This is a genomic window from Arthrobacter sp. 131MFCol6.1 (assembly GCF_000374925.1).
In the GTDB taxonomy this organism is placed as follows: Bacteria; Actinomycetota; Actinomycetes; order Actinomycetales; family Micrococcaceae; genus Arthrobacter.
Map to the genome: position 1 here is coordinate 1 of NZ_KB895545.1, position 56,568 is coordinate 56,568.

The 56,568-nt window shown below is 68.4% G+C and carries 52 protein-coding genes and 1 rRNA gene (1 of these 53 only partly in view); 14 read left to right on the top strand and 39 right to left on the bottom strand.

The genetic code is table 11. The features are described from left to right. From C566_RS0111030 to C566_RS0111045, 4 genes are all read right to left on the bottom strand, one after another. Positions 1–95, bottom strand: a 16S ribosomal RNA gene (locus C566_RS0111030); the annotation flags it as partial. Between the two features lie 532 nt (positions 96–627). Then, entirely contained in the window at positions 628–1,941 is a 1,314-nt protein-coding gene (tyrS, locus tag C566_RS0111035; protein ID WP_018774401.1) for a tyrosine--tRNA ligase, read from the bottom strand. A gap of 60 nt (positions 1,942–2,001) precedes the next feature. Further along, positions 2,002–4,230, bottom strand: a complete 2,229-nt coding sequence (locus C566_RS0111040; protein WP_018774402.1) for a HelD family protein — start codon at positions 4,228–4,230, stop codon at positions 2,002–2,004. A 148-nt stretch (positions 4,231–4,378) separates the two neighbouring features. Continuing rightward, entirely contained in the window at positions 4,379–4,900 is a 522-nt protein-coding gene (locus tag C566_RS0111045) for an adenine phosphoribosyltransferase (RefSeq protein WP_018774403.1), read from the bottom strand. A gap of 187 nt (positions 4,901–5,087) precedes the next feature. Here C566_RS0111045 and C566_RS21360 point away from each other — a divergent pair, with 187 nt between their 5' ends. Further along, positions 5,088–5,705: a GNAT family N-acetyltransferase gene (locus C566_RS21360; protein WP_018774404.1), complete on the top strand. Its 618-nt coding sequence runs from the start codon at positions 5,088–5,090 to the stop codon at positions 5,703–5,705. 4 nt (positions 5,706–5,709) lie between these two features. Here C566_RS21360 and C566_RS0111055 read toward each other — a convergent pair whose 3' ends face one another. Next, positions 5,710–6,333, bottom strand: coding sequence for a hypothetical protein (locus C566_RS0111055; RefSeq protein WP_018774405.1), 624 nt, complete (start codon positions 6,331–6,333; stop codon positions 5,710–5,712). Positions 6,334–6,406: 73 nt separating this feature from the next. Then, the gene (locus C566_RS0111060) at positions 6,407–7,108 is read right to left on the bottom strand and encodes a DNA-3-methyladenine glycosylase (RefSeq protein ID WP_018774406.1); all 702 of its coding nucleotides are present in this window, start codon (positions 7,106–7,108) and stop codon (positions 6,407–6,409) included. Between the two features lie 90 nt (positions 7,109–7,198). On the opposite strand from C566_RS0111060, the gene C566_RS0111065 reads away from it, so the two are divergent. Together C566_RS0111065 and C566_RS0111070 are read left to right on the top strand one after the other, a co-directional pair. Next, positions 7,199–8,737: a DNA-3-methyladenine glycosylase 2 family protein gene (locus tag C566_RS0111065; protein WP_018774407.1), complete on the top strand. Its 1,539-nt coding sequence runs from the start codon at positions 7,199–7,201 to the stop codon at positions 8,735–8,737. Then, positions 8,734–9,252, top strand: coding sequence for a methylated-DNA--[protein]-cysteine S-methyltransferase (locus tag C566_RS0111070; protein WP_018774408.1), 519 nt, complete (start codon positions 8,734–8,736; stop codon positions 9,250–9,252). Before C566_RS0111065 ends, C566_RS0111070 begins: the two co-directional genes overlap by 4 nt. A gap of 201 nt (positions 9,253–9,453) precedes the next feature. Here the strand turns inward: C566_RS0111070 and C566_RS0111075 are convergent, their stop codons facing one another. From C566_RS0111075 to argC, 10 genes are all read right to left on the bottom strand, one after another. Next, positions 9,454–10,191 (bottom strand): maleylpyruvate isomerase family mycothiol-dependent enzyme, encoded by a 738-nt coding sequence (locus C566_RS0111075; RefSeq protein WP_018774409.1) that lies wholly within the window; start codon positions 10,189–10,191, stop codon positions 9,454–9,456. Between the two features lie 57 nt (positions 10,192–10,248). Further along, a complete protein-coding gene (locus C566_RS0111080) occupies positions 10,249–10,776 on the bottom strand; it encodes a pyridoxine/pyridoxamine 5'-phosphate oxidase (RefSeq protein WP_018774410.1) in 528 nt (175 codons plus the stop codon). Positions 10,777–10,886: 110 nt separating this feature from the next. Then, positions 10,887–12,332, bottom strand: a complete 1,446-nt coding sequence (argH, locus tag C566_RS0111085) for an argininosuccinate lyase (RefSeq protein WP_018774411.1) — start codon at positions 12,330–12,332, stop codon at positions 10,887–10,889. A 5-nt stretch (positions 12,333–12,337) separates the two neighbouring features. Next, the gene (locus C566_RS0111090) at positions 12,338–13,543 is read right to left on the bottom strand and encodes an argininosuccinate synthase (RefSeq protein ID WP_018774412.1); all 1,206 of its coding nucleotides are present in this window, start codon (positions 13,541–13,543) and stop codon (positions 12,338–12,340) included. Positions 13,544–13,652: 109 nt separating this feature from the next. Further along, on the bottom strand, positions 13,653–14,183 hold the full coding sequence (locus tag C566_RS0111095) for an arginine repressor (protein WP_018774413.1): 531 nt from the start codon (positions 14,181–14,183) through the stop codon (positions 13,653–13,655). Beyond that, positions 14,183–15,238 carry an ornithine carbamoyltransferase gene (gene argF / locus C566_RS0111100; RefSeq protein WP_018774414.1) on the bottom strand — a complete coding sequence of 352 codons (1,056 nt, stop codon included), beginning with the start codon at positions 15,236–15,238 and terminating at the stop codon, positions 14,183–14,185. Before argF ends, C566_RS0111095 begins: the two co-directional genes overlap by 1 nt. Then, positions 15,235–16,464 carry an acetylornithine transaminase gene (locus C566_RS0111105; RefSeq protein ID WP_051082305.1) on the bottom strand — a complete coding sequence of 410 codons (1,230 nt, stop codon included), beginning with the start codon at positions 16,462–16,464 and terminating at the stop codon, positions 15,235–15,237. Before C566_RS0111105 ends, argF begins: the two co-directional genes overlap by 4 nt. 107 nt (positions 16,465–16,571) lie before the next feature. After that, positions 16,572–17,504, bottom strand: coding sequence for an acetylglutamate kinase (gene argB, locus C566_RS0111110; protein WP_018774416.1), 933 nt, complete (start codon positions 17,502–17,504; stop codon positions 16,572–16,574). Positions 17,505–17,550: 46 nt separating this feature from the next. Next, positions 17,551–18,717, bottom strand: a complete 1,167-nt coding sequence (argJ, locus tag C566_RS0111115; protein WP_018774417.1) for a bifunctional glutamate N-acetyltransferase/amino-acid acetyltransferase ArgJ — start codon at positions 18,715–18,717, stop codon at positions 17,551–17,553. After that, positions 18,714–19,745: an N-acetyl-gamma-glutamyl-phosphate reductase gene (gene argC, locus C566_RS0111120; protein ID WP_026266601.1), complete on the bottom strand. Its 1,032-nt coding sequence runs from the start codon at positions 19,743–19,745 to the stop codon at positions 18,714–18,716. The genes argJ and argC overlap by 4 nt, the downstream gene beginning before the upstream one ends. 188 nt (positions 19,746–19,933) lie before the next feature. Between argC and C566_RS0111125 the strand changes: the two genes are divergently transcribed. The 4 genes from C566_RS0111125 (at position 19,934) to C566_RS0111140 (ending at position 27,670) form a co-directional block, all read left to right on the top strand. Next, positions 19,934–21,037: a fatty acid desaturase family protein gene (locus C566_RS0111125; RefSeq protein WP_018774419.1), complete on the top strand. Its 1,104-nt coding sequence runs from the start codon at positions 19,934–19,936 to the stop codon at positions 21,035–21,037. Positions 21,038–21,201: 164 nt separating this feature from the next. Next, complete coding sequence (locus C566_RS0111130) at positions 21,202–22,167, top strand: quinone oxidoreductase family protein (RefSeq protein ID WP_018774420.1); 966 nt, start codon at positions 21,202–21,204, stop codon at positions 22,165–22,167. 96 nt (positions 22,168–22,263) lie between these two features. After that, the gene (locus C566_RS0111135) at positions 22,264–26,196 is read left to right on the top strand and encodes a Pls/PosA family non-ribosomal peptide synthetase (RefSeq protein WP_018774421.1); all 3,933 of its coding nucleotides are present in this window, start codon (positions 22,264–22,266) and stop codon (positions 26,194–26,196) included. 49 nt (positions 26,197–26,245) lie between these two features. Further along, the gene (locus C566_RS0111140) at positions 26,246–27,670 is read left to right on the top strand and encodes a M1 family metallopeptidase (RefSeq protein WP_018774422.1); all 1,425 of its coding nucleotides are present in this window, start codon (positions 26,246–26,248) and stop codon (positions 27,668–27,670) included. A 78-nt stretch (positions 27,671–27,748) separates the two neighbouring features. Here the strand turns inward: C566_RS0111140 and C566_RS0111145 are convergent, their stop codons facing one another. Genes C566_RS0111145 through pheS form a run of 3 tightly spaced genes read right to left on the bottom strand, consistent with a single transcriptional unit; the run spans position 27,749 to position 32,142 of the window. After that, a complete protein-coding gene (locus tag C566_RS0111145; protein WP_018774423.1) occupies positions 27,749–28,489 on the bottom strand; it encodes a 4'-phosphopantetheinyl transferase family protein in 741 nt (246 codons plus the stop codon). Positions 28,490–28,534: 45 nt separating this feature from the next. Further along, complete coding sequence (gene pheT, locus C566_RS0111150; RefSeq protein ID WP_018774424.1) at positions 28,535–31,078, bottom strand: phenylalanine--tRNA ligase subunit beta; 2,544 nt, start codon at positions 31,076–31,078, stop codon at positions 28,535–28,537. Between the two features lie 2 nt (positions 31,079–31,080). Further along, on the bottom strand, positions 31,081–32,142 hold the full coding sequence (pheS, locus tag C566_RS0111155) for a phenylalanine--tRNA ligase subunit alpha (protein WP_018774425.1): 1,062 nt from the start codon (positions 32,140–32,142) through the stop codon (positions 31,081–31,083). Between the two features lie 258 nt (positions 32,143–32,400). Between pheS and C566_RS21365 the strand changes: the two genes are divergently transcribed. Beyond that, a complete protein-coding gene (locus C566_RS21365) occupies positions 32,401–32,862 on the top strand; it encodes a hypothetical protein (RefSeq protein WP_018774426.1) in 462 nt (153 codons plus the stop codon). Between the two features lies 1 nt (position 32,863). Then, the gene (locus tag C566_RS0111165; RefSeq protein WP_018774427.1) at positions 32,864–33,502 is read left to right on the top strand and encodes an SIMPL domain-containing protein; all 639 of its coding nucleotides are present in this window, start codon (positions 32,864–32,866) and stop codon (positions 33,500–33,502) included. A gap of 80 nt (positions 33,503–33,582) precedes the next feature. Here C566_RS0111165 and pcp read toward each other — a convergent pair whose 3' ends face one another. After that, positions 33,583–34,224 carry a pyroglutamyl-peptidase I gene (gene pcp, locus C566_RS0111170; RefSeq protein WP_018774428.1) on the bottom strand — a complete coding sequence of 214 codons (642 nt, stop codon included), beginning with the start codon at positions 34,222–34,224 and terminating at the stop codon, positions 33,583–33,585. Positions 34,225–34,322: 98 nt separating this feature from the next. Between pcp and C566_RS0111175 the strand changes: the two genes are divergently transcribed. Then, positions 34,323–35,492 (top strand): Rv2578c family radical SAM protein, encoded by a 1,170-nt coding sequence (locus tag C566_RS0111175; protein ID WP_018774429.1) that lies wholly within the window; start codon positions 34,323–34,325, stop codon positions 35,490–35,492. A gap of 19 nt (positions 35,493–35,511) precedes the next feature. Here C566_RS0111175 and C566_RS0111180 read toward each other — a convergent pair whose 3' ends face one another. From C566_RS0111180 to C566_RS21375, 4 genes are all read right to left on the bottom strand, one after another. After that, positions 35,512–36,885 carry an NAD(P)(+) transhydrogenase (Re/Si-specific) subunit beta gene (locus tag C566_RS0111180; protein ID WP_018774430.1) on the bottom strand — a complete coding sequence of 458 codons (1,374 nt, stop codon included), beginning with the start codon at positions 36,883–36,885 and terminating at the stop codon, positions 35,512–35,514. Continuing rightward, on the bottom strand, positions 36,882–37,265 hold the full coding sequence (locus C566_RS21370; protein ID WP_018774431.1) for an NAD(P) transhydrogenase subunit alpha: 384 nt from the start codon (positions 37,263–37,265) through the stop codon (positions 36,882–36,884). The genes C566_RS0111180 and C566_RS21370 overlap by 4 nt, the downstream gene beginning before the upstream one ends. After that, on the bottom strand, positions 37,265–38,407 hold the full coding sequence (locus tag C566_RS0111190) for a Re/Si-specific NAD(P)(+) transhydrogenase subunit alpha (RefSeq protein WP_018774432.1): 1,143 nt from the start codon (positions 38,405–38,407) through the stop codon (positions 37,265–37,267). The genes C566_RS21370 and C566_RS0111190 overlap by 1 nt, the downstream gene beginning before the upstream one ends. Positions 38,408–38,495: 88 nt before the next feature. Further along, positions 38,496–38,960 carry a (deoxy)nucleoside triphosphate pyrophosphohydrolase gene (locus C566_RS21375; RefSeq protein ID WP_043466790.1) on the bottom strand — a complete coding sequence of 155 codons (465 nt, stop codon included), beginning with the start codon at positions 38,958–38,960 and terminating at the stop codon, positions 38,496–38,498. Positions 38,961–39,153: 193 nt separating this feature from the next. Between C566_RS21375 and C566_RS0111200 the strand changes: the two genes are divergently transcribed. Further along, positions 39,154–40,362, top strand: a complete 1,209-nt coding sequence (locus tag C566_RS0111200) for an MFS transporter (RefSeq protein ID WP_018774434.1) — start codon at positions 39,154–39,156, stop codon at positions 40,360–40,362. A 209-nt stretch (positions 40,363–40,571) separates the two neighbouring features. On the opposite strand, the gene C566_RS0111205 is transcribed toward C566_RS0111200, so the two are convergent. Beyond that, positions 40,572–41,492 carry a cation diffusion facilitator family transporter gene (locus C566_RS0111205; RefSeq protein ID WP_018774435.1) on the bottom strand — a complete coding sequence of 307 codons (921 nt, stop codon included), beginning with the start codon at positions 41,490–41,492 and terminating at the stop codon, positions 40,572–40,574. 230 nt (positions 41,493–41,722) lie between these two features. Between C566_RS0111205 and C566_RS0111210 the strand changes: the two genes are divergently transcribed. Further along, positions 41,723–41,989, top strand: a complete 267-nt coding sequence (locus C566_RS0111210) for a GlsB/YeaQ/YmgE family stress response membrane protein (protein WP_018774436.1) — start codon at positions 41,723–41,725, stop codon at positions 41,987–41,989. Between the two features lie 145 nt (positions 41,990–42,134). On the opposite strand, the gene C566_RS0111215 is transcribed toward C566_RS0111210, so the two are convergent. The 4 genes from C566_RS0111215 to infC form a co-directional block, all read right to left on the bottom strand. After that, a complete protein-coding gene (locus tag C566_RS0111215) occupies positions 42,135–43,031 on the bottom strand; it encodes a TrmH family RNA methyltransferase (protein ID WP_026266603.1) in 897 nt (298 codons plus the stop codon). Between the two features lie 66 nt (positions 43,032–43,097). Continuing rightward, positions 43,098–43,568, bottom strand: a complete 471-nt coding sequence (gene rplT / locus C566_RS0111220; protein WP_018774438.1) for a 50S ribosomal protein L20 — start codon at positions 43,566–43,568, stop codon at positions 43,098–43,100. Positions 43,569–43,690: 122 nt separating this feature from the next. Then, positions 43,691–43,885, bottom strand: coding sequence for a 50S ribosomal protein L35 (gene rpmI, locus C566_RS0111225; protein ID WP_003798720.1), 195 nt, complete (start codon positions 43,883–43,885; stop codon positions 43,691–43,693). Between the two features lie 115 nt (positions 43,886–44,000). Continuing rightward, complete coding sequence (infC, locus tag C566_RS0111230) at positions 44,001–45,116, bottom strand: translation initiation factor IF-3 (RefSeq protein WP_026266604.1); 1,116 nt, start codon at positions 45,114–45,116, stop codon at positions 44,001–44,003. 437 nt (positions 45,117–45,553) lie between these two features. Here infC and C566_RS0111235 point away from each other — a divergent pair, with 437 nt between their 5' ends. Next, positions 45,554–45,940 (top strand): DUF1844 domain-containing protein, encoded by a 387-nt coding sequence (locus tag C566_RS0111235; protein WP_018774440.1) that lies wholly within the window; start codon positions 45,554–45,556, stop codon positions 45,938–45,940. 140 nt (positions 45,941–46,080) lie between these two features. On the opposite strand, the gene C566_RS0111240 is transcribed toward C566_RS0111235, so the two are convergent. The 8 genes from C566_RS0111240 to C566_RS22130 form a co-directional block, all read right to left on the bottom strand. Next, positions 46,081–47,394 carry an MFS transporter gene (locus tag C566_RS0111240; RefSeq protein ID WP_018774441.1) on the bottom strand — a complete coding sequence of 438 codons (1,314 nt, stop codon included), beginning with the start codon at positions 47,392–47,394 and terminating at the stop codon, positions 46,081–46,083. A 64-nt stretch (positions 47,395–47,458) separates the two neighbouring features. Further along, entirely contained in the window at positions 47,459–48,415 is a 957-nt protein-coding gene (locus C566_RS0111245) for an SseB family protein (protein ID WP_018774442.1), read from the bottom strand. A gap of 13 nt (positions 48,416–48,428) precedes the next feature. Then, positions 48,429–49,175 (bottom strand): bifunctional 1-(5-phosphoribosyl)-5-((5-phosphoribosylamino)methylideneamino)imidazole-4-carboxamide isomerase/phosphoribosylanthranilate isomerase PriA, encoded by a 747-nt coding sequence (priA, locus tag C566_RS0111250; protein ID WP_018774443.1) that lies wholly within the window; start codon positions 49,173–49,175, stop codon positions 48,429–48,431. A gap of 40 nt (positions 49,176–49,215) precedes the next feature. Continuing rightward, positions 49,216–49,374 carry a hypothetical protein gene (locus tag C566_RS22960; protein WP_018774444.1) on the bottom strand — a complete coding sequence of 53 codons (159 nt, stop codon included), beginning with the start codon at positions 49,372–49,374 and terminating at the stop codon, positions 49,216–49,218. Next, complete coding sequence (gene hisH / locus C566_RS0111260) at positions 49,375–50,124, bottom strand: imidazole glycerol phosphate synthase subunit HisH (protein ID WP_018774445.1); 750 nt, start codon at positions 50,122–50,124, stop codon at positions 49,375–49,377. After that, positions 50,121–50,747, bottom strand: coding sequence for an imidazoleglycerol-phosphate dehydratase HisB (gene hisB / locus C566_RS0111265; RefSeq protein ID WP_018774446.1), 627 nt, complete (start codon positions 50,745–50,747; stop codon positions 50,121–50,123). The genes hisH and hisB overlap by 4 nt, the downstream gene beginning before the upstream one ends. Positions 50,748–50,818: 71 nt before the next feature. Then, a complete protein-coding gene (locus tag C566_RS0111270; RefSeq protein WP_018774447.1) occupies positions 50,819–51,937 on the bottom strand; it encodes a histidinol-phosphate transaminase in 1,119 nt (372 codons plus the stop codon). 68 nt (positions 51,938–52,005) lie between these two features. Next, positions 52,006–52,440 carry a LysM peptidoglycan-binding domain-containing protein gene (locus tag C566_RS22130; RefSeq protein WP_018774448.1) on the bottom strand — a complete coding sequence of 145 codons (435 nt, stop codon included), beginning with the start codon at positions 52,438–52,440 and terminating at the stop codon, positions 52,006–52,008. A 500-nt stretch (positions 52,441–52,940) separates the two neighbouring features. On the opposite strand from C566_RS22130, the gene lexA reads away from it, so the two are divergent. Continuing rightward, entirely contained in the window at positions 52,941–53,690 is a 750-nt protein-coding gene (lexA, locus tag C566_RS0111280) for a transcriptional repressor LexA (protein ID WP_026266605.1), read from the top strand. A 107-nt stretch (positions 53,691–53,797) separates the two neighbouring features. On the opposite strand, the gene C566_RS0111285 is transcribed toward lexA, so the two are convergent. Continuing rightward, complete coding sequence (locus C566_RS0111285) at positions 53,798–55,927, bottom strand: ATP-dependent DNA helicase (RefSeq protein WP_018774450.1); 2,130 nt, start codon at positions 55,925–55,927, stop codon at positions 53,798–53,800. Next, positions 55,920–56,568: the final stretch of a GTPase HflX gene (gene hflX / locus C566_RS0111290; RefSeq protein WP_018774451.1), read on the bottom strand. Its footprint extends 956 nt past the window's final position; the window shows 649 of its 1,605 coding nt (coding positions 957–1,605); the start codon falls outside the window, past its right edge — the gene reads right to left on this strand; it ends in the stop codon at positions 55,920–55,922. The genes C566_RS0111285 and hflX overlap by 8 nt, the downstream gene beginning before the upstream one ends.

The window sequence follows — 56,568 nt, forward strand, 5'->3', positions numbered from 1 at the left end:
TAATCCCCGGTGCAAGCACCGGATCATCGTTCGACTTGCATGTGTTAAGCACGCCGCCAGCGTTCATCCTGAGCCAGGATCAAACTCTCCGTTGAAGTAAAACAGACACAACATGCGCCCCCGGGAAAACGGGACACACACGCTGCACAAAATTTGAAACCAGCTAAAAACACCAGACCACACCACGGGGTGGCGGGCCCGGCAAATTCAACCAATTCAATACAATAAATTGGTATCAACAAACTTGGCACACTATTGAGTTCTCAAACAACAGACACATTCGAATACTTGCCGAAACAATTCATTTCCATGAATTCTTTATTTCGTTTTTCTTCGCTGCGATGTTTACAGCTTATTTCATTCATTTCCACTTTGCAAATTCGCGATTTTCATCGGAATTTCACTTCGTGGAGCGAATCCGCCCAGCAGAATTGAAGCAATTTCCATTATGTGCGCCTAGCGCATGAAGAATTGCTTCTCTTTTGTGGGGGTTTGTCACCGCTCAACGGCGGCGACTCAGAAAACAATACACGCTCCTCCCCGGCCGTGCAAATCGGCCGGGAAGGAGCGTGCAGGTGCGTTTTCAGCACTGGTCAGGATCCGGTACTGGTCAGGATTCGCTACTGGTCAGGACGCGGCGACTTCCACCGTTGCCAGGTTCTTCTTGCCCCGGCGCAGAAGCAGGTAGCGCCCGTGCAGCAACTCGCTGGCCGCAATGACGGCGTCGGGATCGGAAACCTTTGCATTGTTGACGTAGGCGCCGCCCTCCCCCACGGTGCGGCGTGCGGCGGACTTGCTCTCAGACAGACCGGAGGCGACCAGCAGCTCGATGATGCCCAGGGCGCCGGCGTCGACCGTGGCGGAGGGCAGCTCCGAGGTCGCCGCCTTCAAGGTCCCTTCGTCCAGTACGGAAAGATCGCCATTGCCAAACACCGCGGCGGAAGCCGCAATGACCTTCTCCGTGGCGTCCACGCCATGGACGAGCGAGGTCACCTCGTAGGCCAGCTTCCGCTGGCCCTCGCGGGCGAAGGGCCGTTCGGCGATCGCGAGCTCCAGTTCCTCAATCTCGGCGCGGCTCAGGAAGGTGAACACTTTGAGGCGGTCCGCGACGTCGGCGTCTGCCGTGTTGAGCCAGAACTGGTAAAAGGCGTACGGGCTGCACATGGCCGGATCCAGCCAGATCGCGTTGCCCTCGCTCTTGCCGAACTTGGTGCCGTCAGAGTTGGTGATGAGCGGCGTTCCGAGGGCGTGGACGTGCTTGCCCTCGACCTTGCGGATGAGCTCGGTGCCACTGGTGAGGTTGCCCCACTGATCCGAGCCGCCGGTCTGCAGCATGCAGCCGTAGTCGCGGAACAACTGCAGGTAGTCCATGCCCTGCAGGATCTGGTAGCTGAACTCCGTGTAGCTGATGCCTTCATCGGAGCTGAGGCGGGAGGCAACGGCGTCCTTGCGGAGCATGGTGCCGACACGGTAGTGCTTGCCGATCTCGCGCAGGAAGTCGATGGCGCTCAGGGGCGCCGTCCAATCCAGGTTGTTGACCATCCGGGCTGCGTTGTCGCCCTCGAAGCTCAGGAAGCGGCGGACCTGGGCCTGAAGGTAGCCCACCCACTCGGACACAGTGTCCTTGGTGTTGAGGGTGCGTTCCGCCGTCGGACGCGGATCACCGATCAAGCCCGTGGAGCCGCCCACCAGTCCGAGCGGCCTGTGGCCGGCCAGCTGGATCCGGCGCATGAGCAACAGCTGGACCAGGTTGCCCAGGTGCAGGCTCGGCGCGGTCGGATCGAAGCCGCAGTAATACGTCACGGGGTCGCCGGCGAGGAGCTTTTCGAGCTCCGCCTCATCCGTGGAGACGTGGACAAGGCCGCGCCATTTCAGCTCCTGCCAGATATTGGCAAAGCTGGGATCGTTCTGCTGGGCATCGAGAATATTTAGCTGGGACACGGAATCTAAGTTAGCAGGATCAACCGGGCCGCAGCGCAGGTGACGCCCGCCGGCCCGGGCCTACTCCTCGATGCCTGCCGGGACTCCGGCGGCGGCGATGAGCCGCAGGCGCTGGGTGGGCCGGGTCATGGCCACGTACAGGTCACCCACCCGGCCGTGCTCGTGGTTGAGCATGTCCGTCGGTTCCAGGACCACGACGCCGTCGAATTCCAGTCCCTTTGCCTCGCGGGGACTGATCACCACGATGTCCTGCGCGTAACTACCCGCGCCTGTGCCGACACGGTGGCCGTATGCGGCCCGCAGTGCGGCGCTGGCTTCGGGGAGAAGGTCGCCGTCGGCGATGACCGCCAGCAGGCCGCCCTCGATGGCCTCCAGTTCCTCCGGAAGCACCTCGACGAGCTTGTTGACGATCTGGCCCTCGCCGACCTTGTCGATGACCGGCGACCAGCGCCCTTCCCTCACGGCCTTGGGCGCCGAAACCACCAGTCCGGCCGCGGTCGCCATGCGGGCGGCGGCCTCGGCGATCTGGGACGGGGTGCGGTAGTTGACGGTCAGCTCCTCGAGCTGCCAGCGGTCGCCGAACATGGGGCCCAGCGCGCTGTGCCACGAGTTGGCGCCGGCAACGGAACTGGTCTGGGCGATGTCGCCCACGATCGTAAAGGACTTCAGCGGGCAGCGGCGGACCAGCAGCCGCCACTGCATGGGTGACAGCTCCTGCGCTTCGTCCACCACAATGTGCCCGAAGGCCCAGGAACGGTCCGTGGTGGCACGCTCTGCAGCGGTCAGCCGCGTCTCCCGCTCCTGGTTCTGGTCCACCAGGTCTTCGGCCGTGACAAGGACGTCCACGCCGGCGGTTTCCATGTTGACAAGGGTCTGCTTGGCGTTGGCCAGGTCGCGGGCACGGTCCTGTTCCTGCTGCGCCAGGCCGCGCCCGGCGGCGGCATCAAGCTCGCCGAGCAATTCGGCAGCCTCGTCCAGCAGCGGCACGTCGGACTCGGTCCAGGGCGAATCGGCCGGGCGGAGCAGCAACGCGCGTTCCTCCGGGCTGAGATGCGGGGTGCATGCCTCGAGGATGGCCGGCTTGCTGAGCAGCTCCCCCACGAGCTTCTCCGGGGTCATCGGCATCCAGCACAGGTTCAAGGCGATCCGGACATCCCGGGCGGAGCGGACGTCCTCGGCCAAGTAGGAGCGGTCGGCGTTATTGCCGATGTTGCCTGCCTCCACCAGCTCCGTCATCTGCTCGGTCAATTCGCGGAGCAGGATCTTGACGAAGGAGACGCGGGCCTCGTTGTGCGGTTTGCCGGTGGCGCGCGCCCTTTCCTTGGCGCGGCGGACCTGCCTGGGCGTGAGGACCAGCTTGCGGCCGTCAACTTCCAGGGTCCGGTTTCCGGCCGGAATGCGCTGCCGGTTGGCCACGGCGTTGGCGACCACCTCGGCCATGTCGAGCCGGCCCTTGATGGCGGCGACGGCGGAGTCCGGCTCGGCGACGGCGGTGATGCCGGGCATGAGCCGGCCCAGGCTCGCCATGACGACGCCGGTCTCGCCGAGCGAGGGCAGCACGCGTTCGATGTACTTCATGAAGGACGACGTCGGTCCCACCAGCAGGACGCCGGCGCTCTTGAGCCTGTCCCGGTGCGTGTAGAGCAGGTACGCGGCGCGGTGCAGGGCGACGGCGGTCTTGCCCGTACCCGGGCCACCCTGGACCACGAGGGCGCCGGAGATGGAGGAACGGATGATCCGGTCCTGCTCGGACTGGATGGTGCCGACGATGTCTGACATCCGGCCCGTCCGCTTGGAGTTCAGGGCAGCCAGCAGGGCACCCTCGCCCTGGAGCGAATCGTTGTCGGCGAGCATGTCGGCGTCGAGCACGTCGTCCTCGATTGCCTTAACCTCGCGGCCCTGCAGGATCAGGTGACGGCGGCGGCGGACGCCCTGCCGGTCGAACGCCGTAGCCTGGTAGAAATGCCCGGCCTCGGGCGCACGCCAGTCCACCATGAGCCGCTGCAGGTCCTCAGTGGTCAGGCCGATGCGGCCGATGTACTGGGCCTCCCCGGAATCCAGGTCCAGGCGGCCGAACACGAGCCGGTCATCGACGGCGTCGAGCTGGGCGAGGCGGTCCTCGTAGAGGGCGGCGAAGGCATCGCGTTCGGAAACGTTCTGCATGGTGCCCACGGCACCGGCCCGGCGCACTTGGGCCAGCTGGGTGCGCTTCTCCGCCCGCAACTCATCGAGCCGGGCGTAAAGTCCGGCCACATAGTCGCGTTCATGGGCCAAATCAGCGTCGTGCATCGAACGTTCCCCTATCGAAAAAGACGGACCCACCATTCTACAGCCATTTCGGCGGGCACGGCTGTTGCATGTCGCCAAACAATGCCAAGGCAGTCTTCGTCAGGGAATTCTACCGACACGTCCCGGATGGTCCAGACCATCCGGCCCGCTAGATCCGCAGCAGGGACCGGACGTTGTGGCCGGTCAGGGCTGTGCGGCCGCCAAGTTCGTCGAGTTCCATGACCACGCCGATGCCGGCAACGTGGATCCCGCACCGCTCGAACAGCCGCGCCGCGGCGCCGAGCGTGCCGCCCGTGGCCAGCACGTCGTCGAGGATCAGAACCCGGCTCCCCGGCGCCAGGTCCGTGGTGTGCAGCTCAAGGGTGGCGGTGCCGTACTCCAGGGCGTAGTCCTCGGAGAACACCTCGCGCGGCAGCTTGCCGGCCTTGCGGACCGTGATAACCCCGGTCCCGGTGGCGTAGGCGGCGGCCGCCGCGAGCAGGAAGCCGCGGGCTTCAACTCCGGCGACGGCGTCGAACTGGCCCTGGAAAGGTCCCACCAGGGCATCGACCACGGCCCCGAAGGCGGCGCCGTCGGCGAACACCGGGGTCAGGTCCTTGAAACTGACCCCCGGTTTGGGATAGTCCGGGATGGTGGCGCACAGGCCCTTGATCAGCTCATCCACCGGCATTGCAGTCGTCGTCTGGTTTAGGTCGCTTTGATTCACCCATCCACCTTACTGGCTGGTAGCAGGAAGGCTGCCGGGCCGAGGCCTCCCGGGCCGGCGGATTCGTGGCAACCCACCGGCCATCTGATGTTCATGCTGTCGGCGCCCGACTCACCGCTCCCGTCCACCCCGCCGGTGATTGAATGCTCGAATGCGACACGAAATCGTCCTCTCCGGCCATGGGGTTCGCCTGGTTCCGCTGGCCCCGCTCCATGCGGCAGGCCTCTTTGATTTTGTGGACGCCGGCATGTGGGCAGGCATGGCGGCGCCCATGCCTGGGACGGCTCGCGAACTTGCAGTGCTGTTCCAGTCACGGCTGCAGGATCCTGCCACCATCCCCTTCGCCGTGACGGACGGGCGCACCGGAGCCCTGCTGGGCACGACGTCCCTCCGCGACTACGTTCCGGCGCAGCAACGCCTGGAAATCGGCGGAACATTCTACGGGCGGCAGTTCTGGGGCAGCCACGTCAATCCGGCGAGCAAGCACATGCTCCTCGCCTACGCCTATGAGGTACTGGGAGTGGACCGGGTGGCTTTCCGCTGCGACGCCCGAAACACCCGGAGCGCGACGGCGATCGAACGGCTCGGCGCCCAATTCGAGGGGGTCCTCCGCGGCCACCGCGCGGCGCCCGGCGGGGGACGCGCGGACACCGCCGTCTTCTCGATCCTCGCGCAGGATTGGCCGCAAGTACGCGAAGGCCTGCGGCGCCGCCTCGCCCCCTTCGCCGTCGGCGCCGACTTCTCGCTGGGCAGCTTCGCCGCTACCTAGACCCCTACTCCTGTGCCGGTGGAGGCACAGCTTCCGGAGGCACAGCTTCTGGAGGCACGGAGTCCAGTTCCGGCGGGCGCAGGAGTTCGTTCGCGAGCCCGTAGGAGACGACGCCCAGCGCTTTCCGGAGCGCGCGCTCGGCCTCGAACCGCCCGGCCGCCACGCTGCTCAGCCGGTCGTAGTCCCCGGCCCATCCGGACCGGCGGAACCTGTCGGCGTCACCGTGAAGGAGCCGTCCGTAGAGGACGTCCTCGAACAAATCATGGTCAGCCAAGGCGATTTCGGCCATCAGCGCCTCGCGGTCCCGGATCATCCCGTTGGTGAACATCCCGGCCGCTTCCGCTGCGCCCTGGGCGATCCGGGAGTCCGCCGAGTAGTTGCACAGGCGCAGCGCCCGCACCACGAGTTTGAGCGAAACGTGCTCTTCGGGAACGATGAATTTGCGCAGCAGGGCAGCACGGAAGAGCTCCACCCAGTGCCTGCGCTCTGCCTCGAGGGAGCCCACCGCGACCTGTTCGCCGTCAGGTGTGAACAGTTCCACCATGCGGAAGTACTCGGTGGCCAGCTCCGCGAAGATCTGGAGCCGCTCCAGCTCGCTGCCCGGTTTTCCGCGCTTCCCCTCGCCCATAATGCTCCATCATCCCCCACCGCACATGCCGGCATCAGGGAGCCGGCACGGTGTGTACCGAGTGCCGGCCACGCTACGCGCCGCGGGCGCTTGGCGCCTTTGCCGGCTTTGCCGCCTTGTAGCGGGAGACGGTCGGGTCGCCGCTGAGCCAGAACCGCCAGGGGTACTCGTGGCTGCCGCCGTCGCCGGAGACGCCGACGCGCGGACCGGAGCTGATGACCGCAGCGACCCCCTCCGGCGGGTGCGCGGCCGGTTCCAGCCGGAACGGCGGCGCGAGGGCATCCCGCCCGCTGTCCGCCGTCGTCAACCCCAGCGCGGTGGCCAGCCGGGCAGGCCCGCTCGCGAGGTCGCTGTCCGATTTCGACGTCGGCCGCCTGGCCCTCGCCAGCTCATGTCCCGCGACCACTTCGCCGGCCCGCAGCAGGAGCGCCGACGCCACGCCCTCGGGCCCGCAGACGATATTGGCGCAATGGTGCATCCCATACGTGAAATACACGTAGAGGTGGCCGGCCGGGCCGAACATCGGGGCGTTGCGGGCCGTTTGGCCGCGGAAGGTGTGGGACCCGGGGTCAGGGTGGTGCGAATCGTGCGGGCCCAGGTAGGCCTCCACCTCGGTAATCCGAACCGAGACGGATCCGCCGGGCCCGTCGTGCGTCAACACCGCGCCGAGGATCAGCGGCGCCACGTGCCGGGCATCGGCCGAGAGCAGCTCGCGGACGGACCCGGCCGCGCCGGACTCCGTGCCGGACTCGGCAGGAAGCGGGCTGGAAGTCATGCTCAGACTTTAACAAACACCGCCGAAGGACCGTACGGCCGTGTCCGAATTCCGCTAGCAGCTGTTCCGCGAAGCTGGCAGGATGGGGTGATGGACTTCTGGCAGCGCTACCGGGCAATCGATGCCCGGGACACCCGATTCGACGGGCAGTTCTACACCGCTGTCCGGACCACCGGCATCTATTGCCGGCCGTCGTGCCCGGCGCGGACGCCCAAGGCGGACAACGTCACGTTCTATGAAACGTCCGCCGCGGCGCACGATGCCGGCTACCGTGCGTGCAAACGCTGCCTGCCCGAGGCCGTGCCGGGTACGCCGGCCTGGAACGTGCGCTCCGATATCGCCGGCCGGGCCATGCGGCTCATCAATGACGGCGTGATCAACCGCGACGGCGTCGAGGGGCTCGCGGCCCGGCTCGGATACTCCTCACGCCAGCTCAACCGGATCCTCAGCCACGAACTCGGCGCCGGCCCGCTGTCCCTGGCGCGGGCCAGCCGCGCCCAGACCGCCCGCACCCTGCTGGTCTCCACCGCCATGAAAGTCTCGGACATCGCCTTCGCCGCTGGATTCAGCAGCGTGCGCCAGTTCAACGAGACCATCGGCGAGGTCTTTGCGATGACGCCTTCCGCGCTCCGTGCCACAGCCAGGCATCACCGCTCCCCCGCGGCGACCACAGCGCTCACGCTCAACCTTCCGTACCGCGAACCGTTCGACCCGGGCGTCTTCGATTTCTTGGCCGTCCGCGCCATCCCCGGGATCGAGGAAGGTACCTCCACTTCCTACGCCCGGACCCTGCGGCTGACCCACGGCGATGCCCGCTTCCGGGTGGATTACGACGCCGGCGCGGCCGGGCGTCCGCTCGTGCTGACCATCGGCGCCGTCGACCTCCGGGACCTGGCCGCCCTGCTGAGCAGGGTCCGCCGGCTGCTGGACCTGGACGCCGATCCGGTCGCCATCGATGCCGCCCTCGCGGCCGACCCCCGGCTGGCCGCTGCGGTGGCGCGCACGCCGGGCATGCGGATGCCCGGCGCCGTTGATCCGCAGGAACTGCTGATCCGGGCGATGATTGGCCAACAGATCACCGTGGCTGCCGCGCGGACCGCCCTGGTCCAGCTTTCCGCGGCCGGGAGCGCGAGCCTGGTGCCCGACGACGGCCTCCACCGGCTGTTCCCGACGGCCGCCGAGATTGCCGGGACCGGCTTCGAACTGCTCCGCGGCCCTCAGCGGCGGATCGATGCTGTCCGGCGCGCCGCGGCGGCGATGGCCTCGGGCGACCTCGACTTCGGCTATGGCGATGACGTGCGGGGGCTGGAGGCCAAACTCCTGCCCCTGGCCGGCGTCGGACCGTGGACCGTGGGATACGTCGCGATGCGGGTCATCGGCGCGCCGGATGTGTTCCTGGCCAACGACGCCGCGGTCCGCAACGGCATCCGCTCACTGGCCCAATCTCCCGACGACGCCACCACCCTGGCCCCCGATTTCCGTGAGGTCAGCCCCTGGCGCTCCTACGCCACCATGCACCTGTGGCGCGCAGCAGCGGCTGCCCAGGCCGCGGCGCGCAAGCCGTCCCTGCCGCCGAGGCAGGCTCCAACGCAGAACCACAAGCAGACTCCGAAGAAAGCGAAACCATGAAAGCCCAGTTGTTGATCATGTCCACCCCGGACGGTCCGTTCACCATCATTGCCCGCGACGGCGCCGTCCTGTCATCGGGCTGGACCGCCGTTCCCGGCGAGCTGACGGGCCAGATCCACGCTGACCTGCTGCCGGCCGCATTCGAGACCGTCACCGGGCTCGGCGACATCTCCGAGGCCGTGGAGGCGTTCTACGCCGGCGATCCGGAACCGGCGATGGCGGTCCCGGTGCTGCAGAAGTCCGGTCCGTTCCGCAGCCATGCCTGGGACGTGCTGCGCACGGTCGCGCCGGGGCGCCCAGTGACCTACACGGAGTATGCGGAGCTGTCCGGCAACGCCAAGGCCGTGCGGGCCGCGGCCAGTGCCTGCGCCTTCAACGCGGCGGCCCTGTTTGTTCCCTGCCACCGCGTCATCCGCACCGACGGGACGCTGGGCGGCTTCCGCTGGGGGCTGGCCGTCAAGGGCGGCCTGTTGGACCGGGAACGCGAAGTAGCCCACGCGACGGCACGGCCCTAGGCCTCAGTCCACAGGCCTGCCGGACCCCGCGGGCTCAGTTGTTGACGGGCACGCCGTGTGCGATGTTAAGCCTGCCGGGCCGGGGCGAGCTCAGTTCTTGACCGGCACACCGTGTGCGAGGGACGGCCTGCCCGGACCCCGCGGGCTCAGTTGTTGACGGGCACCTCGTGTGCGGGGGACGGCCTGCCGGACCCCGCGGGCTCAGTTCTTGACCGGCACACCGGCAGGCCAGGGCAGCAGCTCCGGAAGGTCGACGCCGTCGGCCGCGGCGGTGGCGCGCAGGCTGCCGAGGGTGGGCGTGCGGCCGGCGAGCCACGCGGCGATGTCCGTGAGCATGCCGTTGATCACGGTTGATTTTCCGCCGCTCCCGATGGCCACCGCGGGCAGGCCGAGTGGCTGCAGCACGAAGCGCTGGCCCTCAGGTACCCGGGCCGAGAGGAACTCGAAAAGGTGCCCGCAGAAGGGGCGGCTCCAGGTTTCCGGTCCGTGGCCGGTGCCGAGGTCGGCGGCATGGATGACGAGTTCACGCCACAGTGCCAGGCCGCCGTCGAACACGACTCCCCCGCGGTAGGTGATGGGCTCACGCCAGCCGGCCGCGTCGAGGGAGTCGAAGGCGCGCAGGGCCCGGTCCAACGCTGCGTCGAGGTCGGCCCGGTGCTCCGCGAGGGTGTGGCCGGCCGCCATCTCGATGGCGCGGTTCCGCCCCTCGAAGCCGCCGTCATAGAGTTCGACGGCCTCGCCGCGGGCGGCATATTCGAGCTGCCGGCCCATCGCGCTGGCGATCCCGCAGATGTGGGCGAGCACGTGCCCGCGGCTCCAGCCGGGCAGTTCCGAGGAAGCTTTGATGTCCTGTTCCGTCAGCTTCGCGGCGATTCCGGCCACGACGCCGGCGGCGCGGTGCAGTTCTGCCCGAAGGTTCTCTGGTGTGATTGAGGTCATGGCGCCCATCCTAAGCCGAGCCACCCGATTAAGTTGGATTAACTGAGCGTTGCCCGGTCAGCGGGGCGCGTAGCGGTGCCGGATGTGCCTGCGGTCGTGCCGGGCCTGCCAGAATTCGATTTCGCGGGGCCGGATGACGTAGAGCTGCCAGTCTGTGTTTTCATTGTTGCCGCCGTTTGCGCCGGGCCGGGCCCGCCAGTCGGCGGCCGAGGCTTCCGCGGACAGCTCCACGACGTCCCCGGCCACCCGCACCTGGCGGCCCTGCTGCTGCCAGAAGAAGTTCAGCGCCGCGTGCGGGTTGGCCGTGAGCTCCTTGCCCTTGCGGGATTCCCGGGAGGTTGCGAAGTGCCAGCCGTCGTCGTCGATGTCCTTCAGGATCAGCATCCGCGACGACGGCCGGCCGTGCTCATCGGCGGTGGCCAGGCTGCACGCGTTGGGCTGCGGCACCCCGGCCGCCAGGGCCTCGTCCAGCCACAGCCGGAACAGCTCCGCGGGGTCCGCGGGCGCCGCTGCCGGGTCGAAGTCCGGGAGAACTTCCGGGAAGTCGGGAAGGGCACGCAGCAGTTGGCTGAATGATTCGCTCATGCGCCCAGCTTAAACGCCAGCGAGTTGTCACTTCACGGCAGTGTTCGCGAAAAACACTGCCGCGAAGTGCCAACTCGCGTCGGGCGCGGGCGCCGTCGTGGGGAGGGTTGCTACCCCGCGTACTCGCGCACGCCGGCGAGCTCGCCCTCGAGGGCCACCAGCTGGCGTTCGACGGCGGCCGGTGCGGTGCCGCCCTGCGAGTTCCGGCTGTTGAGCGAACCTTCGGTGGACAGGACCGTGCGGACCTCCGGCGTCAGGTGCGCCGAGATGGCGGCGTATTCCTCGTCCGTGAGGTCCCAGAGCTCGACGCCGCGGCTTTCGGCCTGCTTGACCGCGGCACCGGAGAGCTCGTGCGCCTCGCGGAACGGCACGCCCTGGCGGACCAGCCATTCGGCGATGTCCGTCGCCAGCGCGAAACCCTGAGGTGCCAGCGCTTCCATCCGTTCGGTGTTGAACTTCAGCGTCGCGATCATGCCGGAGACTGCCGGGAGCAGGACCTCCAAGGTGTCGGCGGCGTCGAAGACCGGTTCCTTGTCCTCCTGCAGGTCGCGGTTGTACGCGAGCGGCAGGCCCTTCAGGGTGGCCAGCAGCCCGGTCAGGTTGCCGATCAGCCGGCCGGCCTTGCCGCGGGCGAGTTCCGCCACGTCCGGGTTCTTCTTCTGCGGCATGATCGAGGAGCCGGTGGAGTAGGAATCGTGCAGGGTGACAAAGGAGAATTCCTTCGTGGCCCACAGGATCACTTCCTCCGAGACCCGGGACAGGTCCACGCCGATCATGGCCGTGATCCAGGCGAACTCGGCGAAGACATCGCGGGAGGCGGTGCCGTCGATCGAGTTGTGCGTCGCGGAGAAGAAGCCCAGGTCCGCGGCGACGGCCTCGGGGTCCAGTCCGAGCGAGGAGCCGGCAAGGGCACCCGAGCCGTAGGGCGAAACCCCGGCGCGCTTGTCCCAGTCGGCGAGCCGCTGCACATCGCGCAGCAGCGCCCAGGCGTGGGCCAGCAGATGGTGGCTGAGCAGGACAGGCTGGGCGTGCTGCAGGTGGGTGCGGCCGGGCATGGCCACCCCCTGGTGCGCCTTGGCCTGGTCCACGAGCGCGTCGATCGTGGCGAGCACGCCGCGGGCGATGATCCGGGCGTGGTCGCGCAGGAACATCCGTCCCAGCGTGGCCACCTGGTCGTTGCGGGACCGCCCGGCACGGAGCTTGCCGCCGAGCTGGGTGCCGGCGCGCTCGATCAGGCCGCGCTCCAGCGAACCGTGCACGTCCTCATCGGACTCGGCCGGCAGGTAGGCGCCGGAAGCGACGTCCTCATCCAGCTGCGTCAGCGCGGCCAGCATGCCCTCCAGCTCGGCGTCGTCCAGCAGCCCGGCCTTGTGCAGGACGCGGGCGTGCGCCTTGGACCCGGCGATGTCGTAGCGGGCCAGCCGCCAGTCGAAGTGTGTGGACTTGCTCAGCGCGGCGAGGGCGTCCGCGGGGCCGCCGGCGAACCGGCCGCCCCACAGCGCTCCTGTATTTGTCGCGGAGCGCACCCCGGACTCGGTGGTTTCCGACTCAGCCATGCGGGCTACTTTCCTGCGACGCGGATGTCGCGGCCGGAGGCAACCTTGGCGGACATGCCCCACAGCTCGATGAAGCCGCGGGCCATCGACTGGTCGAAGGTGTCGCCGGTGTCGTACGTGGCGAGGTCGAAGTCGTAGAGCGAGGTCTCGGAGCGGCGTCCGTTGACGATCGCCTGGCCGCCGTGCAGCACCATGCGGATATCGCCGGAGACGTACTTCTGGGTGTCCTCGATGAAGGCGTCGAGGGAGCGCTTGAGCGGCGAGAACCACTGGCCGTCGTAGACCAGCTCGGCCCAGCGCTGGCCGACGGTCGCCTTGAAGCGGGCCTGCTCGCGCTCGATCGTGATGTCTTCGAGGTGCTTGTGCGCCGTGATGAGCGCCATGGCGCCCGGTGCCTCGTAGATCTCGCGGGACTTGATGCCCACGAGGCGGTCCTCGACGACGTCGATCCGGCCCACGCCCTGGGCGCCGGCACGGCGGTTGAGTTCCTTGATGGCCTGCAGCGGGGTGACCTTGACGCCGTCGATCGCGACCGGCACGCCGGCTTCGAAGGAAATGGTGACCTCATCCGGCGCCGGCGGGAATTCCGGGGTGGCGGTGTAGTCGTAGATGTCCTTGGTGGGCGCGTTCCAGATGTCCTCGAGGTAGCCGGTTTCGACGGCGCGGCCCCAGACGTTCTGGTCGATCGAGTACGGGTTCTTCTTGGTGGTCTCGATCGGCAGTCCCTTTTCCTCGGCGAAGGCGATGGCCTTGTCGCGGGTCAGGGCGAGGTCGCGGACCGGGGCGATGCACTTCAGGTCCGGGCCGAGGGTCTGGATGCCGACTTCGAAGCGGACCTGGTCGTTGCCCTTGCCGGTGCAGCCGTGGGCGACGGTGGTGGCGCCGAATTCGCGGGCGGCCTTGACCAGGTGCTTGACGATCACCGGGCGGGAGATGGCCGAGACCAGCGGGTAGTGGCCCTGGTAGAGGGCGTTGGCCTTCAGCGTGGGCATGCAGTACTCGTTGGCGAACTCGTCGCTGGCGTCGGCGACGTAGGCCTCGACGGCTCCGCAGCCAAGCGCGCGCTGGCGGATGGTCTCCAGCGATTCGCCGCCCTGTCCGACGTCGACCGCCACGGCGATGACCTCGGCGCCGGTGGCTTCACCGATCCAGCCGATGGCTACGGAAGTATCCAGGCCACCGGAGTAGGCCAGAACAATACGCTCAGTCACGGAAATGCTCCTTAGTTGTTTGGTGATGCTTTAAGTCTGGGAAAAAGCTCTGTTGCAAGCCTGTCACACACCCCGGTCGCCCGGTCGTTTGAAAGGCTCAGGGTATGGCTTATTGGCCGGCTTCCTCGGCGAACTGCAGGAAGCGTGCGGCGATGTCCGCGCCGCCCAGGGGGTCCCGGGTGACAAGCAGGACGGTGTCGTCCCCAGCGATGGTGCCCAGGATCGAGGGCATCACGGAGTGGTCGATGGCGAGGGCCAGGAAGTTCGCGGCGCCCGGCGGGGTCCGGAGGACCACGAGGTTGGCGGAGGCCTCGGCGGTGACGAGCAGTTCCCCGCACAACCGGGTCAGCCGGGCGTCGAGGATTTCCTGTGTGACGCCGCTCTTGGCCGCCCGTTCGCCGCCCTCCCCCGGGACGGCGTAGACCAGCACGCCGTCCTTGCTGCGGACCCGGACGGCGCCGAGTTCCACGAGGTCGCGTGAAAGCGTGGCCTGGGTGACCTGGACGCCGTCGTCCGCGAGGAGCGCCGCGAGTTCGGCCTGGGATCGGACCGACTCGCCCGTCAGAATCGCCGTGATCCGCGCTTGCCGGGCCGTTTTGGTGGCCGGGCTGGCCCCCGGAGAGGCTGGCTGGACGGACATCAGGCCGGGCCGCCCACCGGCGCCAGCCCACCGACCGGTGCGAGCCCGTCAACCGGCGAGAGCCCATCAACCACGGCCAGGCCGGAGCGGTGCATGAGCCACGCCATGAGTGCCTTCTGCGCGTGCAGCCGGTTCTCGGCCTCGTCCCAGACCACCGACTGCGGGCCATCAATGACGTCCGCGGCGATTTCGTAGCCCCGGTAGGCCGGCAGGCAGTGCAGCACGACGGCGTCCGGCGCCGCGAGCTTCATCGCGTCGGCATCCACGGAGTAGGCGCGGAACAGCTTCATCCGCGCTTCCTTCTCCGCTTCCTGGCCCATGGACACCCACGTGTCGGTCGCGACGACGTCGGCGCCCAGGAGGGCTTCGGCGGCGTCGACCGTCACCAGCACCGAGCCGCCGGTCTCCGCGGCACGGTCCTCGGCGGCGGCGATGATCTCCGGCGACGGCAGGTAGCCGTCCGGACCCGAGATGCGCACGTTCATGCCCGCCGTGACGCCGGCCAGCAGGTAGGAGTTGGCCATGTTGTTGGCTGAGTCGCCCAGGTACGCCATAGTCAGGCCCTGGAGCGAGCCCTTGTGCTCCTTGACGGTCAGTAGATCGGCCAGGAGCTGGCACGGGTGGTAGTCATCGCACAGGGCGTTGATGACCGGAACACGGGAGTTCTCTGCCATGGCGACGAGCCCGGCATGCGCGCCGGTGCGCCACACGATGGTGGAGACCATGCGTTCGAGCACCTTGGCGGTGTCCTCGACCGATTCTTTGTGCCCGATCTGCGCCTCGCCGGGGTTGATGATGAGCGCGTTGCCGCCCATGTCCGCGATGCCGGTGGCGAAGGAGACCCTGGTGCGGGTGGAGGTCTTGTCGAAGATGACGGCCACCGTCCGGCGGCCGTTGCCGGCAGCGGCGAAGGGCTGAACGCTGTAGGGCGCGGCCTTCATCCGGACGGCGAGCTCAAGGACCTCGGCCTGTTCGGCCGGGCTGAGGTCCGTGTCCTTCAGGAAGTGGCGGACGGGTCTTGTCGAGAGTTCAGTTGCGGTCACGGCGGCGGTCACTTGGCGTCCTTTGCAGCGTTGGTCTTGGCGGTCTCGAGCAGTGCGGGCAGGGCGGCCAGGAACAGGTCTGCCTGCTCGGTGGTCAGGATCAGCGGGGGCGCCAGCCGGATGGTGCGCGGGCCCGGGCTGTTGACGATGAACCCGGCGTCGAGGCCGGCGGCGACGACGCCCGGGGCGACGTCGGCGTCGAGGTCGAAGCCGATCAGCAGCCCCTCGCCGCGGACCTCGGTCACGCCGGCGATTCCGGCGAGGCCGGCGCGCAGGTGCTCCCCCAGGTTGCGGACGTGGGCCAGGATGTCCTGGTTTTCCAGGACGTGCAGGGTGGCGAGGGCGGCGGCGGTGGCCACCGGGTTCCCTCCGAATGTCGTCCCGTGCTGGCCGGCAGTCAGCAGCGCGGACGTGTCAGGGCCGAACGTCACGAGCGCGCCGACCGGGAATCCGCCGCCCAGGCCCTTGGCGAGGGTCACGGCGTCGGGCACGATCCCGGCCTCCTCGCTGGCCAGCCACTTGCCGGTGCGGCCGATGCCGGTCTGGACCTCATCGAGGATCAACAGGGCGCCGGCCGCGCTCGTGGCCTCGCGGGCCGCCTTGAGGTAGCCGGCAGGCAGCGGCCGGACGCCGGCCTCGCCCTGGATCGGTTCGAGGAAGACGGCGGCAGTGGTCTCATCGATGGCGGCGCGGAGGGCTTCGATGTCACCGAACGGGACATGCACGACGCCGCCGGGCAGCGGCGCGAACGGCGCCCGGTAAGCCTCCTTGGAGGTCAGCGCGAGGGCGCCCATGGTGCGCCCGTGGAAGGCGCCTTCGAGCGCAATGATCCTAGTGCGGGGCTTCTCTACTGAGCCGCTGTTCCGGCGGGCCAGCTTGAAGGCCGCCTCAACGGCCTCCGTGCCGGAGTTGGCGAAGAACACCTTGGAACCGGCCGGCGCCTTGGACAGTTCCAGCAGCTTCTCGGCCAGGGCGATCTGGGTGGGGCTCGTGAAGAAGTTCGAGACGTGGCCCAGGGTGGCCAGCTGGCTGGAGATCACCGAGGTCACGAAGGGGTGGGCGTGGCCGAGGGCGTTCACCGCGATGCCGCCGAGCAGGTCCAGGTACTCCTTGCCGTCGGCGTCCCACACGAGGCAGCCGGCGCCGCGGACCAGGACCCGCTGCGGGGTGCCGAAGACGCCGAGCAGGGAGGATGAGTAGCGGGACAGCCATTGCGCGCCACTACTCTTTCCAGTCATAACGGAAGCTGTGGGGGCCGAGCCGGCGATGGGGGCCCGGGTGTGGTCGGGCACCGCGAAGCGGGCGGGGGCCCCATCGCCGGTCGGACTCACGCCTACAGTTTCGTTCATGCGTTCACTTCCTCGTCGGGGACGACCTGCGTGCCGATGCCCGCGGTCGTGAAGGTTTCCAGGAGCATCGAGTGCGGCAGGCGGCCGTCCACGATGTGCGCTCGTTCCACGCCGCCGTCTACGGCTTTGAGGCAGGCCTCCATCTTCGGGATCATGCCCGATTCCAGGCCTGGGAGCAGTTCACGCAGCTCCGAGACGGTCAGGGAGGAGATGAGCGAGGACCGGTCCGGCCAGTTGGCGTAGAGGCCCTCGACGTCGGTCAGGATGACAAGCTTGGAGGCGCCGAGCGCCTCGGCCAGAGCCGCAGCCGCGGTGTCCGCGTTGACGTTCAGTACCTGCCCGGTAGTGGATCCGTCGTCGTGGATTTCCGGGGCGACGGTGGAGATCACTGGAATCCGGCCGGCCGCGAGGATGTCCACAATCCCTTCCGGGTTCACGCCGACCACTTCGCCGACGAGGCCCAGGTCCACCTCTTCGCCGTCCACCACGGTGCCGGTGCGGACGGCGCGGAGCAGGCCGCCGTCCTCGCCGGACATCCCGACGGCGTAGGGGCCGTGGGAGTTGATCAAGCCCACGAGTTCGCGGCCCACCTGGCCGGTGAGGACCATGCGGACCACGTCCATGGCCTCGGGCGTGGTGACGCGCAGCCCGCCCTTGAATTCGGACTCGATCCCGAGCCGGCTGAGCATGGCGTTGATCTGTGGGCCGCCGCCGTGCACCACCACAGGGTGGATGCCGACGTGGTGCAGGAACACGACGTCCTCGGCGAAGGCGCGGCGGAGCTCGTCGTTGACCATGGCATTGCCGCCGTACTTGATCACCATGGTGCTGCCGGCAAAGCGCTGGATCCAGGGCAACGCCTCGATCAACGTGGCGGCCTTGTCCCGGGCGTCGGACTGGGATGTCGTCTCGCGGGTCTGGGTGTTCATGCTGTTCGTCCTTCCTGCTGGTCCCCTGTTCGTCCCTTTCAGGGGGCTAGCTGGAGTAGGCGCTGTTTTCGTGGACGTATTCGTGGGTGAGGTCGTTCGTGAGGATCGTGGCCTCGGCCGTGCCGGCCCGCAGGTCGATTTCGACGAGGACCTCGCGCGGTTCGAGGTCCACGAGGTTCCGGTCATCGCCGATGCTGCCGTTGCGGCAGATCTGCACGCCGTTCATGGACACGTTCAGCTGGTCCGGCTCGAACGCCGCGTCGGTGGTGCCGACGGCGGACAGGACGCGGCCCCAGTTGGGATCCTTGCCGAAGATCGCGGTCTTGAACAGGTTGGAGCGGGCGACGGCGCGGCTGACGATTTCAGCGTCCCGCTCGCTCGCGGCGTTGAACGTCCGGATCACGATGTCGTGGCTGGCGCCCTCGGCGTCGCCGATCAGCTTGCGGGCCAGCTCGGCGCAGACCTGGGTCAGGCCCGTGCCGAAGTCGGCGGCGGAGGGCACGGCGCCGGAGGCCCCGGAGGCCAGCAGCACCACGGTGTCGTTGGTGGACATGCAGCCGTCAGAGTCCGCCCGGTCGAAGGTGACCCGCGTGGCGTTGCGGAGTTCGGCGTCGAGCATGTCCGGCGGGACGTCGGCGTCCGTGGTGAGGACCACCAGCATGGTGGCCAGGCCCGGCGCCAGCATGCCGGCGCCTTTGGCCATGCCGCCGATGGTGAACCGGGTTCCGTCGGCGGCCGTGCCGATGAAGACGGCCTGCTTGGACACGGAATCCGTGGTCATGATCGCGGTCGCTGCCGCGGGGCCGCCGTCCGCGGCCAGGGATGCAGTGGCGGAACCGATCCCGGCCAGGATTTTGTCCATGGGGAGCTGCTCGCCGATCAGTCCGGTGGAGCAGACCACGACGTCGGTGGCGGAGACGCCGAGGGCCTCGGCGGTCTTCTCCGCGGTGGTGTGCGTGTTCTGGAAGCCCTGGGGCCCGGTGCAGGCGTTGGCCCCGCCGGAGTTCAGGATCACGGCGTCCACGCGGCCGTCCTTGACCACCTCGCGGGACCAGTGCACGGGGGCCGCGGCGACGCGGTTGGACGTGAAGACCGCCGCGGCGGACTTGGACGGGCCGTCGTTGACCACGAGGGCCAGGTCCGGGTTGCCGGACGCCTTGAGCCCGGCCGTCACGCCGGCGGCGCGGAATCCCTGCGGTGCGGTGATGCTCACGGTGCGACTCCCTGGAGGTTGAGGCCGGCGGTTTCCGCCAGGCCGAGGGCTATGTTCATGGACTGCACGGCCCCGCCGGCGGTTCCCTTGGTGAGGTTGTCGATGGCGCAGCACACGATCACGCGGCCGGTGTGCTCATCGAAGGCAAGCTGCATGGCCGTGTGGTTCGATCCCTGGACCGATTTGGTGGAGGGCCACTGGCCCTCGGGGAGCAGGTGCACGAACGGTTCGTCGTCGTAGGCCTCGGCCCAGGCGGCGCGCAGCCCTTCGACGGTGACACCCGGGCGGACCCTGGCGGTCGCCGTGGTGAGGATGCCGCGGCTCATCGGCGCCAGCGTGGGCGTGAAGGAGACGGTGACCGGTGCCCCCAGTGCTTTGGAGAGTCCCTGTTCGATCTCCGGGGTGTGCCGGTGTCCCCCGCCGACCCCGTAAGGGCTCATGGAGCCCATGACTTCGGCGCCGATCAGGTTGACCTTGGCGGCCTTGCCGGCCCCTGAGGTGCCGGAGGCGGAGACGATCACGACGTCGTCACCCTCCAGCAGCTGGCTGCTGAAGCCCGGCGTGAGTGCCAGCAGGGCCGACGTCGGGTAGCAGCCGGGGACGGCGATCCGGGCGGCGCCGCGCAGGGCCTCGCGCTGGCCGGGCAGTTCAGGGAGGCCGTAGGGCCAGGTTCCGGCGTGTGCCGATCCGTAGAACTTCTCCCACGCCTCCGGGTCCTCGAGGCGGTGGTCCGCGCCGGCGTCGATGACCAGGGTCCCGGCGGGCAGCTGCGCCGCGATCTCCGCGGATGCCCCGTGCGGAAGCGCCAGGAAGACGACGTCGTGCCCGGCCAGGTTGTCCACGGTGGTGTCTTCGAGGATCCGGTCAGCGAGGCCATGGAGATGCGGCTGCAATTCCCCTAATCTGGAACCGGCGTTGCTGTGGGCCGTGATGGCGCCGATGGTGACGTCGGGATGACCGGCGAGGAGCCGCAGGACCTCGCCGCCGGCATAACCGCTCGCCCCGGAAACGGCAACAGTAATAGTCATGAGCACGACTATACAGCAAGAGTATGCATAGATGCCGATATTTATGCATCGATGGGCGTGTGTCCAAAGCACCCGATCGGCGGGCTGGGGAAACCCGGGGCGTATGCTTGGTAAAGGGTGATCCAGACCGTGCAGCTGCGAATGTCAGCTGCAGCGTTGCCCGTAACCGTGACGAGGCCAGCGCCCTAATGACCGCCACTTCCACCCTTCCCGCCGAAACGCAGGCTCGACCGACCTCGCGCGTCAGGCAGCCCAACGCCGTAGTCCTGAGCTATTCGGAACTCCTCAAGAGCGTCAAGACTGCCGGCCTCCTCGAACGTCGCGTCGGGTTCTACATCACGGTGTTCGCCAGCCTGGTGCTCCTGATGGCCGCCACCTGGTTCGGGTTCGCGCTGATCGGTGACAGCTGGTTCCAGCTCCTGATCGCCGCCGCCCTGGGCATCCTCTGCACGCAGTTGAGTTTCCTGGCCCACGAGGCCGGGCACCGGCAGATCTTCGCGTCCCGCCGCGCCAACGACTGGGCAGCACGTCTGCTCGCCACGTCCGTGGCCGGGATCAGCTACTCCTGGTGGGAGCAGAAGCACGGCGCGCACCACAACCACCCGAACGTCATCTCCAAGGACCCGGACATCGCACCCGGCCCCATCGCCTTCCACGCCGAGGCCGTAGCCGACCGCCAGGGACGCCTCGCGTTCCTGACCCGCAAGCAGGGCTGGTTCTTCTTCCCGCTCCTGTTCCTGGTGGGCCTGGGACTGCAGATCGATTCCGTGAAATTCATCGTCCGCCGGGCCAAGGTCACGCACCGCTGGGTCGAAATCCCGATTCTCGCGGTCCGGCTCAGCCTCCTGCCGGTCCTCGCTTTCACCTTCCTGCCGCTGGGCATGGCGTTCGCCTTCATCGGCGTCCAGCTGGCCGTGTTCGGCTTCTACATGGGCGCGTCCTTCGCGCCGAACCACAAGGGCATGCCGGTGCTCCCGGCGGACAGCCGGGTGGACTTCTTCAGCCGCCAGGTCCTGACTTCCCGGAACATCTCTGGCGGCCGCTTCATGGACATCCTGCTCGGCGGCCTCAACCGCCAGGCCGAGCACCACCTCTTCCCGGACATGGCCCGCCCGCAGCTGCACCAGGCTGCCAAGATCGTCCGCGAGTACTGCGCCAAGCACCAGGTCCCGTACACGGAAACGACGCTGATGCAGTCGTACGCCATCATTGTCCGCTACCTCAACGACGTCGGACTCGCCGCGGGCCGCCACTTCGAATGCCCGATGGCGACGGTCACCCGCCGCTACTAAAGGACGGGCCACCGGCTGCCGCGCAGGACCGGCCATCTCCGGGCGACGTCAGCTCAATCATCACGTGACGGCTGGTTACGGAACGCCCCTTCATGGTTTCCGCCGGTGTCCCTAGGATGGACCCAGGGACCGGGACAGATTTCCCCGCCCGGAAAAGGAGCCACATGATGCACGCAATCGTCGCCCGCCAGGCCGGCGGCCCCGAGGTCCTCGAGCTCGACGAAACAGCCCGTCCCGTTCCCGGGCCCGGCCAGCTGCTCGTCAAGGTCGCCGCCGCGGGCGTGAACTTCATTGACACCTACAAGCGCAGCGGCGTCTACAAGGTCAGCTACCCCTTCACGCCCGGCACCGAGGCCGCAGGCACCGTGGAGGAGGTCGGTGACGCCGTCACCGGGTTCGCGCCCGGCGACCGGGTGGCCACGGCCGAGGGCGTTGACTGCTACGCCGGCTATGCACTCGTCGATGAGGACAAAGCCCTCCCGGTCCCCGACGGCCTGGACGATTTCACCGCCGCGGCGCTGCCGCTGCAAGGCGTGACGGCCCACTACCTGATCAATTCCACCTTCAAGGTCGAGTCCGGCCACACCGTCCTGCTCCACGCCGGCGCCGGCGGCGTGGGGCTCCTGATGATCCAGCTGCTCAAAGCCAGGGGCGCCAACGTCATCACCACCGTTTCGACAGACGCGAAAGAGCAGCTGGCCCGCGAAGCCGGCGCCGACCACGTACTGCGCTATGACGGTTTCGCCGACCGGGTCCGGGATCTGACCAACGGCACCGGCGCGGACGTGGTGTACGACGGCGTCGGAAAAGACACGTTCGACGCCTCCATGGCGTCGCTGCGCATCCGGGGCATGCTGGTCCTCTTCGGCGCAGCGTCCGGCCCGGTCCCGCCGTTCGACCCGCAGCGGCTCAACGCCGGCGGCTCGCTGTACCTCACGCGGCCCACCATGGGCCACTACCTGCGCGACGCCCGGGAACGCCGCTGGCGCTCCGACGAAGTCTTTGCCGCCGCTGCCGAGGGCAGCCTGAAGGTCAGGATCGGCGCACGCTACCCTCTCGGCGAGGCATCCCGTGCCCATGAGGACCTTGAACAGCGCCGTACCACCGGCAAAGTCATCCTGGTTCCCTAAGCCGTACGGCAATACCATCCGTTCATCTCCTGCAGGGATAATGCGCCAGTGACCGAGCAACGACTGACCCCCAGTGAAGCCCCAGACGCCGGTGCGGTGCAGAGTCTTCCCGCTCCCCATCTCACCGTCCACGAGCCCCAGCTGCCCGGCGCACTCTCCGCCCCGCCGGAGCGGACGCTGATAGACATCATCCGCGATACTGCCGCCCGGTACCCGGACGCTTCGGCACTCGACGACGGCCACCGTTCGCTCAGTTACGCCCAGCTCATGGACGAGGTCCGGGCCACGGCACGGAAACTGCACCTCGCCGGGCTCGGTGCCGGCGACAAGATCGGCGTCCGGATCCCGTCCGGCACCAACGAACTCTACGTCTCGATCCTGGCGGTGCTGCTGGTCGGTGCGGCCTATGTCCCCGTGGACGCCGACGATCCCGACGAGCGGGCAAAACTGGTCTTCGGGGAGGCGAGGGTGGCCGGCATCCTCCGCGCCGGCGGGAAAATCGTCACGGACAGCAGCCGCCCCCGCCCGTTCCCCGACGCGAGGCCGCCCGGCCCCGACGACGACGCATGGGTCATTTTCACGTCCGGCTCCACCGGCACCCCCAAGGGCGTCGCGGTCCAGCACCGCTCGGCCGCCGCCTTCGTGGACGCCGAGGCGCGCATCTTCCTGCAGGCCGATCCGGTGGGTCCGCAGGACCGGGTGCTGGCCGGCCTGTCCGTCGCCTTCGATGCCTCCTGCGAGGAAATGTGGCTCGCGTGGCGCCACGGCGCCTGCCTGGTCCCGGCACCCCGGGCGTTGGTGCGGACCGGCATGGACCTCGGCCCGTGGCTCATCAGCCACGGCATCACCGCGGTCTCCACCGTCCCCACGCTGGCAGCGCTCTGGCCCGTGGAGTCGCTGGAAAGTGTCCGGCTGCTGATCTTCGGCGGGGAGGCGTGCCCGCCGGACCTTGCCGAACGGCTCGCCGTCGAAGGACGCGAAGTCTGGAACACCTACGGGCCCACCGAGGCCACCGTGGTCGCGTGCGCCGCGCAGCTCGGCGCGCCCGGCCCCGTCCGGATCGGCCTGCCGCTGGACGGCTGGGACCTCGCCGTCGTCGACGCCGATTCGCTGCCCGTCGCCGAGGGCGCGGTGGGCGAACTGATCATCGGCGGCGTGGGGCTGGCCCGGTACCTTGACCCGGTCAAGGACGCGGAAAAATATGCCCCCATGCCGTCCCTGGGCTGGCCGCGCGCCTACCGCTCCGGCGACCTCGTCAAGTACGAGGCGGAAGGCCTCATTTTCCAGGGCCGCGCCGATGAGCAGGTCAAGCTCGGCGGCCGCCGGATCGAGCTCGGCGAAATCGATGCCGCCCTGCAGTCCCTGCCGGATATCGCCGGCGCCGCCGCCGCCGTGCAGACCACGGCGGCCGGCAACCAGATCCTGGTCGGCTACCTTGCCGCCGTCTCGGGCCGGGACATCGACCTCGCGGCCGCCCGCGAACTGCTGGGCGAACGCCTGCCCGCGCCCCTCATTCCGCTGCTGACGCTTGTCGATTCGCTGCCGACCAAGACCAGCGGCAAAGTGGACCGCCATGCCCTGCCCTGGCCACTCAGCGGAACCGGAGCGGCCGAGGCCGAAGGTGCGCCGCTGAACCTGCCGGAGGACGCGCAGTGGATCGTGGAGCAGTGGAGCGCCGTGCTGGGGAGCCCGGTCACCAGCCTCGACGCCGACTTCTTCGCCTACGGCGGCGGCTCGCTGGCCGCCGCGCAGCTCGTGTCCGCCCTCCGCGTCCGCTATCCCACCATCACGGTGGCCGATATCTACGCGACACCACGGGTGGGCGCCCTGGTGGACGAGGCCCGCCAGTCGCTGCCGGAGGGCGGCGCCGTCGCTGCCCAGGAGCGCACGGTCCGGCCCACCGCGCGGAAGTCCCAGGCCTTCCAGACGCTCCTGGGCGTTCCCTTGCACATCCTGGTCGGCATGCGCTGGCTGACCTACCTGATGGCAGCCAACAACCTGCTGGCCGCCTTCGCCGGATTCAGCGCCGCGCCAACGATTTCATGGTGGTGGGTGGGCGCATCCTGGCTGGTCTTCGTCAGTCCCGCCGGGCGGATGCTGCTCTCCGTTGCCGCGGCCCGCATCCTGCTCCGCAACGTCGTGCCTGGCACCTATCCCCGGTCCGGGCAGGTGCACCTCCGGCTCTGGCTCGCGGAACAGATCCAGGACCTGGCCGGCGCCATCAGCCTCGCCAGCGCGCCCTGGGTGCCCTACTACGCGAAAGCTCTCGGGGCGAAGATCGGCGAGAATGTCCAGCTCCACTCGCTCCCGCCCGTCACCGGGCTGCTGACCCTCGGCGCAGGGTCCAATATCGAGCCCGAGGTCGATCTGTCCGGCTGGTGGATCGACGGCGACCGTGTCCACATCGGCGCCATCCGGATTGGCGCCGGCGCAAGCGTCGGGGCCCGCAGCACGCTGATGCCGGGCGCCACAGTGGGTGCCGGAGCTCAGGTGGAGCCGGGTTCCGCCGTGATCGGGAAGGTCAAGGCGGGCCAGCTCGTGGCCGGGTCACCGGCCGAGCGCCGTGGCAAGGCCCGGCATTCGTGGCCGGACTCCCCTCCGGAGCACCGGCTGATGGGCCGGCTCTGGTTCGCCGGCTTCGCCGCCGCCTCTGCCATGCTGGCGCTCATCCCCTACGTCTCCGCCGTCGTCGCGGCCTTGGTGATCTTCGCGTTCATCCGGGGCAGTTCCTCCCTGCCGGCGGCGCTGCCCGGCATAGCGCTCTCGATCCCGCTGGCGGCGCTGGCATGGTTCCTGACCAACCTGCTGCTGATCCTGGCCACGACTAGGCTCCTCAGCGTCGGCCTCGCGGAAGGCTACTACCGGGTCCGGAGCCGGATCGGATGGCAGGTGTGGGCGACCGAGCGGGTACTGGACCTGGCCCGGGATCTGCTGTTCCCGATCTACGCCAGCCTCTTTACGCCGGTCTGGCTCCGGCTTCTCGGCGCCAAGGTCGGCCGCAACGTCGAGGCCTCGACTGTGCTGCTGATCCCGCGGATGACCACCGTGGGCGAAGGCGCGTTCCTGGCCGATGACACCATGGTGGCGTCCTACGAACTCGACGGCGGCTGGATGCATATAGCCCCGGCCAAGATCGGCAAGCGGTCCTTCCTGGGCAACTCGGGCATGACGGCGGCCGGGCGCAGCGTGCCCAAGAACTCCCTCGTCGCGGTGCTGTCCGCGACGCCGGCCAAGGCGAAGTCCGGCACCTCGTGGCTCGGCAGCCCGCCTGTGCGGCTGCGGCGCACCGCCATCGCCTCGGACGACACCCGGACCTACCAGCCGCCCCGGAAGCTGAAGGTTGCGCGCGCCCTGTGGGAGCTGTGCCGCTTCGTCCCCGTCATGCTGACGGTCGCAATCGCCGTCGGCGTGATGCTGGCGTTCGACGCGATGGCGACCCTCTTCAACTACGGAATCGCCGCCCTCCTGAGCGGGGTGGTGGTCCTGCTTGCCGGGGCGACGGCCGCGGGCAGTGCCGTCGTGGCCAAGTGGCTGCTGGTGGGCCGCATCCGCCCCGGCGAGCACCCGCTGTGGAGCTCCTTCATTTGGCGGAACGAGGTTGTGGACACGTTCATTGAGATGGTCAGCGCCCCGTGGTTCGCGCGCGCTGCCACGGGGACACCGGCGCTGGTGTGGTGGCTGCGGGCACTTGGCGCGAAAATCGGTACCGGGACCTGGTGCGAAAGCTACTGGCTGCCGGAGGCGGACCTGGTCACCCTCGGCAGGAATTCGACCGTCAACCGCGGGTGCGTGGTCCAGACCCATCTGTTCCATGACCGTGTCATGAGTATCGACACTGTTACGCTCGATGACGGAGCCACCATGGGCCCGCACGGCGTCATCCTGCCGCAGGCCAGGATCGGCAGCGGCGGCACGGTGGGGCCGGCGTCCCTCGTCATGCGGGGCGAAACCGTCCCTGCCGGGACGTACTGGATGGGCAATCCGGTCAGCCCCTGGGACGGGCCGGCACCGCCCGCCGGGCCCCGTTAGGCCCGGCGCCTGCGCACGTCCACCAGCACCACAACCGAAGGTCCGTCCATTGAGCACCAGCGCACCAAGCAGCAGCGGCGCCGCCGCCCGCGGGGACATCAGCGGAGAAATCAGCCGCGAAATCAGCCGGGCCACCTCCCCGGAAGCCGGCGCCCCGGACCCCTATATGCCGGGCCATGGGACCAACGCCTACCGCGTCACCCGGTATGAACTCGATCTGGACTACCGGGTCAGCAGCAACCGCCTTGCCGGGCACGCCGTCCTGCACGCCATCACACAGCTCCCGACGTCGGCGATCGTCCTGGACCTGGCCGGCTTGCGGGCCACCAAGATCCAGCTCAACGGGCGCAGGGTGCGCCGGTTCACCCAGCGGGCAGAGCAGCTCGTCGTCTACCCCGACAACCCGCTGCTCGCCGCCGAGGCCTTCACCCTGGACATCCGCTACGAGGGCTACCCCGCGCCGCGCCGCGGCGTGTGGGGCGAAGTGGGCTGGGAAGAGCTCTCCGATGGTGTGCTGGTCGCCGGGCAGCCCAACGGCGCAGCTTCCTGGTTTCCGTGCAATGACCACCCGCGGGACAAAGCGAGCTACCTCATCACGGTGACCACCGACGCGAACTACCGGGCCGTGTGCAACGGCGTGATGCTCTCCCGCACCAGCAGGGCCAGCCGCGAGACCTGGGTTTTTGAGCAGGCCGAACCCATGGCCACTTACCTGGCGACGGTCCAGATCGGCCGTTATGAGCTCCTGACGCTCAATGCCGAGCGGCCCTCAGGGCACGTTCCGCAGTATGTGGCCGTGCCGGCGTCGCTGCAGGCGGGCGCCCGGGCCGCCCTGGCCCGCCAGCCCGACATGATGCGGACCTTCACCAACTGCTTTGGGCCGTACCCGTTCCCGGAGTACACCGTGGTGGTCACCGACGACGTGCTGGAAATCCCGCTGGAGGCGCAGACACTGTCCATCCTGGGCCCCAACCATCTGCGGCAGGATTGGGAATCGCAGCGGATGATCGCCCATGAACTCGCCCACCAGTGGTTCGGGAACTCGCTCACCACCGCAACCTGGAAGGACATCTGGCTGCACGAGGGCTTTGCCTGCTACGCGGAATGGATCTGGTCTGAAGAGGCCGGCATCATGTCGGCGGCCGCCCGCGCGCGCGCCGCCTGGCGCAAGCTCTCCGCGGCCCCGCAGGACCTGATGGTGGGCGACCCGGGCCCGGAGCTGATGTTCGATGACCGGGTCTACAAACGCGGAGCCCTGGCCCTGCACGCCCTGCGGGTACGCTCCGGCGACCTGGCGTTCTTCGCCCTGCTGCACGACTGGACGGACCGCTTCCGCCACGGCACCGTGACCACCGCCGACTTCATCGTCGCGGCCGCCCACACCACGGGCCTGGACGCGGAGGCCCTGCTGCACCCCTGGCTGTTCGCCGATGCCCTCCCGCCGCTCCCGCAGGCAACGCCGCCCAAGCTCTGAGGGCAGTGTTCTGAGGGCCGTGTTGGGCGCGGCCGGAACCTGACGCGGCGGCCGGCCACGGACAGTGTCGAAGCAGGCTCATGGAATGACTGCGAGGGCGACGGCGGCCACGAGGTCCGCGGGCAGGCCCGTCTCTGCCGTCGGCAGGTCCCGGAGCCCGGCGCGGCCGTTCACTGTCGGCCCCTGCACGTCCAGGGTGTCCGGGGCCGTCTGCAGCCCGGTGCCCAGCATCTTGAGCCAGGCCTCCTTGCGCGCCCATAGGCGGGCCCTCCCCCGCAGCAGCGCGATGCCGTCCAGCCCGGCGAGGTGCCGTTGTTCCGCCGGGGTCAACACGACGTCGTCGAACCCGTCGAAGTCCGCCCGGGCCGGATCCTCGACGTCGATGCCCAGGCGCTGGCCCGGACCCGGGTCCACGACTCCGGCCAGAAGCGTCCAGCCGGCCGCACGGGACAGGCTCAGCAGCAGCGGCACCGCCTCGCCCCGGAGCAGGTAGCCGGGCCGGCCGTGTGAGATGTCCGCGCCGGCGCCACAGCGCGGACAGCTGTACCAGGCGGTGAGGTCCGACGCCGGAACGCCGAGCAGGCCGGCGGCGAACCGCCGCTGCGCGAGCCGTCCGGCCAGGAAGTCCTCCCGGGTCCGCGGGGTCATGGCCCTGGCCCGTCCGAGCTCGGCCCCGTCCAGCAGGGAACGCGAGTCGCGTTCCAGCTGCAGTTCAGGGTGCAGGGCCGCGGCCCCGGGCACCCCCGGGTCGCCGGGCACCCCCGGGTCGCCGGGAACGCGAAAGGGCGGGCAGGCACGCACAACAAGGTGTGATGCCATAACCCGCCCCTTCCAGCTACGTCTGTGCTGTGACCAGCGCAGTTCTCAGCGCTGCACCGCTCCGAATCGTTCGTGGGCAGCGGCCACGGCACCTTCACGGGCCGCCGAGGCTTCGTCCGCCGTCAAGGTGCGGTCGTTGGCGCGGAAGCGCAGGCTGAACGCCAGCGACTTCTTGCCTTCCTCGATGCCCTTGCCTGCGTAGACGTCGAACAGCGCGACGTCTTCGAGCAGTTCGCCCGCGCCTTCACGCAGCGCAGCCAGCACCTCGCCCGCCGGGACGTCCTGCGCCACCACCAGCGCCACGTCCTGGGTGGCCACGGGGTACGTCGAGATGTGCCGGGCCACGATCACGTCGGCAGCGGCTTCGAAGAGGGCGTCGGCGTTCAGTTCCAGCGCCACGGAACGGGCCGGCATGTCGTGCGCCGCCAGCAGCTTCGGGTGCAGCTCGCCGGCGTAGCCCACCACTTCGCCGGTGCGCAGTTCAAGCTGTGCTGCCCGGCCCGGGTGGAAGGCCTGATGCCGGCCCTGCGTGACCAGGACCTCGACGCCGAGCACGTCGCCGGCGATCCGGGCAATGTCCACCGCGTCCGCCCAGTCCCAGGCCCGCGGGGCGTGGCCCGGGGCGGCAGGAGAGTCGTGCCCCGTGAGCACGGCGGCGAGGTGCAGCGGCTGGTCCGGGACGCCGTCGTACAGTCCATCGAGCACCTCGTCGCTGGGCTTGACGCCGAGCGGCGGAATCGTGGAGGTGCCAAGCTTCTCGCCCGGCAGGAACACGAGCCCGGCCTCGAAGAGGGCGAGGTCGCGGAAGCCGCGGGAGTGGTTGCGCTTGGCCACCTCAATCAGGCCCGGCAGGACGGAGGTCCGCAGGAAGCCGTGCTCCTCGCTGATCGGGTTGGCCAGCTTGAGGGCCTTGCGCGCCGCACCCTCTTCGGGGACGCCAAAGGTGTCATTGGCGGCCTTCGAGACGAACGGGTACGCCAGCACCTCGGTGAGTCCGGCGTCGGCGAGGGCCTGGATCAGGCGGCGGCGCTGCTGCTGGACGCGGGTCAGGCCACGGCCCGGGGGCGCCACGGGCAGGGTCGCCGGGATCTTGTCGTAGCCAACCAGCCGGGCGATTTCCTCGGTGAGGTCATCCTTGGTTTCGAGGTCGTGGCGCCAGCTCGGGGCGGTCACCGTGTAGCCGCTGCCGGTCCTGGCAACGACGGCGCCGAGGTCCTCGAGCGAGGTCAGGATCTGTTCCTCGGTGAAGTCGATCCCGATCCGGGCTGCCGCGTACTCTGCCGGCAGTTCGATGGTGACGGCGTCCGGCGCGGTTCCGACGTCGGTCCCGGCCTCGTCGGCCGTTCCTCCGGCGAGTTCGACCAGCAGGTCCACCACACGCTGGGCGGCCACGTCGGCCACCTGCCAGTCCACGCCGCGTTCGAAGCGCTTGGACGCCTCCGACGGCAGCTTGTGGCGGCGGCGCGCGCGGGCGATCGAGACCTCGTCGAAGTGCGCGGCCTCGACCAGGACGTTCGTGGTGGCGTCCGAGACTTCGGTGTGGGCGCCGCCCATGACGCCGGCGATTCCGATGGGGCCGGATTCGTCCGTGATCAGCAGATCCTCGACGTCGAGCGTGCGCTCCTTGTCGTCCAGGGTGGTGATCTTCTCCCCCGCCGTGGCACGCCGGACGACGATGTCGCCGGCCAGCTTGTCCAGGTCGTAGCAGTGGTTCGGCTGCCCGAGCTCGAGCATGACGTAGTTGGAGATGTCCACCGGCAGCGAGATGGACCGGATGCCGGCGAGCCGGAGGCGGGAGGTCATCCACGGCGGGGTTGGCCGGGTGGCATCCACGCCGCGCACGGTGCGGGCCACGAAACGGTCGCAGCCGGGCTTGCCGTAGATGGGGGCGTCGTCGTTGAGCTTGACGCCGTAGCCGCCGGACAGCGCCGTCGGAACCTGGACCTTGGAGACCGGGTCCGTGAACACTGTGCCGGTGGCGTGCGCGTATTCACGGGCCACACCGCGGATGGAGAAGCAGTAGCTGCGGTCCGGGGTGACGTTGATTTCGGCGGCCTGGTCGTAGAGGCCCAGCAGTTCCATCGCGTCGGTGCCCAGTTCCGGGTCGAGGCCGATCCGGGACAGCACCAGGATGCCGTCGTGGTCCTCACCGATGCCGAGTTCGCGGACGGAGGCGATCATGCCGGCAGAGAGGTGCCCGTAGGTCTTGCGCGCGGAGATCCGGAAGTCGCCCGGGAGTACGGCGCCCGGGAGTGTGACCACCACCTTGTCGCCTTCCACGAAGTTGTGGGCGCCGCAGATGATGCCCTGCACGCCCGAGGGATCGATGCCGGCGCCGGTCAGGGTCTGCTCACGGCCCTCGGGGACAACCCGGACCTGGCACCAGTTGATGGTCTTGCCGTTGGACTGGGGTTCCTTGACGATGCTGAGCACCTGGCCCACCACAATCGGACCCTGGACGGAGTCCGTGGGGCGGTGGACTGCTTCTTCTTCGAGTCCGACCTTGACGAGCTCCGCCATGACGTCTTCGGCCGTTGCATCGGCCGGTACCTGCGCGAATTCGCGCAGCCAGGAAAGTGGGATACGCACTGTTAGATCTCCATCCCGAAGTGCTCGCTGAAACGTACGTCGCCTTCAATCATGTCGCGCATGTCGCCGACCTCGTTGCGGAACATGAGGGTGCGTTCGATGCCCATGCCGAAGGCAAAGCCTGAATAGATGTCCGGGTCGATACCGGCGGCGCGCAGGACGTTGGCGTTGACCATGCCGCAGCCGCCCCACTCGATCCAGCTGGGGCCGCCCTTGGCGCCCGGGTGCCAGATATCGAGCTCCGCGGACGGCTCGGTGAACGGGAAGTAGTTGGGCCGCAGCCGGATCTGGGCTTCCGCGCCGAACATCTGGCGTGCAAAGTGCTCCAGGGTGCCGCGGAGGTCCGCCATGCTCAGCTTTTTGTCGATGGCCAGGCCCTCGAACTGGTGGAACACCGGGGTGTGCGTCGCGTCGAGCTCGTCTGTGCGGAACACCTTGCCCGGGCACAGCACATAAATGGGCAGCTCCCGTTCCAGCATGGAGCGGACCTGCACCGGCGAGGTGTGCGTGCGCATGAGCAGGTGGGCCTCGGGCGGCTCGACGAAGAACGTGTCCTGCATGTCACGGGCGGGGTGGTCCGGCTTGAAGTTCAGGGCATCGAAGTTGAACCATTCGGACTCGACCTCGGGCCCCTCGGCGATTTCCCAGCCCATGCCGACAAAGATGTCCGCCACGCGGTCCTGCAGCGTGGACAGCGGGTGGCGTGCACCGGCCGTGCGCCGGCGCGGCGCCGCCGTGACATCCACGGTCTCTTCGACGAGGATCCGCGCATCGTTCTCGGCCTCGAGCGCGACCGTGCGGTCCGCGAGCGCCTTGTTGACTCGGCCCCGGGAGGCGCCCATGAGCTTGCCGGCGGCGGCCTTCTGGTCCTTGGGCAGCGCGCCGATTTCACGGTTGGCGAGGCTCAGGGCGGACTTTTCGCCCGTGTGGGCGAGGCGCACGGCCTTGAGTTCATCGAGGGTCGCGGCAGCGGCGATGGCGGCAACGGCCTGGTCTACGGCGGCGGTAATGGCGGCTTCATCCAGAGGATTCGGGACGGCTGCGTCCGGCAAAGTTTCAGTCATCTACTGTTCTTAGCTACGAGTCGGATCATGCCAACAGCACGCGGCCGGGCACAGGGCGCGGCGCGGGTTGTCGGCAAGGCTTGTGGTCACTGTCCCCAGTCTAGTAGACGGCCGTCGGCGGCATGGCAACGGCCGTCTCTCACGTGACGCCGCGGTCCCGGCGGCCTCTGTGGACGCTGACGCCGGCACATTCCCCGGGGCACGGGACATCCCGGCGGCCCCCTGACCGCCGGGCACACCCCCGGCTACCATGGCCTCATGACGCCCGGACAACGGCTTCGCCAGATCGCCAACCTGCTCAACGGGTCCACCCTGCTGGGCCTGCTGCTGGCAGCCTGTGCGCGGACAACCGTCAGCTCCGGTCCGCGCGGATTGCTGATCGCGGGCCGCTACCGCTGGCCGGTGCCGTTTGCTGCGGCCTTCACGGTGGGCAACGTGATCCTCTTCCGTGCCGGACCGGAATCCGCCCGCGCCAATCCAGTACTGCTGGGCCATGAGGAGCGCCACAGCACCCAATACGCCTGGTGCCTCGGGCTGCCGTTCCTGCCGCTGTACTTCATAGCCGCCGGCTGGTCCCTCTGGCGCACGGGCAACCCGGGCAGCGCCAACGTCTTCGAGCGCCACGCCGGCCTGGAAGCGGGCGGCTACCCCCTGCCCGGGACCAGCCCACACACGCACCGCAGAACGGGCGTGACCGCCCCCGAACGTTACGAGGCCTGACATGACAGACAGCCCCCGAAGCATCTCCGTTGCAGGAACCGGCAGCGCCGAGGCGGCGCCGGACCTGCTGACCGTGTCGATCGGCGTTGAATGCCGCCGCGAGACCGTGGCCGAGGCCTACAGCGAGGCCGGGACACGATCGGCCGCCATCACGGCGGAGCTCCGGCAACACGGCGTGGACAGCGCCGACCTGTCCACCTCCGGGCTGAACGTCCGGGCCGAGCTGAACTGGCAGGATGGCCGGGGCCAGACCGTGACCGGCTATCTGGCCTCCAGCACGCTCACCGTCAGGATCCGCGAGTTGTCCGCGTCCTCCCAGATCCTTGCCGCGGCGGTTGCTGCCGGCGGCGACGCCGTCCGGCTGAATGGTCTGACCCTCGGCTTCGCCGACTCCTCGGCCGTCGAGGCCCGGGCCCGGGAGGCCGCCTGGCAGGACGCCCGCACCACCGCGGAGCATTACGCCGCCCTCGCCGGAGCCAGGCTGGGCAGGGTCCTGTCCCTCACCCAGCACACCGGCTTCCAGGCGCCGATCCCGGTGGCGAAGATGCAGCGGGAAGTGGCGGTGGCCTCACTCACCGTCGAGGCCGGCGAGTCGGGCGTCACCGCCACAGTCGGCGTCGTCTGGGAACTGCTGGACTGATTGTCTTGTAATGGTGGGAGCAGGTGTTTCCCGTCGCGACGGCGGCCGCCCCCGGCTCGGCGCCGGATGACCGGCTGGGGCTAGTGGGTTGCGCCGGCAGGGAGCTTGAGATCCGCCGTCGTCGCCAGCGCAGTGCGCACGACGACGGCGAGCGCCGCCGCCATCTGGGGGCCCGGCAGCGCCGGGGTGCTGCTCCCTGCCGGAAGCTGGGTGTCCGCGTAGGGGACGTGGACGAAGCCTCCCCTGGTGCCCGGGCGGAGCCGCAGGGCGTGCATGAGCGCGTAGAAGACATGGTTGCAGACATAGGTCCCTGCGCTCTGGGACACTTCGGCCGGGATCTGCTCTGCGGCCAACGCCGCGAGCGCCGCTTTGACGGGCAGGGACGTGAAATAGGCTGCGGGTCCGCCCGGGACCACGGGTTCGTCCACGGGCTGGTTGCCGGCATTGTCCGGAATCCTGGCGTCATCACAATTGATGGCCACCCGTTCCAGCGAGATGCGCGCCCTCCCGCCGGCTAGGCCGGTGCACAGCACAAGCTCCGGCTGGAAGCGCTCGAGGGCCTCCGCCAGCACCGTGGCCGATTCGCCAAAGACGCAGGGCAATTCCACGGCCCGGACCTCCAGCCCGTCGGATTGGAGCAGCCGCGCGGCCGAACGGGCCGCGGCCCACGACGGATTGGCCGTATCACCGCCAAATGGCTCGAACCCGGTCAGGAGAATCATCGCCCCAGCCTAGCAATGCCCACTTGCTGCGCTGCTGACTGCGGCGCCGGCCGGCTGGCATCCTTGACATTTAGTCGAACATACATTCGAATGTAGGCATGAGATGGGACGCACAAGCACTTGAGCGCGGTGCCTCACCTGACGCCCTTTCCGCCGATTCGCCGGCCGCCGCTGCCCTGCTGCCGCTGGCCGGGCTGGTCCGGTCCGTGTCCACGCCGGAGTTTGCCGGGATCACCTTCCATGAGGTCACCGCCAAATCGGTGCTCAACAAGGTGGTCGCCGGTTCGCGGATGCCGTTCGACTGGACCATCAACCCCTACCGCGGCTGCAGTCACGCCTGCGTCTACTGCTTCGCGCGCAAGAGCCACACGTATCTGGACTTCGACGCCGGCCTGGACTTCGACAGCCAGGTGGTAGTCAAGATCAACGCCGCCGAGGTCCTGCGCCGGGAACTGGCCAAGCCGTCCTGGCGGCACGAGCACGTGGCCCTTGGCACCAACACGGACCCGTACCAGCGCGCCGAGGGCCGCTACCAGCTCATGCCCGGCATCATTGGCGCCCTCGCCGATTCCGGCACTCCCCTGTCCATCCTCACCAAGGGCACGCTCCTGGCCCGGGACATCCCGCTGCTGAAGCATGCCGCCGCCCAGGTCCCGATCGGCGTGGGCATCTCGCTGGCCATGACCGACGAGCACCTCTCCGAAGCCGTGGAACCGGGCACGCCGGGGCCGCGGGCGCGGCTGAAGCTCATCTCCCGGCTGCGGGAGGCGGGCCTGCCCTGCGGCGTCATGGCCATGCCCATCCTGCCGTGGCTCTCGGACAGCGACGACGCCCTCAACTCCCTCTTCGGCGCCCTGGCCGCGGCCGGCGCCACAGGGGTCACGGCCGGTGCGCTGTACCTGAAGCCGGGCACCCGCGAATGGTTCATGCAGTGGATCGCCCGCGAACATCCGCAGCTGGCGGGCAAGTACCGCCGCCTGTACGGCAGCGGATCGTACGCGTCCAAGGAATACCGGGCGTGGCTGGCCGGCCGGATCCGGTATTTCAAGGACCTGCACGGCTTCTCCGGCTCGCAGGGCTTCAGCCACCGGGACCTTGACGGCGGCAACGGCCATGACGACGCCCGGGAGGAAGAAGCCCAGTACCCGGCCGGCAGCATCCCGGACACCGCCGGGAACGCACGCACAGGCCACTCCGGCGCAGCCTCTTCCGGGGCCATCCGTTCCGACACCATCCGTTCCAGCACTGCCCAGCCCACGCTGTTTTAATGCGCCGGGCGGAGTACGCCTAGAGCGCCTTGACCGCGCCGAGCACCCTGGCCAGCGAATCCTTGGCGTCCCCGAACAGGAGCGTGGTCTTGGGGTCGTGCAGGAGCTCATTCTCGATGCCGGCAAACCCCGGGCGCATCGACCGCTTCAGGAACACGACCTGCTGGGCCTGCACGACCTCCAGGATCGGCATCCCGTAAATCGGCGAACCCGGGGAGGACTTGGCCGCCGGGTTCACGACGTCGTTGGCGCCGACCACCAGAACGATATCCGTGGTGGCGAATTCGGGATTGACTTCCGCCAGTTCCCGCAGGGACTCGTACGGCACGTTGGCCTCGGCCAGCAGCACGTTCATGTGGCCCGGCATGCGACCCGCCACGGGGTGGATGGCGAACACGACGTCCACGCCGCGGGCGCCCAGGGCCGTGGCGAGCTCCGCCACGGTGTGCTGGCCCTGGGCCACGGCAAGCCCGTAGCCGGGAACGATCACCACGCGCTGGGCGTAGCCGAGCTGGACGGCAATGTCCTCCGGGGACGAGGAACGCACAGGCCGGTCGCTCAGGGCGGTGGATCCCGCCGTCGAGCCGCCCTTGAACGCCCCGAACATGATTCCGCCGACTCCGCGGCCCATGGCCGAGGCCATGACCTTGGTCAGGATGGTGCCGCTCGCGCCCACGAGCGTCCCGGCGACCAGCAGCAGGACATTGCCCAGGACCACGCCGGACGCCGCCACCGCCAGCCCCGTGAACGCGTTCAGCAGGGAGATGACAATCGGCACGTCCGCCCCACCCACGGGCAACACCAGGAGCAGCCCGGCGGCGAGACTCAGGCCCAGCAGCGCGAGCGACCAGCCGAGCGAGCCGGTCAGGACCACCAGCGCTCCGGAGACGACCGCCCCCAGCAGGACGGCACCCATGACCCAGGGCATGCCGGGGAACAGCAGCGGGCGGGTGCTGATGAGTTCCTGCAGCTTGCCCACGGTCACCGCGGAGCCGGCGAAGGACACGGCGCCCACCAGCATGGTGAAGACCACGGCCAGGCGGACCCAGGGGTCCTCCTGATGGCCAAGTTCCAGGACGGCGACGAGCGCCGCGGCCCCGCCTCCGACGCCGTTGAAGAGCGCCACGAGTTGGGGCATCTGGGTCATCTGCACCCGACGGGCCACGGGGACGGCAAGCGCGGCGCCCACGGCGATGGCCACGAGGATAAGCGGAATATTTTCCAGCCGTACCGAGCAGAACACGGTGGCGACGGCGAGGAGCGCCCCGGCCGCGCCGATGGCGTTGCCGCGGCGGGCGGTGCGGGGCGAGCTGAGGCCCTTCAGCGCCAGGATGAAGCAGACGGCGGCCACAAGGTAGAGCAGGGCTGTCCATTCGGGGCTCAGCAGGCTCATCTGGACTCCCCCGCCGCGCCGGCGGAGCCCCCCTCGCCAGGGTGCCCTTCACCCGCCGTTCCGCCAGCTTTGGTGGCCCCGGTTGAGGCGGGGATGCGTGCCCGCTTGTGGGCGCTAAACATCTCCAGCATCCGGTCCGTGACCACAAAGCCTCCCACCAGGTTGACGGTGGCCAGGACTACGGCCAGGAGCGCGATGCCGAGTACCCAGGGGTCACTGGCCTGTCCGGCCACGATGATGGCGCCGACCAAAATGATGCCGTGGATGGCGTTGGCCCCGGACATGAGCGGTGTGTGCAGCTTGCTGGTGACCTTGGAGACCACTTCGAAGCCAACGAACACCGCTAGCACCACCACGGTCAACAACGCGATCGGGCCCATCATGCCTCCCTTTCCAATGCTTCCGCGGTGGGGGCATGCCGCACCACGCCGTCGTGGGTCAGGCACGTTCCGGCGACCACGTCGTCGTTGAAATCCGGGGCCACCGCACCGCAGTCGGTCATGAGCGCGAGGAAGTTGCTGACATTCCGGGCGAAAAGCCGGGATGCATCCGAGGGCATGGCGGATGCCGCGTCCTGCAGGCCCACGAGCGTGACCGATCCGCCGTCGACCGGCACCTGCACGTCCTGGCCGGCGATCACGCCTTCGACGTTGCCTCCGGACTCCGCGGCGAGGTCGACGACGACGGAGCCGGCCCGCATGCTGGCCACCATGGCGGTGGTCACCAGCAAGGGAGCCGCCCGGCCGGGGATGGCCGCCGTCGTGATCAGGATGTCCGCCGCCGCGACGTGCGGGGCCAGGAGGCTGCGCTGGCGTTGCGCCCGGTCCTCGCCAAGGGCACGGGCGTAGCCTCCGGTTCCTTCTGCCGCCGCATCGATGTCCAGATTGATGAAAGTGCCACCCATCGAAGCGACTTCCTCGGCGGAGGCGGCCCGGATGTCGTTGGCCGAGACCCTGGCGCCGAGCCGTTTCGCCGTGCCGATCGCCTGCAGCCCGGCGACACCGGCTCCAAGGACCAACACCCGCGCCGGCGGGATGGTGCCGGCGGCGGTCATGTAGAGCGGGAAGAACCGCGGGTAGCGGACGGCCGCTTCCAGCACGGCGCGGTAACCGGTGACCAGGGACTGCGAGCTGAGCGCATCCATGGACTGTGCCCGGGAGATCCGCGGAAGCAGTTCCAGGGCGAACGAGGTGGTTCCGGCGGCGGCGAGTGCCCGCACGGTGGGCAGTTCCGAGGACGGCGACGCCAGCCCGATGGTGACCGTGCCGGGCCGCAGCCGGGCCGCGGCCTCCGGGGTGAGCGGGCGGACATGCAGCAGGACGTCCAGGGCCTCCAACGGGAGCTCGGAGATCACCGTCGCGCCGGCCTCCTTGAAGGCGGCGTCGGCGAAGCCTGCTTCGGTACCGGCGCCGCCCTCCACCAGGAGATGGAGCCCGAGGGCTGTCAGCTGCTGGACCGTCTCCGGCGTGGCTGCGACGCGGCGTTCTCCGTCTCGCTGCTCTCGTCCGACACCGACCTGCACGGGCCACTCCTCTCGACTGGGATCAGAGTAGGCACATGGCTGACGGTTTGGCGAGAGGCGGGCATCCGAAGCCCGCCGGCGAGTCCGGTCAGCGGCCCAGTCCGGCTCCCACTCCCCGCGGCCCGGTGGCCTGCACTGCCGCCAGGAGGGCCTCCACGATGGGGAAGTCTGCCGGGATCCACGGCAGGTCCAGGACCTCTGACGGGTTGCGGAGGTCGAGCCAGCGCAGTTCGTCGTGGTCCTCCAGCGGCCGGGGTTCGCCCTGCACGAGTTCCGCGAACCAGACCCTCATCGCCGCCTTCGCGTTCAGCGGCCAGCCCGTGGCGGTTTCCGCGGGCAGCTCCGCTCCGAGCCGCACCAGCACGCCCAGTTCTTCCCGGAGCTCGCGGTGCAGGGCGTCCTCGGCTGCCTCGCCGGGCTCCACCTTTCCGCCCGGGAACTCCCACATTCCGGCAAACTGCGGCGGCGCCGTGCGCCGGGCCGCAAGGAGCATGCCCGGTTGGGCCAGGGAGTCCACTACCGCGCCGCCAACGACGCCAATGAGTCCAGTCACGCCCACAAGTCTAAGGCTGGCGCACGGTCCGGCGTTGGGACCGGGGGCCGGGAGCCGGCCCTGGTAGGGGACAATGGTGGAGGCGGCCGTCCGGACACCCTGCGGAATATTCGGCGCCCCGTCCCCGTTCTTAAAAGCATATTTATCTGTCCGATCCCTCCGGCTTCTCCCGGAAATCTCTCCGAAAAGACGAATGACAACCACCACACATGCCCCGGCACCGTCCAAGACCGGCACCCGTCACGTTGCCCTGGCCATCATTGCCCTGGCGATGGGTGGCTTTGGCATCGGCACCACGGAATTCACCATGATGGGCCTGCTCAAGGAGATCGAACAGGGCCTGAACATCAGCACGCCCGAGGCAGGTCATCTGATTTCGGCCTACGCCCTCGGCGTCGTGATCGGTGCGCCGGTGCTGGCCGCCGTCGGTGCCAAACTCCCGCGGAAGTATCTGGCCCTGGGGCTCATGCTGTTCTTCAGCATCGCCAACCTCAGTTCCTTCCTCGCCCCGGACTACGGCTCCATGCTCGTGTCCCGGTTCGCCGCGGGGCTGCCCCACGGCGCCTTCTTCGGGGTCGCGGCCGTGATTGCCGCCTCCCTGGTGGCGCCGACCAAGCGGGGTTGGGCCATTTCGATGGTCATGGCCGGGCTGACGGTGTCCAACGTCATCGGCGTCCCCTTCGCCACCTGGCTGGGCCAGAACTACGGGTGGCGGCTGCTTTTCCTGCTGGTCGGCCTGATCGGCATCATTACGCTCTTCATGCTGTGGAAGTTCGTCCCGTTCCAGAAACCGCACGCAGATGCCAGCTTCCGCCGTGAGCTCGGCGCGCTCAAGCGGCTGCAGGTGTGGCTTGCCATCCTGGTCGGCATCGTCGGCTTCGGCGGTTTCTTCGCGACCTACACCTACATTGCGCACACCATGACCTCCGTCGCCGGCCTCCCGGCGCCCTGGCTGCCCCTGGTCGTGGCGCTGTACGGCGTGGGCATGGTGGCGGGCAACATTGTTGGCGGCCGGATCGCCGACAAGTCCGTCATGGGCACGATTTACTGGGTGCTGCCCGGCACGGCCGTGGCGCTCGTGGTTTATGCCGTGGGCGTCCACTGGGCCTGGTCCGCACTGGTCATGGTGTTCGTCGTTGGTGCTGCGGGGTCCATGCTGGTTCCGGCCCTGCAGACCAGGCTGCTGGATGCGTCCCCGGACGCACCGTCGCTGGCCTCCTCGCTGAACCATGCTGCGCTCAATGTCGCCAACGCCCTGGGCGCCTTCCTGGGCGGCCTGGTGATCGCCTGGGGCTGGGGCTACGTCGCCCCCGCGCTCGTGGGCGCCGTCCTGGCCGTGCTGGGGCTCGGGGTCGCCGCCATCAGCGGCGCCGTGGAACGCAGGCGGCCGCTGGCCTCCTAGCCGCCCCGCCGCCGCGGAACAACAGCCGCGGCACAACAGCAGAGGCAACGGCAGCGGCGACTGCAGAGGCAACAGCCTTTAGATGCCCCAAAAGAACAGCAGTCCTGTCCGGTGGTGCACCGGGCAGGACTGCTGTTTTGTCAGGGGGCTGCCGTTCTGTCCGGCGGCTGCCCCCTATGGGCTTCCGTTCTGCCTTTGGGCGGGTCGGCTCAGGGGGCGCTGACCCGTTGCACGTCCGGTTCCAGGTAGATGACCCGGGCAATCGGGACGGCTTCGCGGACCCGGACCTCTGCGTCATCAATCGCCTTCGCAATGTCCTGGCCCGAGTCCGAGCTCCCGATGCTGATCTTGGCCGCCACCAGAAGCTCCTCGGGGCCAAGGTGCATGGTCTTGAGGTGAATGATGCTGGTGCCGCCGGCCTCGATCGCGCTGCGGATCTTGGCGACGTCATCGCGGGTGGCCGACTCGCCCAGCAGCAGGGACTTGGTTTCCATGGCCAGCACCACGGCGATCGCCACGAGCAGCAGACCGATCATCGCGGTGCCGAGGGCGTCCCAGATGCCGTTTCCGGTCAGGAGCGTCAGGCCCACGCCGAAGAGCGCGAACACCAGGCCCACGAGGGCGCCGAAGTCCTCGAGCAGGATCACCGGGAGTTCCGGCTGCTTGGCGTTGCGGATGAACTTAACCCAGCTCTGCTTCCCGCGGAGGGGGTTGGATTCCATGATCGCGGTCCGGAACGAGAAGGACTCGGCGATGATCGCGCCGATCAGGACGGCCAGCGGCACCCACCAGAAGTCCCCTTCGATGGCGTGCGGGTGCTGGATTTTTCCCCAGGCCTCATACAGCGCGAACAGGCCGCCGACGCTGAACAGCACAATCGAGACAATGAAGGCGTAGATGTACCGCTCGCGGCCGTAGCCGAACGGGTGCTCGGGGCTGGCTTCCCGCTGCGCGCGCTTGCCGCCGAGCAGGAGCAGGAGCTGGTTGCCGGAGTCTGCGATGGAGTGAATCGCCTCGGCCAGCATGGACGAGGACAGCGTCAGAAAGTAGGCGACGAACTTCAAAACGGCGATGGTCAGGTTTGCGGCCAGTGCCGCGAGAATCGCCTTGGTACCGCCATTTGCAGCCACTTGAGCTTCTCCTTGAGGTGTTCGTCCGGGGTGTACGCGAACACCGGAAGAACCCAGCGCCCACAAGGAATACCGTACCCGTTTCCGGGCCGCCGCCGAACCGCGGCAGGGACCGGCGCTGCCACGTAACGATTGGGCAGTCCCCTGCTGACAAGCAATCCGCCCTATGTTAGCTTGAAGCCATACTCGGGATTCACAATTTGGATGCCGACGAATATGTAGGAGGAGACATGGGCTTTCTTGGCTGGATCATTCTCGGACTCATAGTAGGTGCAATCGTCAAGGCAGTCTTGCCCGGCAGGGTCGGTGGCGGCTGGGTTACCAGCCTCGTGCTCGGCGTCGTCGGCGCAATTGTCGGCGGATGGATCGGGGACCTGCTGTTTGGCGGCGGCAAGATGGAATTCTGGAATCTCGGTTCCTGGCTCCTGGCCATCGTCGGTGGCCTCGCGGCCGCACTCATCTACGGCGCCATCACAGGGCGCAACAAGACCACCTAATTCTTCAAGGCACTGACCGACCACTCTGTGTGGGGCGGCAGTGACAGTACGACGGCGGGCCCCGCCGTTCGTTTGGCCTGCGTTCCGGCAGGGATTCCTGCCGGACACTCCGTTTCCTGCAGAACCCCTTTCCTGCAGAGCCCCTCTAGCGCGACTGCTGGGAGCGGGCGCTGGCGTAGAGGCAGACGGTGGCTGCGGTGCCGAGGTTCAGGCTTTCCGCTGACCCATAGACCGGCACGGCCACCCGGTGGTCGGCCAGCGCGATCTCGTCCTCGGACAGGCCCTGGGCCTCGTTGCCGAAGAGCCAGGCAGTGGGCTGTTCCAGCGCGTAGACCGGTTCGGCGGCGGAGGCCCCCAGGCGGCGGGCCGCGTTCTCGTCCTGGAGACGGTCCAGGTCCAGCTGTCCCTTGCCGTCCGCGGCCAGCACGCCGACGCCACGTTCCTTGCAGCGGGCCACGACCTCTTCAACCTCCGCGCCAAGGACAACGGGCAGATGGAACAGGGAACCCGCCGTCGAACGCACGGCCTTCGGGTTATAGATGTCCACGCTCGAGCCGGTCAGGATGACGGCGTCGGCGCCGGCGGCGTCGGCTGCCCTCAGCACGGTGCCGGCGTTGCCGGGGTCACGGACCTGGCACAGGACGGCAATCAGCCGCGGGCCGGCGTCGAGCACCTGCTCAAGGCTGACGTCCAGGAAGCCGCAGACGGCGACGATGCCCTGTGGGGTGACGGTGTCCGCCATCGCTGCAATCACTTCGTCGGTGGCAAGGTGCGCGTGGGTTCCCTCGGCCAGCTGCTCCAGCTCCGGGTGGCGGTCCAGGCAGGCCTCGGTGGCGTACACCTCATAGACGATGCCCGGCTCCCCCGCGGCAATCCTCTTCCGGTGCAGGACCAGGGCCTCCCGGACCGCCTGCGGGCCTTCCGCCAGGAACTCGCGACGCTTTAAACGCGCCGGGCGCCCGGCAAGCTGTGCCACCTTCCTCATCCGATCAGCTCGGGGGTTGGAAAGTGGTAAGTCTTGCGGGCGCCCGGTTTCGTTCATATAAAGAACCTTAGTGGCTATTGCCGCCGGCTCTTGAACGACGCAGTTTTTCAACCGCGGCAGGAACTACTTTGCAGCCTCGGCGTCAGCCTTCTTGGCAGCAGGCTTCTTCGCGGGAGCCTTCTTGGCTGCCTTGGGAGCCGGAGCGGCTTCAGCCTGGACGGCCGGAGCGGACGTGTCGGCGGGCAGCGAGTCCTTGGCGACCTTGACCAGCGCGGCGAAGGCGTTGGCGTCGGAAACGGCAAGCTCGGCCAGCATGCGGCGGTCAACCTCAACCTCAGCGGCCTTCAGGCCCTGGATCAGACGGTTGTAGGTCAGGCCGTTGGCGCGGGATGCAGCGTTGATGCGCTGGATCCAAAGACGGCGGAAGTCGCCCTTCTTCTTCTTGCGGTCACCATAGCTGTACACAAACGAGTGCAGCAGCTGCTCTTTTGCCTTGCGGTACAGGCGTGAACGCTGTCCGCGGTAACCCTTTGCGCGTTCGAGGATAACCCGGCGCTTCTTGTGGGCGTTAACCGCCCTCTTCACACGTGCCACGTGCGTACTCCTTAGAAAATTTCTGATCCCAAGCGTCTACTGCCGGAACGGTCCGGCTGGCCTGAGAAGCCTTTTTGGTAGTTGACTGCTGCCAGGTGGCGAACAGTCAGAGAACTTGGAACTTAGATGCCGAGCATCTTCCGGATGACCTTGGCGTCGCCCTTGAAGACGATCTTGTCGCCGGCAAGGCGACGGGTCAGCCGGGAGGACTTGTGCTCGAGGTAGTGGCGGCGGTTGGCCTGCTGGCGGCGCAGCTTGCCGGTACCGGTCAGCTTGAAGCGCTTCTTAGCACCGCTGTGGGTCTTCATCTTCGGCATGGGAACCGATCTCCTTACGTATCCGCAGAAAAGTCTGCAGCTCTTTCGTGCAGCCACCCCTGCGGGCGGCGTGCTGATTGCCTGCTGCCGGACATTGCTGTCCGGCAGCCGTGAACTAGTTGGTCTTCTTGGTGCCAGGCTTGGCGGCTGCCCGGGGGGCGGCCGGCCGTGCGGCGGGCTTCGGCGCTGCAGGCCTCGGCACCGGCTTCGGAGCAGCAACCGGCTTCGGTGCTGCTGCCGGAGCGGCTGCCTTTTCCTCGGGAGCCTTCGCTGCCGCCGGGGCCGGAGCGGCCTTCGGAGCCGCGGGGGCCTTGGCCGCTGCAGGCTTCTCGGCTGCCTTCGGAGCCGCGGGGGCCTTGGCTGCTGCCGGCTTCTCGGCCGCCTTCGGAGCCGCGGGAGCCTTCGCTGCTGCAGGCTCCTCGGCCGCCTTCGGAGCAGCCTCCTTCGGCGCCTCCTGGGCAGGAGCCTCGTCGGCCTTGGTCTCTGCAACCTTGGCTTCTTCGGCCGGGGCCGCTTCAACCTTGGTCTCTTCGACCTTGGCTTCTTCGACCTTGGTCTCTTCGACCTTGGCTTCTTCGACCGGGGCTTCCGTTGCGGGAGCCTCCGGCGACACGACGTAGCCTTCCGGCAGGAGGTCCGACAGCGTCTGGGTCAGCGGGGCGTTGCCACCGGAGACATCGACGCGTCCCGAAGCCTTGGCCTCGTTCTCGGCCTTGGCTTCTGCGCGCTGCGTTGCGCGGCGGGCCTCCGCCTTGGCTTCGGCCTTGTTCTTCAGCGGGCCAACCACCATGACCATGTTGCGGCCATCGATGCGCGGGCTGGACTCCACCACACCAACTTCGGCGACGTCGTCGGCGAAGCGCTGGAGCAGGCGGATGCCCATCTCGGGGCGCTGCTGCTCACGGCCGCGGAACTGGATCATGGCCTTGACCTTGTCGCCGGCACCGAGGAAGCGGAGCGCGTGGCCGCGCTTCGTTTCGTAGTCGTGGGTGTCGATCTTCAGGCGGAAACGGATTTCCTTCAGGACCGTGTTGGTCTGGTTCTTCCGGGCCTCGCGTGCCTTGACAGCGGCTTCGTACTTGTACTTGCCGAAGTCCATCAGCTTGCACACCGGAGGCTTCGCCTGAGGTGCAACTTCAACGAGATCAAGATCGGACTCGGCAGCCAAACGCAGGGCATCCTCAATACGGACAATTCCTACTTGTTCGCCTGCAGGGCCGACCAGCCGCACCTCGGGGACGCGGATACGCTCATTGATTCTTGGCTCGCTAATGTTAAAGCTCCTGTGTTCGTGAGGGGTATTCCACCGGCAAAAAGAGAAGGCCCCCAATTGCCGGAGCAATCGGAGGCCTCAAGATCGGAGCTGCCGCCCTCAATGGGGCGACATGCACTTCCTGCGGACCGGAGTCCGAGGCAGTGCCCGACCAGGTACCCGGCAACCTTGACTCCTGGACAGGAGGGGCTTCCCGAAGGAAGTTTCGCGGCTGACGCGGGTGGGAGAGAACTCCGCTTGCAAACTAAAGCCAACTCTACAGAAAGAAACCCGCTCAACGCACGTATGCGTCGCCGGGCACCAACTTCAGTGACTAGCACTGGCAGTCAGAACACTGCATCCTATAAAAGCTTGAGAATAACGACATTTAGTCGGTCTGTGACAAGCTTACCAGCATGAGCACTTCAGATAGTAATTCCCACGTCTTCGAGCCCGCAGCCGCCCAGGCGGACGTCTCGCAGCAGATCCGCGACATCTCGGAAGTCCCCTCGATCGAGGTCATCACCACGGCCGCCGTGCACCTGATGAGCGCCGCCGCCGTGAAGCTCGGCCTTGCCGCCGAGGAAAATGCCCAGGAACTCAAGGACCTGGACGAGGCCCGCAAGCTGATCACCGCCCTTGCCGGCCTGGTGACCGCCGCGGCCCCGGAAATCGGCTCACAGCACGCTGGACCGTTGCGCGATGGACTCCGCTCGCTCCAGCTGGCCTTCCGCGAGGAATCGATCATTCCGGATGCTCCGGGCAAGGGCCCGGGCGAGAAGTACACCGGCCCCGTCAACTAAAGCACTTTCGTCAGCTAGGAAAACGCCGGCGGGCGGACCACCCAGGTCCGCCCGCCGGCGTCGTTAATTCCGTTCGCACGATTTTCCGTTCGCACGGGCCAACCGCGTGCCCAGCTTGGCGCGCTGGGCCCGGCCCGCATTCAGACGCGGGCCAGGCGGCTGCGCCGGACCTGTTGCAGGGCCAGTCCCACCAGGCAGAGGGCCACGCCCGCCAGACCCACCGAGACGAAGCCGGCCGACGGTCCGATGAGGTCGATGAACAGCCCGGCCAGCGGCGCGCCCAGGGCTACCCCGCCGGTGAGCGATGAACCGTACCAGCCCATCGCCTCCCCGCGCCGGCTTTCGTCCACCAGTTCGGCCACCTTTTCCGAGGCCGCGGACAGCACCGGCGCGCACAGCAGACCCGGCAGCAACGCGAGCAGGCTGAGCGTCCAGACGTCGGTCGCGAAGGCCATCGGGACGGTCAGCGCTGACATCCCCAGCAACAGGAGTACCGGGGAGATGGGCCGGTGCATGGCGCCGTAGAGGATGCCGCCCACCACCGAGGCCGCGCACCAGAACAGGAACACGATGCCGATTTCGGCCTCGTGCCCGCCGGTCTGGAGCGCCGCGACGATCCCGACGTCGGTGCCGCTGAGGACCATGCCGGCGCCGGCCGCGACAGCGAAGACGGCGGCCACGGCGGCGGTGAACCAGCTGAAATTGTGGATGACGCGGTGGCGCAGGCCGGAGCCCCGCCGTCGCCGTTCCTCGGCGGCGGCTGCCAGGGGTGCCAGTTCGGCTGCGGCCTCCTGCAGGTGGGCCGGTGCCGCAGCAACGACGGCGGCTTCCGCACATTCCAGCTCCTGCGCTTCAAGCCTGGCGTCCGGGGAGGCGCTCCGGGTGGGCGGGTTGAACCACATGAGGAAGAGTCCTGAGACGGACGTCGCCACGCCCACGACCGTCAGGCCCAGGACGGACTGGCCGCTGGTGGCGACGACGGCTCCGACAGCGGGGCCGATCATGAAGACCAGCTCGGTGGCGATGGCGTCGAGGGCAAAGGCCGTGCGGCGCTGTTCCCCGGGAGCCAGCACGCCCAGCGACTGCCGCACCACGCTGAAAATGGGCAGGGTCAGCAGGCCGCCGACGAACACCAGGGGCAGCAGGGCCTCGTAGGACACGTGTGGCACGATCGACCAGATCACGGTCTCTGAGACGACGGACGGAATGAGCGCCTTGCGCAGCCCCACGGTGTCGACCCGGCGCCCGCGCCAGGGCGCGCCGACGGCGATTCCGATCGTCATGACGGCGGCGGCTGCGCCGGCGGCGGCGTAGCCCTGGCCGAGGGTCAGGACGATATGCAGGGTCAGCAGTACTCCGGCCGCCGAGTGCGGTATGCGGGCGATCATGCCGACCAACAGGAGGCGCCTGATGGGCCGGACGGCCAGCAGCTCACGGTAAAGCGCGAAATTCACGGACTACATCCTTCTGGTACTGCCCACGGCAGCACCGGGAGGTCCCCCCCCGTTGGGCCGTCAGCTATGGTGCTGCGCGCTGCAGCTTGACCTCGATCGAATCAACCCGCTCGGCAAAGATTTCATTCCGGGCCCAGGCATCATTGAGGCCGGCGACGATCGACTGCACGCCGGCGGCGTCGAGACCGTCTTCAAGGTAGAGGACCACACGGAGTTCCGGGCCGGCTCCCCCACCGGGGAGCCGCCTGCCATCGGCCGTGGCCGAGGCAACTCCACCCCCCGGATGAATTTCAACACGGCGGACCGCCGGAAAGCCAACCGCGTCTTCCCCGAGGGCCCCCGCGAGATCGGGATCGGCGTACGACGGCGTCCAGGCCCGCTGCTGGGCGAGGGCCCACACTGCTGGCCTGCGGACCACGAATGTCACTTCCGAGCCGGGATCAATCACGAGCAGCTCGGCGCCTTCCGCGACCGCTGACAGGGCGGCCCGGGCCGCGTACACGGCGACCGGCCGGGCCTCCGGGTGCCACGCCGTCAGTGATGCCGCCGAGGTGAACACCGGCATGGCCGTCCGCCCGTCCGGCGCCTTGAGCGTCACCAGGGCCATGTCGGCCTGTTTGTCGGAGCGAAGTTTGTCACCGTGCAACGGGTCCCCGTTGGGCCCAGCCGCAGCCTCGCCCTCTTCGGCGAGCTGGGCGAGGATTGGCACGAACACCCGGGCGGTGGCAAGCGTGGCCACCACGGCGGCCTCGTCACCGGTGCCCGCGGCGAGGTCGGACAAAGCCGCCAGATAGCCGGCGTCGGCGGTGCCGTCGTCGTCGTCGAAATTGTGGATCTTTGCGTCATCGCCGGACAGGCTGCGGCCCGCCCAGGGTTGGCCGGCGGAGTCGGTGACCCCGCCGGCGCCGGCGAGGGCCGCCGCGATGTGCCCGGGCAAATGCCGGACGGGACCTGTCCCGGTCCCTGCCTGCCCGCCATCCTGGGGGTTGTTGGGGTCGCGGGGATCGTGGGTGTGTGTCATTGGCACTGACCGCCTAGCGGCGGCCGGCGACGTCGAGGGCCTCGGGCAGGGTGAAGTTGCCGTTGTAGAGGGCCTTGCCGATGATGGCGCCTTCGACGCCGAGCGGCACCAGGGAACGCAGGACCTTGAGATCCTCGAGGCTGGAAATGCCGCCGGAGGCGACCACCGGTTTGCCCGTCTTCTCGACCATCTGGCGCAGGAGCTCGACGTTGGGGCCCTGGAGGGTGCCGTCCTTGGTCACATCGGTCACGACGTACCGGGCGCAGCCGGCGTCCTCGAGGCGGCCGAGCACGTCCCAGAGGTCACCGCCTTCCTTGGTCCAGCCCCGGCCGGCGAGGGTGGTGCCGCGGACGTCGAGGCCGACGGCGATCTTGTCGCCGAAGCGCTCGATCACCCGGGCCGTCCACTCCGGGTTCTCCAGTGCCGCCGTGCCCAGGTTGACGCGGGCGACGCCGAGGTCTAGGGCCTTCTCGAGGGATTCGTCATCGCGCAGGCCGCCGGAGAGCTCCACCTTGATATCGAGCCGGCCCACGACCTCGCGCAGGAGTTCGGCGTTGGAGCCGCGCCCGAACGCGGCGTCCAGGTCGACCAGGTGCACCCACTCAGCCCCCTGCTGCTGCCAGTTGAGGGCGGCCTCCAGCGGAGTGCCGTAGCTCGTCTCGCTGCCGGCTTCGCCCTGAACGAGCCGGACGGCCTGGCCGTTGACGACGTCGACGGCGGGCAGGAGCTCGAGTACGGGCAGCGGGGTTTCGGTGGTCATCGTGGAGTCCTCAGCTTGGGGATGGTAGTGGGAGGGGCGGTCAGGACGCCGGCAGGGTCAGGAGGTAGGCGGCGAGCAGCGACATGCCGGCGAGGACGTAGAAAACGACCTGCACCCAGAGCGGGCTTTTCTGCTGGCGGAAGGAGATCGCGCCGCCGACCAGCAGGCCGGCGACGCCCATGAGGACCAGGGACCACATCTAGGCGGTCGCTTCCGGGGCCGCGGTACGTTCCGGGACTGCGGGGCGCAGGCCCTGGACCCAGTTGCGCAGCAGCCGGGCACCGGCGTCGCCGGACTTCTCCGGGTGGAACTGGGTGGCACAGAGCGGGCCGTTCTCCACGGCCGCGATGAACGGGGCGCCGTGGTCGGACCAGGTCACCAGCGGCGCGGCCATCCGCGGCTGGATGACGTCGAAGTCCCACTGCTGGACCCCGTACGAGTGCACAAAGTAGAAACGCTCGCCCTCAACCCCGGCGAAGAGCTTGGACCCTTCGGGGACGGAGACGGTGTTCCAGCCCATGTGGGGCACGACGTCGGCAGGCAACAGTTCCACCTTGCCGGGCCACTCCCCCATGCCTTCGGCTTCGGTGCCGTGCTCGACGCCGGCCTCGAACAGCACTTGGAGCCCGACGCAGATGGCCAGCACGGGGCGGCCCCCGGCGACACGCCGGCCGATCATGCGGACGGCGTCAACGGCCTTGAGCTCGCGCATGACGGTTTCGAAGGCGCCCACACCGGGGACGACGAGGCCGTCGGCGTTGAGGACATCCTCAGGCTTGGCGCTGAGGATGACTTCGGCGCCGGCCCGCTCGAGGGCGCGGACGGCGGACCGGACGTTCCCGGAGCCGTAGTCCAGCACCGTGACAGTGGGCTTTCCCGACGGGGACACCGGCTTTGCCGCAGCGGCGGGGTCGATGATGGCCCCGTCGCGGAGCAGCGGGCCGGTCACAAAGCACCCTTTGTCGACGGGATGCCCTCGACCCGGGGGTCCGGTTCGACGGCGGCGCGCAAGGCACGGGCAAAGGCCTTGAACTGGGCCTCGACGATGTGGTGGGGGTCGCGCCCGGCAGTGACGTTCATGTGCAGGCAGATCCCGGCGTGAAGGGTGATCGCCTCGAAGACGTGGCGGGTCAGGGAGCCCGTAAAGTGGCCGCCGATCAGGTGGTATTCCTGCCCTGCCGGCTCGCCGGCGTGGACCAGGTAGGGACGGCCGGAGACGTCCACGACAGCTTGCGCGAGGGCCTCATCCAGGGGCACGGTCGCCTCGCCAAAGCGGCGGATCCCGGCCTTGTTGCCCAGGGCGGTCCGCAGGACCTCGCCGAAGGTGATGGCCACGTCCTCGACGGTGTGGTGGACATCGATGTGGGTATCACCGGTGGCCTTGACCGTCATGTCGATCAGGGAGTGCTTGCTGAGGGCCGTCAGCATGTGGTCGTAGAACGGGACCGACGTGCTGATGTCTGACACGCCGGTGCCGTCCAGGTTGATCTCGACCAGGACCGAGGACTCGCTGGTGGTCCGTTCCATGCGTGCGGTCCGGCCCTCGGCGGTGGTGGATCCGGGGTTGCTCATGTAGATGTGTCCTTTGGAAGAAAGCAGGGTGTTGGGCACTCTGGCGGGGACGATCGGGCTCCCCACCAAGTCTAGGCCTGCGGCTTTGCGGAGCCGGCCAGGATGAGTTCAAGGGCCTCCAGGAAGGCTGTGGTTTCGGTCTCAGTGCCCGCGGTGACGCGCAGGTGCCCCGGAATGCCGACGTCGCGGATGAGGACACCGGCGTCCAGCATGCCCTGCCAGACCTCATGGGGGTTCTCCAGGCCGCCGAAGAACACGTAGTTGGAATCGGACGCGGCCGGCGTCAGGCCCAGCCGCGTCAGTTCCGACACGATCCGGTCGCGCTGGCGCTTGATGTCCTCGACGTCCGCCATGAGCGCCTCCCGGTGGCGCAGGGCGGCCAGGGCCGCGGCCTGGGTGATGGCCGAGAGGTGGTACGGGAGACGGACCAGCCGCAGGGCGTCCGCGACCTCCGGGGCCGCGGCCATGTAGCCGAGGCGCGCGCCGGCGAGGGCGAAGGCCTTGCTCATGGTGCGCGAGACGATGAGCCGTTCCCGGCCAGGCAGCAGGGTGAGCGCACTGGGCGTACCGTCGTGGGCGAACTCGTGGTAGGCCTCATCGACGATCACGATGGTCTGGCTGGCCTCGCCGGCGTCATAGACGGCCTCGACCACATCAAGGCCCAGCCCCGTGCCGGTCGGGTTGTTCGGGGAGCAGAGGAAGACGATGTTGGGCTGAAGCTCGCGGACCTGGCGTGCCGCCGATTCCGCGCTGAGCCCATAGTCCGAGGCGCGGGCCCCGACGATGTATTCCGTATCCGTGCCGGAGGCCAGCAACGGGTACATCGAATACGTGGGAGGGAACCCGAGGGCTGTCCGGCCGGGGCCGCCGAAGGCCTGGAGGATTTGCTGCAGGACTTCGTTGGAACCGTTCGCGGCCCAGATGTTCTCCGCGTCCAGGCCATGGCCAAGGTATTCGGCGAGGGCTTCGCGCAATTCTGTGAACTCGCGGTCCGGATAGCGGTTCAGTCCGGCAGCGGCGGCGCTCACGGCCTCGGTGATCGCGGCGCGGACATCGGCCGGGACCCCATGGGTGTTCTCATTGACGTTGAGCAGGATGGGGACGTCCAGCTGCGGCGCGCCATACGGACGCAGGCCACGCAGATTGGTTCGGAGGGGCAGTCGGTTGAGGCGCTCAAGCTGGTCAGTCACGTGACCAGTTTAAGTGGTAGCGGGACGGGCGCTGAAACTGTGACGCCTGCGACGTTACCTGGGGGAGGTTACTTGGACGGGACGAACAGCTGCTGGCCGGGCATGACACCCGCGGCGTCCAGATTGTTCAGCTGCACGATGTCCGCCACGACGTCGCGGGGATCGCGCTCCGGAGCCACCGACCCCGCAATGGCCCAGAGGGACTCCCCCGGCTGCACTGTGACGGAAACGGTCGGCGTCACCGAGAGCTGGTCCGCGGAATCTGCCGCCTTGGCGGGAGCGTTGAGGAATCCGCTGAAGGACAGGATAAACGCCGCCAGCAGGATCAGGGGGACACCGAAAAAGACCAAGCGTCCGCGCCGGGTGAGCCGCAGCGGCGGCTGCTTCGGCCGGCCGGCGGAAACCGCGCCCGTGGCCCCTTGCGGCGCCTGCGACGTCGCGGACGTGCGGCGCCTGGCATTGAGCGGGTACACGTTGCCGTAACGGGAACTGCCCTGGCCCATACCGCTTTGGCTGATGCCACCGTGTCCGATGCTTCCGTGTCCGATGCTGCGGCGATCCGCCGCGCCGCCCGGAACAACACCTCGGCGGCGGGTCGTGATGCCCTGAATGCTAGTGCCGTGAAACGCGCTTGAAACTGACATGAACTGAGCCCTCCTGGACCATAGTTGCCGCCCGGCGTACTCACGTACTCGCCGCCAACCGGCCGAACCTTCGAACATAGAACCGAACATCGCTTGCGAACCCAGATCAGCGAAGTCGAACACATATTCGAATCTTGCTGGTTCTGTTTTAGCACTTACTAACGAACGATGTCGAGACTCGCTAGAACAAATGTTTGAAAAAGGTCTGCGGCTGGCCTATTTTTGAGGGACAGGACAACCGCTTTGAACTCCCGAGGGAATTCATTCGTAGTTGATCAGCAGGGTCTGACATTTCAGGCCGGAAGTTCCCGGTGACAGCAGCCACGGCAGCCGGGCGGAACGGAAAGGCATTGGCGAACATGGCAGCACAAGCCACCGGCGGCAGGGCCACCCCACGGAGCCCGCAGCCCGCCCGGGCCCCCAAGAGCCTCACCGTCCGGCAAAAGAAAATCCTGGAGACCATCCAGCGGTCCGTCACGGACAAGGGCTACCCGCCGTCGATGCGCGAGATCGGCGACACCGTCGGTCTCGCCAGCCTCTCGAGCGTGACCCACCAGCTCTCCCAGCTTGAGAAACTTGGCTACCTGCGGCGTGATCCGAAGCGGCCCCGGGCCATGGAAGTGCTCATGCCGTTGACCCTGGACGAGGGAACCACGCCGATATCGGGGATCGAGAAATCCAGTCCCTTGCGGGCCGTGGGCGGCCTGTCGGTAACCGAGCTCGCCAGCGCCACTGACACGGCAATGGTGCCGTTCGTCGGACGCATCGCCGCCGGCGGGCCGATTCTCGCGGACCAGGTGGTGGAGGACGTCATGCCGCTGCCCCGCCAGCTCGTGGGCCATGGCGAACTCTTCATGCTCAAGGTCGCTGGCGATTCAATGATCGACGCCGCCATCTGCGACGGCGACTGGGTGGTTGTCCGCCGCCAGGGTGATGCCCTGAACGGCGACATCGTGGCCGCCCTGCTGGACGACGAAGCCACGGTCAAGACATTCCGCCAGCGGGACGGCCACACCTGGCTGCTGCCGCAAAACACCCAGTACGAGCCCATCCTCGGCGACCACGCCGTCATCATGGGCAAAGTCGTCTCGGTACTGCGCTCCCTCTAAACCGCGTTCCCTCTAAGCTGCGCTCCCCTTAGCCATCCGGGGCCAGGCCGCCAGTAGCGGCCACCCCGCGCGGAGTTCCGGCGCAGGGTGGCGGGCCGGCCTGGGGTTTAGTCTTTCGCGGAGTCCTTCGCCAGGCGCTTCAGGGCCGCCATGGCTATCGATGAATCGGTGGTGGGCCAGAACGGCGGCAGCGCGGCGCGCAGGAAGCCGCCGTAGCGCTCCGTGGAGAGCCGCGAATCCAGCACTGCCACCACGCCTTTATCCGAGGTCGAACGGATCAGCCTTCCGGCGCCCTGCGCGAGGCGGATGGCGGCATGCGTGGCCGAGACGGCCATGAAGCCATTGCCGCCGGCCTGGGCCACGGCCCGCGAACGTGCCGTCATCAGCGGGTCGTCCGGCCGCGGGAAGGGAATCCGGTCGATGACCACCAGCCGGCAGGACACGCCAGGGACGTCGACGCCCTGCCAGAGCGACATGGTGCCGAACAAACACGTGTCGGGCTCGTCGGCGAACTGCCGCACGAGCGCCGTCATGGTCGACTCCCCCTGGCACAGGATGCTGAGGCCCAGCCGGGGCCGCATGGCCTCGGCTGCTTCCTCGGCCGCACGCCGCGAGGAGAACAGGCACAGCGCACCGCCGCCGGACGCGCGGATCAGCTTCTCGAGTTCGTCCAAAGCCTCGGGGGACGTTCCGCGGCCGGGTTTGGGCAGGTGCCTGGCGACGTAGAGGATGCCCTGCTTCGGGTAGTCGAACGGGGATCCGACGTCGACGCCGGTCCAGCTTGGGGCGCCGTTGCCAACCAGGCCCAGGCCTCCGGCGGCGGGTTCGAAGGCAGCGCCGATGGCCAGTGTGGCCGAGGTCAGGATGACGGTGTGGTCCGCGAACAGGCCTTCGCGCAACCGTCCTGCGACGCTCAGCGGGGCGACATTGATCAAGGCCGGCGCGCTCTCGTCCGGCTGTGAGTAGCCCTGTGCCGGGTCGAAGCTGCTGTTGCGGGAGAACCACACGACTTCGCGGTTTTCGCGTGCGGCCAGGAGGCGTTCACAGAGTTCCAGGATGACCATGAGGCGTGAGCGGGCAAGCTGGCGTCCGCCGTCGGCCGTTGCGGAGCTGTCCCCCTTGGAATCGGACAGGGCGGCGCGGCACGCGTCGCGCAGCTGATCGATGCAGTCCAGCTGCTCGCTGTTCAGGCCATTGGGCATCAGCCCGCTGGGGACGCCGTCGATGGCCAGCTCCAGGTGGGCAGCGGCATTGTTCAGCGCATCCACGGTGATGCCCGTGTGCTTCCGGGCCCCGGACGCGGCGGCGTGCACCATCGCCACGGAGAGCTGGCCCGAGACCGCGCCCGTGACGCGGTCCTGGAGTTCGTGCGCCTCATCCACCACCACAACGTCGTACTCGGGCAGCACCGCCAGGCCTTCGAAGGCGCTGACGGCGAGCATGGCGTGGTTGGTGACCACGACGTCGGCGTCGGCGGCGTTCTGCCGTGCCAGCTCGCTGAAGCATTCGGCCGCGAGCGGGCATTTCTGCGCGCCGAGGCACTCCATGGAGGTGACCGAGACCTGGCGCCAGGCCCGGTCCGTGACGCCGGGCATGAGCTCGTCACGGTCCCCCGTCGCGGTCTCCTCGGCCCATTCGCGCAGGCGGACGACTTCCTTGCCCAGCTGGGAGGACGGCCCGCCCAGTGCGGCGGCGAAATGCGGCACGCTGGTGTCCTCGCCAAGGGAAAACAGCTGTCCCTCGGAAGGTTCTTCGGACGGGAAGCCGCCCTCGAGTTTGTGCCGGCAGACGTAGTTGGACCGGCCCTTGACCAGGGCGACCTTGACGGGCCGTTCCAGGGCAGGCGTGATGGTCTTGAGCAGCCTGGGCAGGTCGCGGCCCACGATCTGGGTCTGCAGCGCCAGGGTGGCGGTGGAGACCAGGGTGGGTTTGTTGCTGGTCAGCGAATGCGCGATCAGCGGAATCAGGTAGGCCAGGGACTTGCCGGTGCCGGTGCCGGCCTGGACCAGCAGGTGGTCGCCGCTGTCGATCGCGCGCGCCACCTGCCGGGCCATTTCGTGCTGGCCATCGCGGCTCTGCCCGCCCATGCCGGACACGGCACGGTCGAGCAGTTTAACCACAAATTCCTCGCCGGCCGCGCCGGCAACCGAACCGGCATCAGGCTCGGCCGATCCACCATCGGCTGGATCGGCGTCGGCTGGTTCGGCGTCAGCCTTGGTCACCGCAGCCTCAGTCATTGCTGATGAAGGGATCCAGTTCGGCGGCGAGTCCTTCACGCACCATCACCACGGCACGAGTCCCGGTTTCCTCGTGGTCGAGGCTGAGGATCTCGGCGTCCGTCTCGTGGAGCTTACTGAGCAGATCCCCGCGGTTGTACGGGATCAGCAGTTCAAGCTTCACGCTGGGCCGCGGAATGCCGTCGCTGATGGCCTTGAGCAGTTCCGGAATGCCTTCGCCGGTGCGGGCCGAGACCACGACGTGGCGCGGCTCGCGCTGCTTGAGCCGTTCGACCACGAACGGGTCAGCGGCGTCGGCCTTGTTCAGGACAATGATTTCCGGAACCTTTCGCGCGTCGACTTCGCTGAAAACCGTCCGGACAGCGGCGATCTGGCCTTCCGGATCCGGGTGCGAGACGTCCACGACATGCAGGATCAGGTCGGAGTCGGCCACCTCTTCCAGCGTGGAGCGGAATGCCTCCACGAGCTGGGTGGGCAGGGAACGGACAAAGCCCACGGTGTCGGCCAGGGTGTATCCCAGCCCGTCAGCGGTTTCGGCCTTGCGGACGGTGGGGTCCAGGGTGGCGAACAGGGCGTTTTCCACCAGCACCCCCGCGTCGGTCAACCGGTTCAGCAGCGAGGACTTCCCGGCGTTGGTGTAC

Coding starts and splice junctions, on each gene's coding strand:
- rpmI (WP_003798720.1), bottom strand. CDS start 43,885: ATGCCGAAGATGAAGACCCACAGCGGTGCTAAGAAGCGCTTCAAGCTG.
- C566_RS21360 (WP_018774404.1), top strand. CDS start 5,088: ATGCGACACGAAATCGTCCTCTCCGGCCATGGGGTTCGCCTGGTTCCG.
- pcp (WP_018774428.1), bottom strand. CDS start 34,224: ATGATTCTCCTGACCGGGTTCGAGCCATTTGGCGGTGATACGGCCAAT.
- C566_RS0111070 (WP_018774408.1), top strand. CDS start 8,734: ATGAAAGCCCAGTTGTTGATCATGTCCACCCCGGACGGTCCGTTCACC.
- C566_RS0111065 (WP_018774407.1), top strand. CDS start 7,199: ATGGACTTCTGGCAGCGCTACCGGGCAATCGATGCCCGGGACACCCGA.
- C566_RS0111145 (WP_018774423.1), bottom strand. CDS start 28,489: ATGGCATCACACCTTGTTGTGCGTGCCTGCCCGCCCTTTCGCGTTCCC.
- C566_RS22960 (WP_018774444.1), bottom strand. CDS start 49,374: ATGTGGTCCCTGGTCCTCATGGGCGTCGCCGGCCTGCTGGTCGGCGGC.
- C566_RS0111125 (WP_018774419.1), top strand. CDS start 19,934: ATGACCGCCACTTCCACCCTTCCCGCCGAAACGCAGGCTCGACCGACC.
- C566_RS0111215 (WP_026266603.1), bottom strand. CDS start 43,031: ATGAACGAAACCGGGCGCCCGCAAGACTTACCACTTTCCAACCCCCGA.
- priA (WP_018774443.1), bottom strand. CDS start 49,175: ATGACCACCGAAACCCCGCTGCCCGTACTCGAGCTCCTGCCCGCCGTC.
- C566_RS0111165 (WP_018774427.1), top strand. CDS start 32,864: ATGACAGACAGCCCCCGAAGCATCTCCGTTGCAGGAACCGGCAGCGCC.
- pheS (WP_018774425.1), bottom strand. CDS start 32,142: ATGACTGAAACTTTGCCGGACGCAGCCGTCCCGAATCCTCTGGATGAA.
- C566_RS0111285 (WP_018774450.1), bottom strand. CDS start 55,927: ATGACTGAGGCTGCGGTGACCAAGGCTGACGCCGAACCAGCCGACGCC.
- C566_RS0111040 (WP_018774402.1), bottom strand. CDS start 4,230: ATGCACGACGCTGATTTGGCCCATGAACGCGACTATGTGGCCGGACTT.
- C566_RS0111095 (WP_018774413.1), bottom strand. CDS start 14,183: ATGTCCGTCCAGCCAGCCTCTCCGGGGGCCAGCCCGGCCACCAAAACG.
- hisB (WP_018774446.1), bottom strand. CDS start 50,747: ATGAGCAACCCCGGATCCACCACCGCCGAGGGCCGGACCGCACGCATG.
- C566_RS0111245 (WP_018774442.1), bottom strand. CDS start 48,415: ATGACACACACCCACGATCCCCGCGACCCCAACAACCCCCAGGATGGC.
- C566_RS0111130 (WP_018774420.1), top strand. CDS start 21,202: ATGATGCACGCAATCGTCGCCCGCCAGGCCGGCGGCCCCGAGGTCCTC.
- C566_RS0111175 (WP_018774429.1), top strand. CDS start 34,323: ATGAGATGGGACGCACAAGCACTTGAGCGCGGTGCCTCACCTGACGCC.
- argB (WP_018774416.1), bottom strand. CDS start 17,504: ATGAACACCCAGACCCGCGAGACGACATCCCAGTCCGACGCCCGGGAC.
- C566_RS0111210 (WP_018774436.1), top strand. CDS start 41,723: ATGGGCTTTCTTGGCTGGATCATTCTCGGACTCATAGTAGGTGCAATC.
- C566_RS0111060 (WP_018774406.1), bottom strand. CDS start 7,108: ATGACTTCCAGCCCGCTTCCTGCCGAGTCCGGCACGGAGTCCGGCGCG.
- C566_RS21365 (WP_018774426.1), top strand. CDS start 32,401: ATGACGCCCGGACAACGGCTTCGCCAGATCGCCAACCTGCTCAACGGG.
- C566_RS21370 (WP_018774431.1), bottom strand. CDS start 37,265: ATGGGCCCGATCGCGTTGTTGACCGTGGTGGTGCTAGCGGTGTTCGTT.
- C566_RS0111045 (WP_018774403.1), bottom strand. CDS start 4,900: ATGCCGGTGGATGAGCTGATCAAGGGCCTGTGCGCCACCATCCCGGAC.
- C566_RS0111075 (WP_018774409.1), bottom strand. CDS start 10,191: ATGACCTCAATCACACCAGAGAACCTTCGGGCAGAACTGCACCGCGCC.
- C566_RS22130 (WP_018774448.1), bottom strand. CDS start 52,440: ATGGGCCAGGGCAGTTCCCGTTACGGCAACGTGTACCCGCTCAATGCC.
- C566_RS0111080 (WP_018774410.1), bottom strand. CDS start 10,776: ATGAGCGAATCATTCAGCCAACTGCTGCGTGCCCTTCCCGACTTCCCG.
- C566_RS0111055 (WP_018774405.1), bottom strand. CDS start 6,333: ATGGGCGAGGGGAAGCGCGGAAAACCGGGCAGCGAGCTGGAGCGGCTC.
- C566_RS0111180 (WP_018774430.1), bottom strand. CDS start 36,885: ATGAGCCTGCTGAGCCCCGAATGGACAGCCCTGCTCTACCTTGTGGCC.
- C566_RS0111200 (WP_018774434.1), top strand. CDS start 39,154: ATGACAACCACCACACATGCCCCGGCACCGTCCAAGACCGGCACCCGT.
- lexA (WP_026266605.1), top strand. CDS start 52,941: ATGGCAGCACAAGCCACCGGCGGCAGGGCCACCCCACGGAGCCCGCAG.
- C566_RS0111235 (WP_018774440.1), top strand. CDS start 45,554: ATGAGCACTTCAGATAGTAATTCCCACGTCTTCGAGCCCGCAGCCGCC.
- C566_RS0111105 (WP_051082305.1), bottom strand. CDS start 16,464: ATGACTGGAAAGAGTAGTGGCGCGCAATGGCTGTCCCGCTACTCATCC.
- argC (WP_026266601.1), bottom strand. CDS start 19,745: ATGACTATTACTGTTGCCGTTTCCGGGGCGAGCGGTTATGCCGGCGGC.
- argH (WP_018774411.1), bottom strand. CDS start 12,332: ATGGCTGAGTCGGAAACCACCGAGTCCGGGGTGCGCTCCGCGACAAAT.